The 56,699-nt window shown below is 73.9% G+C and carries 52 protein-coding genes and 1 riboswitch (2 of these 53 cut by a window edge); of the genes, 30 read left to right on the forward strand and 22 right to left on the reverse strand.

What is annotated here, in order from left to right; genetic code table 11:
- Positions 1-396: the 5' portion of a DUF485 domain-containing protein gene (locus tag BJP25_RS05475; protein WP_075973663.1), read on the reverse strand. The gene continues 9 nt to the left of window position 1, outside the view; only the first 396 of its 405 coding nucleotides appear in the window; it begins with the start codon at positions 394-396; its stop codon lies beyond the left edge, outside the window.
- A gap of 737 nt (positions 397-1,133) precedes the next feature.
- Here BJP25_RS05475 and BJP25_RS36085 point away from each other — a divergent pair.
- The 4 genes from BJP25_RS36085 to BJP25_RS05495 all read left to right on the forward strand — a co-directional run bounded on the left by BJP25_RS36085 (position 1,134) and on the right by BJP25_RS05495 (position 6,177).
- Positions 1,134-4,508 (forward strand): nitrate- and nitrite sensing domain-containing protein, encoded by a 3,375-nt coding sequence (locus tag BJP25_RS36085; protein WP_143218887.1) that lies wholly within the window; start codon positions 1,134-1,136, stop codon positions 4,506-4,508.
- Between the two features lie 103 nt (positions 4,509-4,611).
- Entirely contained in the window at positions 4,612-5,052 is a 441-nt protein-coding gene (locus tag BJP25_RS05485) for a roadblock/LC7 domain-containing protein (protein WP_075973664.1), read from the forward strand.
- Complete coding sequence (locus BJP25_RS05490; RefSeq protein WP_075973665.1) at positions 5,052-5,576, forward strand: DUF742 domain-containing protein; 525 nt, start codon at positions 5,052-5,054, stop codon at positions 5,574-5,576. Before BJP25_RS05485 ends, BJP25_RS05490 begins: the two co-directional genes overlap by 1 nt.
- A complete protein-coding gene (locus tag BJP25_RS05495) occupies positions 5,557-6,177 on the forward strand; it encodes a GTP-binding protein (protein WP_075973666.1) in 621 nt (206 codons plus the stop codon). Before BJP25_RS05490 ends, BJP25_RS05495 begins: the two co-directional genes overlap by 20 nt.
- 43 nt (positions 6,178-6,220) lie before the next feature.
- On the opposite strand, the gene BJP25_RS05500 is transcribed toward BJP25_RS05495, so the two are convergent.
- The gene (locus BJP25_RS05500) at positions 6,221-6,847 is read right to left on the reverse strand and encodes a TetR/AcrR family transcriptional regulator (protein WP_075973667.1); all 627 of its coding nucleotides are present in this window, start codon (positions 6,845-6,847) and stop codon (positions 6,221-6,223) included.
- 128 nt (positions 6,848-6,975) lie between these two features.
- On the opposite strand from BJP25_RS05500, the gene BJP25_RS05505 reads away from it, so the two are divergent.
- The 12 genes from BJP25_RS05505 to BJP25_RS05560 all read left to right on the forward strand — a co-directional run bounded on the left by BJP25_RS05505 (position 6,976) and on the right by BJP25_RS05560 (position 18,764).
- On the forward strand, positions 6,976-8,127 hold the full coding sequence (locus BJP25_RS05505) for an acyl-CoA dehydrogenase family protein (protein WP_198943349.1): 1,152 nt from the start codon (positions 6,976-6,978) through the stop codon (positions 8,125-8,127).
- A 13-nt stretch (positions 8,128-8,140) separates the two neighbouring features.
- Positions 8,141-9,313: an acyl-CoA dehydrogenase family protein gene (locus BJP25_RS05510; RefSeq protein WP_075973669.1), complete on the forward strand. Its 1,173-nt coding sequence runs from the start codon at positions 8,141-8,143 to the stop codon at positions 9,311-9,313.
- Positions 9,314-9,464: 151 nt separating this feature from the next.
- Positions 9,465-10,544 carry a zinc-binding dehydrogenase gene (locus BJP25_RS05515; RefSeq protein WP_075973670.1) on the forward strand — a complete coding sequence of 360 codons (1,080 nt, stop codon included), beginning with the start codon at positions 9,465-9,467 and terminating at the stop codon, positions 10,542-10,544.
- 115 nt (positions 10,545-10,659) lie between these two features.
- The gene (locus tag BJP25_RS05520) at positions 10,660-11,361 is read left to right on the forward strand and encodes an energy-coupling factor ABC transporter permease (protein ID WP_075973671.1); all 702 of its coding nucleotides are present in this window, start codon (positions 10,660-10,662) and stop codon (positions 11,359-11,361) included.
- Positions 11,358-11,708 (forward strand): PDGLE domain-containing protein, encoded by a 351-nt coding sequence (locus BJP25_RS05525; RefSeq protein WP_075973672.1) that lies wholly within the window; start codon positions 11,358-11,360, stop codon positions 11,706-11,708. The genes BJP25_RS05520 and BJP25_RS05525 overlap by 4 nt, the downstream gene beginning before the upstream one ends.
- Positions 11,709-11,711: 3 nt before the next feature.
- Positions 11,712-12,470: a cobalt ECF transporter T component CbiQ gene (gene cbiQ / locus BJP25_RS05530; RefSeq protein ID WP_075973673.1), complete on the forward strand. Its 759-nt coding sequence runs from the start codon at positions 11,712-11,714 to the stop codon at positions 12,468-12,470.
- A complete protein-coding gene (locus BJP25_RS05535; RefSeq protein WP_408607100.1) occupies positions 12,461-13,198 on the forward strand; it encodes an energy-coupling factor ABC transporter ATP-binding protein in 738 nt (245 codons plus the stop codon). The genes cbiQ and BJP25_RS05535 overlap by 10 nt, the downstream gene beginning before the upstream one ends.
- 84 nt (positions 13,199-13,282) lie before the next feature.
- A riboswitch (glycine riboswitch) is annotated at positions 13,283-13,375 on the forward strand.
- A gap of 389 nt (positions 13,376-13,764) precedes the next feature.
- The gene (gene gcvT / locus BJP25_RS05540) at positions 13,765-14,859 is read left to right on the forward strand and encodes a glycine cleavage system aminomethyltransferase GcvT (protein ID WP_075973674.1); all 1,095 of its coding nucleotides are present in this window, start codon (positions 13,765-13,767) and stop codon (positions 14,857-14,859) included.
- 70 nt (positions 14,860-14,929) lie between these two features.
- On the forward strand, positions 14,930-15,316 hold the full coding sequence (gene gcvH, locus BJP25_RS05545; protein ID WP_075973675.1) for a glycine cleavage system protein GcvH: 387 nt from the start codon (positions 14,930-14,932) through the stop codon (positions 15,314-15,316).
- On the forward strand, positions 15,313-16,599 hold the full coding sequence (locus tag BJP25_RS05550; protein WP_198943350.1) for a serine hydroxymethyltransferase: 1,287 nt from the start codon (positions 15,313-15,315) through the stop codon (positions 16,597-16,599). The genes gcvH and BJP25_RS05550 overlap by 4 nt, the downstream gene beginning before the upstream one ends.
- A 186-nt stretch (positions 16,600-16,785) precedes the next feature.
- Positions 16,786-18,159 (forward strand): L-serine ammonia-lyase, encoded by a 1,374-nt coding sequence (locus BJP25_RS05555; protein WP_075973677.1) that lies wholly within the window; start codon positions 16,786-16,788, stop codon positions 18,157-18,159.
- Positions 18,160-18,344: 185 nt separating this feature from the next.
- Positions 18,345-18,764, forward strand: a complete 420-nt coding sequence (locus tag BJP25_RS05560; RefSeq protein WP_143218888.1) for a hypothetical protein — start codon at positions 18,345-18,347, stop codon at positions 18,762-18,764.
- Between the two features lie 21 nt (positions 18,765-18,785).
- Here BJP25_RS05560 and BJP25_RS33080 read toward each other — a convergent pair whose 3' ends face one another.
- Both BJP25_RS33080 and ku read right to left on the reverse strand, forming a co-directional pair.
- The gene (locus BJP25_RS33080) at positions 18,786-18,974 is read right to left on the reverse strand and encodes a hypothetical protein (protein WP_075974102.1); all 189 of its coding nucleotides are present in this window, start codon (positions 18,972-18,974) and stop codon (positions 18,786-18,788) included.
- A 17-nt stretch (positions 18,975-18,991) separates the two neighbouring features.
- On the reverse strand, positions 18,992-19,981 hold the full coding sequence (gene ku, locus BJP25_RS05570; protein ID WP_075973679.1) for a non-homologous end joining protein Ku: 990 nt from the start codon (positions 19,979-19,981) through the stop codon (positions 18,992-18,994).
- Positions 19,982-20,140: 159 nt separating this feature from the next.
- Between ku and BJP25_RS05575 the strand changes: the two genes are divergently transcribed.
- The gene (locus BJP25_RS05575; protein ID WP_075973680.1) at positions 20,141-20,437 is read left to right on the forward strand and encodes a WhiB family transcriptional regulator; all 297 of its coding nucleotides are present in this window, start codon (positions 20,141-20,143) and stop codon (positions 20,435-20,437) included.
- A gap of 61 nt (positions 20,438-20,498) precedes the next feature.
- Here BJP25_RS05575 and BJP25_RS05580 read toward each other — a convergent pair whose 3' ends face one another.
- The 3 genes from BJP25_RS05580 to BJP25_RS05590 all read right to left on the reverse strand — a co-directional run bounded on the left by BJP25_RS05580 (position 20,499) and on the right by BJP25_RS05590 (position 22,372).
- Positions 20,499-21,251, reverse strand: a complete 753-nt coding sequence (locus tag BJP25_RS05580; RefSeq protein ID WP_075974103.1) for a SigB/SigF/SigG family RNA polymerase sigma factor — start codon at positions 21,249-21,251, stop codon at positions 20,499-20,501.
- 86 nt (positions 21,252-21,337) lie between these two features.
- Positions 21,338-21,796, reverse strand: coding sequence for an ATP-binding protein (locus BJP25_RS05585; protein WP_075973681.1), 459 nt, complete (start codon positions 21,794-21,796; stop codon positions 21,338-21,340).
- Between the two features lie 96 nt (positions 21,797-21,892).
- Positions 21,893-22,372 carry an ANTAR domain-containing protein gene (locus BJP25_RS05590; protein ID WP_075973682.1) on the reverse strand — a complete coding sequence of 160 codons (480 nt, stop codon included), beginning with the start codon at positions 22,370-22,372 and terminating at the stop codon, positions 21,893-21,895.
- Positions 22,373-22,764: 392 nt separating this feature from the next.
- On the opposite strand from BJP25_RS05590, the gene BJP25_RS05595 reads away from it, so the two are divergent.
- From BJP25_RS05595 to BJP25_RS05620, 6 genes are all read left to right on the forward strand, one after another.
- Positions 22,765-23,070, forward strand: coding sequence for an iron-sulfur cluster biosynthesis protein (locus tag BJP25_RS05595; RefSeq protein WP_075973683.1), 306 nt, complete (start codon positions 22,765-22,767; stop codon positions 23,068-23,070).
- Positions 23,071-23,169: 99 nt separating this feature from the next.
- Complete coding sequence (locus tag BJP25_RS05600) at positions 23,170-23,709, forward strand: hypothetical protein (protein WP_075973684.1); 540 nt, start codon at positions 23,170-23,172, stop codon at positions 23,707-23,709.
- Between the two features lie 117 nt (positions 23,710-23,826).
- Positions 23,827-25,227: a dihydrolipoyl dehydrogenase gene (lpdA, locus tag BJP25_RS05605; protein ID WP_075973685.1), complete on the forward strand. Its 1,401-nt coding sequence runs from the start codon at positions 23,827-23,829 to the stop codon at positions 25,225-25,227.
- A 196-nt stretch (positions 25,228-25,423) separates the two neighbouring features.
- The gene (locus BJP25_RS05610; protein WP_158075601.1) at positions 25,424-26,590 is read left to right on the forward strand and encodes an alpha/beta hydrolase; all 1,167 of its coding nucleotides are present in this window, start codon (positions 25,424-25,426) and stop codon (positions 26,588-26,590) included.
- A 70-nt stretch (positions 26,591-26,660) separates the two neighbouring features.
- The gene (locus tag BJP25_RS05615; protein ID WP_075973687.1) at positions 26,661-27,080 is read left to right on the forward strand and encodes an organic hydroperoxide resistance protein; all 420 of its coding nucleotides are present in this window, start codon (positions 26,661-26,663) and stop codon (positions 27,078-27,080) included.
- 14 nt (positions 27,081-27,094) lie between these two features.
- Positions 27,095-27,565 carry a MarR family winged helix-turn-helix transcriptional regulator gene (locus tag BJP25_RS05620; protein ID WP_075973688.1) on the forward strand — a complete coding sequence of 157 codons (471 nt, stop codon included), beginning with the start codon at positions 27,095-27,097 and terminating at the stop codon, positions 27,563-27,565.
- Here the strand turns inward: BJP25_RS05620 and BJP25_RS34515 are convergent.
- The 3 genes from BJP25_RS34515 to gltB all read right to left on the reverse strand — a co-directional run bounded on the left by BJP25_RS34515 (position 27,535) and on the right by gltB (position 34,079).
- Positions 27,535-27,702 carry a hypothetical protein gene (locus BJP25_RS34515; protein ID WP_198943351.1) on the reverse strand — a complete coding sequence of 56 codons (168 nt, stop codon included), beginning with the start codon at positions 27,700-27,702 and terminating at the stop codon, positions 27,535-27,537. The genes BJP25_RS05620 and BJP25_RS34515 overlap by 31 nt on opposite strands.
- Before the next feature lie 312 nt (positions 27,703-28,014).
- Positions 28,015-29,484 (reverse strand): glutamate synthase subunit beta, encoded by a 1,470-nt coding sequence (locus BJP25_RS05625; RefSeq protein WP_075973689.1) that lies wholly within the window; start codon positions 29,482-29,484, stop codon positions 28,015-28,017.
- A gap of 68 nt (positions 29,485-29,552) precedes the next feature.
- Entirely contained in the window at positions 29,553-34,079 is a 4,527-nt protein-coding gene (gene gltB / locus BJP25_RS05630) for a glutamate synthase large subunit (protein WP_075973690.1), read from the reverse strand.
- A 494-nt stretch (positions 34,080-34,573) separates the two neighbouring features.
- Here gltB and BJP25_RS05635 point away from each other — a divergent pair, with 494 nt between their 5' ends.
- Complete coding sequence (locus tag BJP25_RS05635; RefSeq protein WP_233157922.1) at positions 34,574-35,026, forward strand: FxsA family protein; 453 nt, start codon at positions 34,574-34,576, stop codon at positions 35,024-35,026.
- A gap of 78 nt (positions 35,027-35,104) precedes the next feature.
- Entirely contained in the window at positions 35,105-35,644 is a 540-nt protein-coding gene (locus BJP25_RS05640; protein WP_075973691.1) for a hypothetical protein, read from the forward strand.
- Here the strand turns inward: BJP25_RS05640 and BJP25_RS05645 are convergent.
- From BJP25_RS05645 to BJP25_RS05675, 7 genes are all read right to left on the reverse strand, one after another.
- Positions 35,641-36,468: an NUDIX domain-containing protein gene (locus BJP25_RS05645; RefSeq protein ID WP_075973692.1), complete on the reverse strand. Its 828-nt coding sequence runs from the start codon at positions 36,466-36,468 to the stop codon at positions 35,641-35,643. The genes BJP25_RS05640 and BJP25_RS05645 overlap by 4 nt on opposite strands.
- Before the next feature lie 4 nt (positions 36,469-36,472).
- Positions 36,473-38,983: a DEAD/DEAH box helicase gene (locus tag BJP25_RS05650; protein WP_075973693.1), complete on the reverse strand. Its 2,511-nt coding sequence runs from the start codon at positions 38,981-38,983 to the stop codon at positions 36,473-36,475.
- A gap of 166 nt (positions 38,984-39,149) precedes the next feature.
- Positions 39,150-39,605, reverse strand: coding sequence for a hypothetical protein (locus BJP25_RS05655; protein ID WP_075973694.1), 456 nt, complete (start codon positions 39,603-39,605; stop codon positions 39,150-39,152).
- Positions 39,606-39,786: 181 nt separating this feature from the next.
- A complete protein-coding gene (locus BJP25_RS05660) occupies positions 39,787-40,611 on the reverse strand; it encodes a metallophosphoesterase family protein (RefSeq protein WP_075974105.1) in 825 nt (274 codons plus the stop codon).
- Between the two features lie 118 nt (positions 40,612-40,729).
- Positions 40,730-41,194, reverse strand: a complete 465-nt coding sequence (locus BJP25_RS05665; protein ID WP_075973695.1) for a (2Fe-2S)-binding protein — start codon at positions 41,192-41,194, stop codon at positions 40,730-40,732.
- Between the two features lie 5 nt (positions 41,195-41,199).
- A complete protein-coding gene (locus BJP25_RS05670; protein WP_075974106.1) occupies positions 41,200-43,365 on the reverse strand; it encodes a xanthine dehydrogenase family protein molybdopterin-binding subunit in 2,166 nt (721 codons plus the stop codon).
- Positions 43,366-43,502: 137 nt separating this feature from the next.
- Positions 43,503-43,895 carry an ATP-binding protein gene (locus BJP25_RS05675; RefSeq protein WP_075973696.1) on the reverse strand — a complete coding sequence of 131 codons (393 nt, stop codon included), beginning with the start codon at positions 43,893-43,895 and terminating at the stop codon, positions 43,503-43,505.
- A 260-nt stretch (positions 43,896-44,155) separates the two neighbouring features.
- Between BJP25_RS05675 and BJP25_RS05680 the strand changes: the two genes are divergently transcribed.
- A complete protein-coding gene (locus tag BJP25_RS05680) occupies positions 44,156-44,512 on the forward strand; it encodes an STAS domain-containing protein (protein ID WP_075973697.1) in 357 nt (118 codons plus the stop codon).
- Here BJP25_RS05680 and BJP25_RS05685 read toward each other — a convergent pair.
- Positions 44,503-48,249 carry a SpoIIE family protein phosphatase gene (locus tag BJP25_RS05685; protein WP_084793702.1) on the reverse strand — a complete coding sequence of 1,249 codons (3,747 nt, stop codon included), beginning with the start codon at positions 48,247-48,249 and terminating at the stop codon, positions 44,503-44,505. The two genes, BJP25_RS05680 and BJP25_RS05685, sit on opposite strands and share 10 nt — an antisense overlap.
- A 147-nt stretch (positions 48,250-48,396) precedes the next feature.
- Here BJP25_RS05685 and BJP25_RS05690 point away from each other — a divergent pair, with 147 nt between their 5' ends.
- From BJP25_RS05690 to BJP25_RS33085, 3 genes are all read left to right on the forward strand, one after another.
- Positions 48,397-49,287, forward strand: coding sequence for a sensor histidine kinase (locus tag BJP25_RS05690; protein WP_075973698.1), 891 nt, complete (start codon positions 48,397-48,399; stop codon positions 49,285-49,287).
- A gap of 242 nt (positions 49,288-49,529) precedes the next feature.
- Positions 49,530-49,997, forward strand: coding sequence for a hypothetical protein (locus BJP25_RS05695; protein WP_075973699.1), 468 nt, complete (start codon positions 49,530-49,532; stop codon positions 49,995-49,997).
- The gene (locus tag BJP25_RS33085; protein WP_075973700.1) at positions 49,994-50,521 is read left to right on the forward strand and encodes an SRPBCC family protein; all 528 of its coding nucleotides are present in this window, start codon (positions 49,994-49,996) and stop codon (positions 50,519-50,521) included. Before BJP25_RS05695 ends, BJP25_RS33085 begins: the two co-directional genes overlap by 4 nt.
- A 29-nt stretch (positions 50,522-50,550) precedes the next feature.
- On the opposite strand, the gene BJP25_RS05705 is transcribed toward BJP25_RS33085, so the two are convergent.
- From BJP25_RS05705 to ligD, 4 genes are all read right to left on the reverse strand, one after another.
- A complete protein-coding gene (locus tag BJP25_RS05705) occupies positions 50,551-51,048 on the reverse strand; it encodes an FBP domain-containing protein (RefSeq protein WP_075973701.1) in 498 nt (165 codons plus the stop codon).
- A gap of 84 nt (positions 51,049-51,132) precedes the next feature.
- Positions 51,133-53,022 carry a DNA helicase RecQ gene (gene recQ / locus BJP25_RS05710; protein ID WP_198943379.1) on the reverse strand — a complete coding sequence of 630 codons (1,890 nt, stop codon included), beginning with the start codon at positions 53,020-53,022 and terminating at the stop codon, positions 51,133-51,135.
- Between the two features lie 340 nt (positions 53,023-53,362).
- A complete protein-coding gene (locus BJP25_RS05715; protein WP_233157923.1) occupies positions 53,363-54,241 on the reverse strand; it encodes a glycoside hydrolase family 16 protein in 879 nt (292 codons plus the stop codon).
- 163 nt (positions 54,242-54,404) lie between these two features.
- Positions 54,405-55,385, reverse strand: a complete 981-nt coding sequence (gene ligD, locus BJP25_RS05720; RefSeq protein ID WP_075973702.1) for a non-homologous end-joining DNA ligase — start codon at positions 55,383-55,385, stop codon at positions 54,405-54,407.
- A gap of 279 nt (positions 55,386-55,664) precedes the next feature.
- On the opposite strand from ligD, the gene BJP25_RS05725 reads away from it, so the two are divergent.
- Positions 55,665-56,699 carry the 5' portion of a M4 family metallopeptidase gene (locus tag BJP25_RS05725; RefSeq protein ID WP_075973703.1) on the forward strand. 522 nt of this gene lie beyond the right edge of the window, so the window shows 1,035 of its 1,557 coding nt (coding positions 1-1,035); it begins with the start codon at positions 55,665-55,667; the stop codon falls past the right edge of the window.

Below are 56,699 nucleotides of genomic sequence, written 5' to 3' on the forward strand. Positions count from 1 at the left end.
GGCCGCCGCGGCGGCGCGGACCTCGGCGGCGAGCGGGTCGAGCCTGCGCCGCGCCCAGCGCGCGTAGCCGAGGGTGATGGCCAGGGTGCTGGCGAACTGCGCCAGGCCCAGCAGCAGCCCGACGGTGACCGCGCCCGCCACGCGGATCGCCATGACCTGCGGCGCGAACGCGGCCAGCAGCACGTAGCCCAGGTACCAGGCGAGGAACAGCGCGGTCATCGGGAAGGCGAAGCGGCGGAAGCGCGAGCGCAGGGCGGTGAAGGCGGGGGTGTCGCGCAGGGCGGCGAGGTCCGGGCCCGCCGCGGCGGGGGCGTCGATGCCGCCGAAGGTGGCGCCGCCGGGTTCGCCCCGGGGTGCGCCGCGCCGGGGGGTGGGGGGTGTGGCGACTCCGGTCATGCATTCCTCCCGAAGCGGGGGTATGAGCGGGGAATGGCCTGCGGTCGAATGGCCGGGCGACATGTTAACCACGCGGGGCGGCGCCGGAGCAATTCCCGGCCGGTTCTCCCCCGCCGGGGCGATCAACGAGATGACGCCGATATCGGTGCGACCGGCCGCGGGCTTCACACGGAATAGTGAATTGTGCCGACAGCTTGCGAACTGGAACTTGCAGTGAGCGGTCGGTCCAGTCGGGGGAGCGGTCGGCCCCCGATCGGCGCGGGTGGTCGGATGCGACGGTGAACAGGGGTTTCCCCAGGTGAGGCCAGCCTGGCCTGCACTGCCGCCGGGGTGTCTCGGCGCCGGGGACGAGGTCACCCGACCGTGGGACTCAAGTCCATTTGATCTCCGCAGAGTGACGAAAACGCCCGTCGGGATGGTGGCGGGCACCGCTCCGAAACTGTTCCCGGCGCCCTTTGCCGCGCGTTCTCGCTGGTCGCCGGGGGTGCGTCGGGAAGACTTGGCGAATCGCCGGATTGAGGTAGTGTTCGGCCTCAAGTTCCCGCTGGGACCGCCGATGTCCGTTGAGGGCGGCGAACCCGGCCGTGGTTGCCCCGGCGTGATTGCCCCCCGGTGGTGCTCTGTGCTGTCCGAGGTCTTCCGTGGAAGGAGAGCGGCGCGGTGATGGTGTTGTTCCGGCGGCGAGGCGAGACCGCCGCGCGATCGGCCCGCCCGGGCCGCGGTGCGGGGGCGGGCACGTGACCGCCACCGCACCGCCCGCGGGCAGTCGGCGGGGCGCGCGGGACCCCGGTGGTCCCGGCGCCCGACCCGAGACCGGTCGCGGGCCCCGGCCGCGGCGCGGCGCCGCCGGTGGGGAAGCCGGCGAGCGCACCGCCTGGCAGGCGCTGACCCGCTGGCGCGACTGGGGCATCCCGGTCAAGCTCGGCGCCGTCATCCTGGTGCCGGTCGCCTTCGCCGTCGTGCTCGGCGCCCTGCGCATCTCCGACCAGGTCGAGCGGGCTGACTCCTACCGCGACGTGGACCGGGTCGTCGCCGTCACCGACGCGCTGCGCGGCCTGCTCAACTGGGTGCAGGTCGAGCGCACCAAGTCCGCGGTGCTGCTCACCGGCGGCTACGGCGACGTCGGCGGCGCCACCGCGGGCGAGCGGCAGAGCGTGCAGTACGCCCGCGAGCAGTTGGGCAAGGCCGTGGCCAAGGCGGACTTCGCCTCCCCGGTGACCCGGGCCCGCTACGCCGACGTGCAGACCGCCCTCGGCCGCCTCGACCAGCTGCGCGGCCCGGTCGCCGCCGCCCAGGTCGACAGCGCCACCGCGCTGGCCCGCTACACCGAGGTCACCGCCGCGCTGCTGGACTTCGACCGCGCCGCCGCCGAGGAGGTCACCGACGAGGCGCTGGCGAGCACCGCCGCCGCCCTGCACGAGCTCGACGCCGTGCAGGAGGAGGTGCGCTACCAGTGGGCGCAGGTCGCCGTCGGCATCGCCCGCGGCGGGCTCACCGCCGCCGACCTCGCCGCGCTGCGCGACTCGCAGGCCCGCCTCGACGACCACGACGCCGCCTACCGGGCGGTGGCCACCGACGCCCAGCGCGCCGACTACGAGCGCGAGCTGTCCATCCCCGCCGCCCGCAACCGCGCCGACCTGCTGCGCCAGGTGCTCGGCGACGGCAGCGCCCCGCCCGCCCCCGGGGCCGCGCTGCCGGTCTCGGCCGGGGACTGGGACGTCGCCTCCGACCTGACCTCCGGCCGGATCAGCGCCGTGGGCTCCACCCTCGGGCAGGGCCTCAAGGCCCGCTCCGACGAGCTGCAGGACGCCGCGGGCGACGCCGCCGGGATCGCCTCGGTGGTGCTCATCCTGGCGCTGGTGCTGGCCGCCGCGGTGATCGTGCTCATCGGCAGGCAGATCCTGCGCTCGCTGGCCGAGCTGCGCCGCGGCGCGCTGGAGGTGGCCCGCACCCGGCTGCCCGCCGAGGTGGCCCGCATCCGCGACGGCGGGGTGGCCGACCCCGGCGCGGTCGAGCCCATCGCGGTGCCCACCGCCGACGAGGTGGGCCAGGTGGCCCGCGCCTTCGACGCGGTGCACGAGCAGGCGCTGCGGTTGGCGGGCGAGCAGGCCGCGCTGCGGGCCCACTACGGCGGCGTCTTCGTCAACCTCTCCCGGCGCAGCCAGGGCCTCGTGCAGCGCCAGCTGCACCTGCTGGAGCGGCTGGAGCGCGACGAGGAGGACGCCGACCAGCTCGACACGCTGTTCCAGCTCGACCACCTCGCCACGCGGATGCGGCGCAACAACGAGAACCTGATGGTGCTCTCCGGCAGCGAGCCCGCGCGCCGCTCCCAGCAGCCCGCACCGCTGGCCGACCTGCTGCGCGCCGCGGTCTCGGAGATCGAGCAGTACCAGCGGGTCGTCATCCAGGACCCGCCGAGCGTGCTCGTCGTCGGCTACGCCGTGGGCGACCTCGTCCGCCTGGTGGCCGAGCTGCTGGACAACGCCGCCGCGTTCTCCGCCCCCACCACCCAGGTCACCGTCACCAGCCACCACACCGAGGGCGGCACGGTGCGGGTCGAGGTGGTCGACCGCGGCATCGGGATGCGCGACGACGAGCTGTCCGACGCCAACCGCAGGCTGGCCGACGCGGGCACGGTCGACGGCTCCACCGCGCGCCGGATGGGCCTGTTCGTCGTGGGCCGCCTCGCCGCCCGGCACGGGGTGCAGGTGCGGCTGCGCGCGGGCAACCAGTCCGGCACCCGCGCCACCGTCGTCATCCCGGCCGACCTGGTGACCGCCAACGTCGCCGACCTCAAGCCCGCCACCCCGCGGCGGACCGCGCCGGAGGGCGCGGCCCGGGTCAACGGCCACGGCACCCGGGCCAACGGCACCGCCAACGGCGCGGTGAACGGCTCGGTGAACGGCACCGCCAACGGCTCGGTCAACGGTGCCACCAAGGGGTCGGTGAACGGCGCCGCCAACGGGTCCCGCGTCAACGGGTCCGGGGTGAACGGTGCCCACCGGTCACCGGCGGGCCCGCCCACCACCAGCTCCGGGCTGCCCCGCCGCACGCCCGCCGGTGGCGACGGCGCGACCCTGCCCGAGCAGGTGCCCACCCCGCGCGAGTCCGACGCCCGCGGCGACCAGCAGCAGCCCCCGGCCGCGGACAAGCCCGCCGCGCCGGAGCCCAAGGCGACCGGCTGGTCGAGCGTGCGCCCGCCGCTGCCCGACCGCCCCGCGGGTGAGCAGGTCCCGCTGCCGCGCCGCGAGCCGCGCTCCACCAGGCGCGGCGACGCCCAGCGGGGCGCGGGCCAGCAGGGTCGGGGCCGGGAGGGTGCGGGCCGACCCGGCGGGCAGCGCGCCGAGGCCACCGGCGAGCACCTGTTCGCACCGAGCCCCGCCGAGCAGACCGGGTGGTGGGACACCACCCCGGAGCGCGCCCCCGGCGCCCCGCCCGCGGCGGCGCTGCAGGAGACCACGCCGATCTTCGACGAGATGATCTCGGCCTGGTTCCGCGCGGTCACCGACGACCCGGCCAGCTCCGCCGACGACGTCCGCACCCCGCCGACCGGGTCCTGGGACTTCGCCGCCGACCAGGGGTTCAGCACCGCCCAGGCGGTCGCGGACACCGCGCCGGAGGACTTCACCGGCACCGGCCTGCCGCGCCGCACACCGCGCCGCAACCTGGTGCCCGGCAGCATCGACCGGCCCTCCTCCGAGGTGCCCCCGGGCGCCCCGATCGGCTCCCGCAACGCCGCCGAGCTGCGGCAGCGGCTGTCGAGCTACCAGCGCGGGGTGCACCGGGCGCGCGGGGCCCACCACGCCGGGCCCGCGCACGCCGCCCCCGAGCCCGCCGGGCCGGACCTCACCGGCGCCGGGTTCCGGATCAGCGCGGACACCCCGCCCGCCGAGGTCGCCGACACCGGGCTGCCCCGGCGCACCCCGCGCCAGCGGCTGCTGCCCGGCAGCCTCGACCCCGCGCCCGCCCCGGCGCCCGGACCGGTGATGGAGCGCGACGCCGCGGCGCTGCGCACCCGGCTGGGCAGCCTGCAACGCGGCATCGGCCGCGGCCGCGAGTCGCTGTCGCGCCGCCCCGAGCCCGCCCAGGACCCGGACCGGGGGTGGGGCTGATGCGCCGACCCCCGGCGCCACCCCCGCCCCGCGAGCCCACCCCGACGACGTCCCCGCCGATGTCCCGGAACCCCGAACCCGACCCGCCGAGGAGCACGAGCACATGACGAGCGCACAGCCGAAGCCGAGCCAGTTCGGGTGGCTGGTCAACGAGTTCGCCGAGCGGGTCACCGGCGTCGCGCACGCCGTGGTCGTCTCCGCCGACGGCCTGCTGCTGACCTCCTCGGCCCGGCTCCCGGTCGACCGCGCCGACCAGCTGGCGGCGGTGGCCTCCGGGGTGATCAGCCTCACCCAGGGCGCGGCCCGCTGCTTCGAGGCGGGCGCGGTCAAGGAGACCGTGGTCGAGATGGAGCGCGGGATCATGCTGCTGATGGCCATCAGCGACGGCTCCTGCCTGGCCGTGCTGGCCGCCCCGACCTGCGACATCGGCCAGGTCGCCTACGAGATGACGCTGCTGGTGGACCGGGTGGGCCAGATTCTGACCCCGGAGCTGCGGGCGGCGCTGCAGGGCTCGTCCGGTCGGCTGGTCCGGCAGCCCGCGTGATGGCCGAGCTGCCGGACCGGGGCTTCGCGGACGTGCTCAACGGGTTCACCCTCGGCCACCACGCCGAGCGCCCCGCCGAGGAGGTGCCCGCGCCGCCCCCGGCCGCCCCGGTCGGTGAGCGCGGGGTGCTGCGGGTGGAGCCGGAGTGGCCCCGGGTCGAGGCCTGCGAGCCGGTCGCCGCCGAGACCACCGCCATCGTGCGGCCCTACGCCTGGACCAGGGGGCGCACCCGCTCGGCGTTCGACCTGCGGGTGGAGACGATGGTCTCCACCGGCGAGCGCACCGCCGACGCCGCCGCGTTCGCCGAGTCCGAGCACCGCGAGATCGCCGTGCTGTGCCGCGACCCGCGCTCGGTCGCGGAGGTCGCCACCCTGATGGGCGCCCCGCTCGGGGTCGCCAAGGTCCTGCTGGGGGACATGGCCCAGCTGGGCCTGGTCGTCGTGCACAAGACAGCGGCCGGGGGCGCCAACCGCGCGCACCTGGTGTTGATGGAAAGGGTTCTCAGTGGACTCCGTCGGCTTTGACGGCCCCGGCGGTGCCGAGGGCACCGCGGCGCCTGCGCTCACCTCGGTCAAGATCGTCGTGGCGGGCGGGTTCGGCGCGGGCAAGACCACCTTCGTCGGCGCGGTGTCCGAGATCGTCCCGCTCACCACCGAGGCGGTGATGACCAGCGCCAGCACCGGCATCGACGACACCTCCGCCACCCCGGACAAGCAGACCACCACGGTCGCCATGGACTTCGGGCGCGTGTCGCTGGAGGAGGACCTGGTGCTGTACCTGTTCGGCACCCCGGGCCAGCAGCGCTTCTGGTTCATGTGGGACGACCTGGTGCGCGGGGCCATCGGCGCGGTGGTGCTGGCCGACACCCGGCGGCTGGCCGACTCGTTCAGCCCGATCGACTTCTTCGAGGAGCGCGAGCTGCCCTACGTGGTGGGCCTCAACTGCTTCAACGGCGTGCTCGACCACGAGGTCGAGGAGGTGCGCGAGGCGCTGGCGATCCCGCCCCAGGTGCCGATCGTGCCCTGCGACGCCCGCGACCGCGACAGCGTCAAGCAGACGCTGATCACGATGGTCGAGTACTCCATGCAGCGCTGGGTGACCCTGCACGGCGCCGGGGTGGGCTGAGGCCCGCGGTCAGCCCGGGGTCGCGGTCAGCCCAGGGTCGCGGTCAGCCCAGGGTCGCGCGCAGCTGGGCCAGCCCGGCCACGAACGCCTCCAGGGCCAGGTCGAAGCTGTCGGCGTCGATCTCGTCGGCGTGCTCGCGCAGCCGGTGCGCCTGGTCGAGGTGCGGGTACCGGTCGACGTAGACCTGCACGTCGTCCTCGAAGCCTCGGGAGAACGACGACATCGCCGCGCCCAGCACCAGGTACTTCGTCGACGCGCCGATCATCGTGGCGTAGCGGGGCGGCCAGCCCGCGCGCACCAGCCCGCCGTGCACCGCGTCCGCGCGGGCCAGCGCGGTCTCCCGGCGGGCGGGCCCCGACGCCAGCACCGGCACCAGGTTCGGGTGCGCGGCCAGCGCCGCGCGGTAGGAGCGCGCCCAGGTCCGCAGGCCCGCCCGCCAGTCGACCCCGGCGAAGTCCGACACGTCCACAGCGGACATCACCGCGTCCGCCACGTCCTGCAGCAGCTCGTCCTTGGTGCGGTAGTGGCTGTAGAGCGACGCCGCCTGCACGCCCAGCGCCGCGGCGAGCCTGCGCATCGACAGCGCGTCCAGGCCGTCGGCGTCGACCAGCGCCAGCGCCGTGGCGCGGATGCGCTCCCGGCTCAGCAGGGGGGTCGTCGGACGGGGCACGTGTGTCTCCCGGGTCACTGCCGCGCGGTGTTGCCCCGCGGTCGCGGGTCATCCTATCCTGGCTTAACCTAACACCGTTTGGTTTGTGCGGTGCGCCCGTCCAGCAGCGATGACGCCAGGGAGTTGTGGTGGACCTGTCCCTCACCGACGAGCAGCAGGCCCTGTGGGACCTCGCCCGCGACTTCATCGACCGCGAGGTCGTGCCGAACTCCCGGGACTGGGACCGGCGCGAGCAGGTCGACCGCGGGATCGTCGCCAAGCTCGGCGCCGTCGGGTTCCTCGGCATGACCATCCCCGAGGAGTACGGCGGCTCCGGCGGGGACAACCTGTCCTACTGCCTGGTGATGGAGGAGCTGGGTCGGGGTGACTCGGCCATCCGCGGCATCGTCAGCGTCTCGCTGGGGCTGGTCGGCAAGTCGATCCACAAGTGGGGCACCGAGGAGCAGCGGCAGCGGTGGCTGCCCCGGCTGTGCAGCGGCGAGTCGCTGGCCTGCTTCGGCCTGACCGAGCCCGACACCGGCTCGGACGCGGGCAACCTGTCCACCCGGGCCGTGCGCGAGGGCGACGAGTACGTCATCACCGGCTCGAAGATGTTCATCACCAACGGCACCTGGGCCGACGTCAGCCTGGTCTTCGCCCGCACCGGCGGCCCCGGTCCCAAGGGCGTCAGCGCGTTCCTGGTGCCCACCGACGCGCCCGGCTTCGAGCACCGGGAGATCAAGGGCAAGCTCGGCCTGCGCGGGCAGTCCACCGGCGAGCTGGTGCTCGACGGCGTGCGGGTGCCCGCGAGCGCCCGCCTCGGCGACGAGGGCGTCGGGTTCAAGATCGCCATGTCCGCGCTGGACAAGGGCAGGATGTCGGTCGCGGCGGGCTGCGTCGGGCTGGCCAAGGGCGCGCTGGAGGCCTCGGTCCAGTACGCCAAGGAGCGCACCCAGTTCGGCAAGCCCATCGCCTCCTACCAGCTGGTGCAGGAGATGCTGGCCGACATGGCCGTCGGCACCGACGCCGCGCGGCTGCTGGTGTGGCGGGTGGCCGACCTCATCGAGCGCGGCCTGCCCTTCGGCACCGCGGCCTCGATGGCCAAGCTGCACGCCAGCGAGAACGCCGTCGCCGCGGCCAACCTGGCGATCCAGGTGTTCGGCGGGTACGGCTACCTCGACGAGTACCCCGTGTCGAAGTACCTGCGCGACGCGCGCGTGATGACCCTCTACGAGGGCACCACCCAGATCCAGAAGCTGCTCATCGGCCGCGCGCTCACCGGCGTCAACGCCTTCGCCTGACAAGGAGGACGGGATGGATTTCTCGCTCAGCGAGGAGGAGGCGCAGGTCCGCGACTGGGTCCGGACCTTCGTCCGCAAGGAGGTCATGCCCCTGGAGCAGGAGGTGCTGCGCCGCGAGCGCGCGCACCAGCCGGGGCTGACCCACGACGAGCTGGTGGAGTTGCAGGACAAGGCCAAGCAGTCCGGGTTCTGGGGCGTGCAGACGCCCGAGGAGTACGGCGGCATGGGGCTGAGCGCGGTCATGTCCGCGCTGCTGGAGGCCGAGCTGGGCCGCTCCTTCGTGCAGTTCCGCTTCGGCGGCTACGCCGACAACATCCTCTACCACGCCAACGACGAGCAGAAGCAGCGCTACCTGCTGCCGACGCTGTCCGGCGAGCGCCGCTCCTGCTTCGCCATCACCGAACCCGGCGCCGGGTCCGACGCGCGCAACATCCGCACCGCGGCCCGCCAGGACGGCACCGACTGGGTGATCAACGGCGAGAAGACCTTCATCACCGGCGGCAACGAGGCCGACTTCGCGATGGTGTTCGCCGTGACGGACAAGGAGAAGGGCGCCAACGGCGGCGTCACCTGCTTCCTGGTCGACCGCGACATGGGCTGGCGCAGCGAGCACATCGACACCATGGGCGAGTGGGGCCCGGCCGCGCTGGTCTTCGAGGACGTGCGCGTGCCGCGGGAGAACGTCCTCGGTGAGGTGGGCGGCGGCTTCGCGCTGGCGATGAAGTGGATCGGCCGCGGCCGGTACATGCTGCCCGCGCGCGCCCTCGGCGCCTGCGAGCGGCTGGTCGAGATGGCCATCGAGCAGGCCAACAACCGCGTCACCTTCGGCGAGCCGATCGCCAACCGGCAGGCGATCCAGTGGATGCTGGCCGACTCGGCCGTGGAGATCGAGGCGCTGCGCTGGCTGGTGCTGCACGCGGCGTGGCTGGTCGACCAGCCGGGCGTGGACTCCCGCCACCACCAGTCCATCGCCAAGCTCTACGGCGGGGTCAAGGCCAACGAGATCGTCGACCGGGTCCTGCAGATCCACGGCGGCATGGGCTACACCCGCGAGCTGCCGGTGGAGCGCTGGTACCGCGAGCTGCGCCTGCTGCGCATCTACGAGGGCACCGACGAGATCCAGCGCCGCACCATCGCGCGCAACCTGCTCAAGGGGCACGCCAGCGTTTCGGGCACGCTCGGCTGACACCCACCCCCGCGGCGTCGGAGACCCCCGCTGCGGCCCAGCCCACAGCGGGGCGGCCACCCCTGGCGGCCGCCCCGCCCCCGTGCCAGTCTCCTGGTACCCCACCCCAGTTGGACCCCACCCCAGTTCGACCCCACCGTTGAGGAGCGACATGGTCAGGGCCGCAGTGCTCACCGAGCAGGGCAAGCCGACGGAGGTCGTCGACATCGACCTGCCCGAGCCCGGCCCCGGCCGGGTGCGCGTCAAGGTGGCGGCGGCGGGCGTCTGCCACTCCGACCTGTCGCTGTCCAACGGCACGCTCAAGCAGCCGGTGCCCGCCGTGCTCGGCCACGAGGGCGCGGGCGTCGTCACGGCCGTGGGGGAGGGGGTCACCAAGGTCGCCCCCGGCGACCACGTGCTGCTCAACTGGGCGCCGCCGTGCCGGGAGTGCTGGTTCTGCGAGAACGGCGAGCCGTGGCTGTGCGCGCGCAACGGCGACGCCGCGACCGTGGCGCACGGCTCGCTGCCCGACGGGACGCCGCTGTACCCCAGCCTGGGCGCGGGCGCGTTCGCCGAGGAGACGATCGTGCCCGAGGGCGGCGCGGTGAAGATCCCGGCCGACATCCCGCTGGAGCAGGCGGCCGTGCTGGGCTGCGCCGTGCTCACCGGCGCGGGCGCGGTGTTCAACACCGCCCAGGTGCGCCCGGGGCAGGCCGTGGTGGTCGTGGGCGTCGGCGGCATCGGCCTCTCGGTGCTGCAAGCGGCCAGGATCGCGGGCGCCAGCCCGATCATCGCCGTCGACGTGCACGCGGAGAAGGAGGAGTTGGCGGTGGCCCAGGGCGCCACGCACTTCCTCGTCTCCGCCGACACCACGCCCAAGGAGGTGCGCAAGCTCACCGGCGGGCGCGGCGCCGACGTGGCCTTCGAGTGCGTCGGCATCCCGGCCACCATCCGCACCGCCTGGTCGTCGAGCAGGCGCGGCGGGCACGTCGTGGTCGTCGGCGCGGGCAGCGCCAAGGCGGTGGTGGAGTTCTCCGCGCTGGAGCTGTACTGGATGGGCCGCAGCCTCACCGGGTGCCTGTTCGGCTCCACCGACCCCGAGGTCGACGTCCCGCGCCTGCTCGACCTGGTGGCCAGCGGCGAGCTGGACGTGTCGGGCCTGGTCACCACCGTCACCGACCTCGACGGCGTGGAGCAGGCGTTCGAGGACATGCGGCAGGGCAGGGGCGGGCGCACGCTGATCCGGTTCTGAGCGCCGGTGGGGGCGTGACCGGCTGCACGCGGTGTGCTGTTGCAGGGGAATGGCGTTAGCACCCCATGCGCAATAGGCTCACCGGGTACGTCCCCACCCCGCCCCCGGAGGTGCCATGACCACCTCGGTCGCCATGCACATGAGCGACGGCCTGCTCAACTCGCCGACGACCCTGCTGTTCCTCGGCGTGGCCGTGGTCGGCGTCGGCGTCGCCGCCGTGCGGGCGCGCGCCGACCTCGACGACCGCACCGCGCCGATGGCCGGGCTGGTCGCCGCGTTCGTCTTCGCCACCCAGATGCTCAACTTCCCGGTGCTCGCGGGCGTGTCCGGGCACCTGCTCGGCGGCGCCCTGGCCGCCATCCTGGTCGGGCCCTGGGTCGGCGCGCTGTGCGTGTCGATCGTGCTGGTCGTGCAGGCCGTGGTGTTCTCCGACGGCGGGCTGTCCGCGCTCGGCGCCAACATCACCAACATGGCGCTGATCGGCACCGCCGCCGGGTTCGGCACCGCCCTGCTGCTCAAGCGGGTCGCCGCCAGGGGCCGCACCGGCCTCGTCCTGGTCGCCTTCACCGCCGCGCTGGTCAACACCGTCGTGGCGGCGCTGGGCTTCGTGCTGGAGTTCGCCCTGGGCGGCGACGCGGCGTTCGACCTGGGCACCGTGGCGGCGACCATCCTCGGCGTGCACGTGCTCATCGGCATCGGGGAGGGCGTCATCACCGCGCTCACCGTCGGCGCCGTCGCGGCCGTGCGCCCCGACCTGGTCTACCTGCTGCGCGGCACCGCCAAGCCGCTGGAGCTGCGCGGGAAGGCGGCGGCATGAGCACCACGGCCAAGCGCAACACCCGGTTCCTGCTCGGCTTCCTGCTGGTCGCCCTCGTGCTCGCGGGCGGGGTGTCCTACTTCGCCGACCCCAGCCCCGACGGCCTCGACCACGCCACCCTCCAGGGCTGCCAGGTCACCGAGGGGCCCGACGGTGAGCAGTTGACCGGCAACTGCATCGCCCAGGGCGCCCGGGAGCACGCCCTGTCCGACAGCCCGCTCGCGGACTACTCGGTCGGCGGCGACGAGGGGCTGTCCGGGGTCGCGGGCGTGATCGGCGTGGTGCTCACCCTGGCGGTCGCCTTCGGCCTGTTCTGGGTGCTGCGCAGGCGTCCGAGCGAGGAGTAGCCGGTGGGGGCGGGACACGCGCACCTGCTGCACCGGCCCGGCGACACCCCAGTGCACCGGCTGCCGCCGCAGGTCAAGCTCGTGGCGGCGCTGGTGGTGGTGCTCTGCGTGGTGTCGACCCCGCGCACGGAGTTCTGGGCGTTCGGGCTGTACCTGCTGGTGCTGGCGGGGGTGTGGGCGGTCGCCCGCATCCCCCCGCACTGGCTGGCCAAGCGCGCGCTGATCGAGGCGCCGTTCGTGGTGCTGGCCCTGGCGCTGCCGTTCCTGGCGGGCGGGCCGAGCACGCGGCTGCTGGGCGTCACCGTGTCCGAGACCGGGCTGCTCACCGGGTGGAACATCCTGGTCAAGGGCACCTTGGGCGTGCTGGTCTCGCTCACCCTCGCCGCCACCACCACCCCGCGCGACCTGCTGGTGGGGTTGCAGCGGCTGCGGGTGCCCAGCCTGGTCACCACCATCGCCACGCTCATGCTGCGCTACCTCGACGTGATCACCGCCGAGGCGCGGCGGATGCGCGTCGCCCGCATCTGCCGCGGGCACGACCCGCGCTTCCTCTGGCAGGTCGGCGCCACCGCCAAGGCCGTCGGCACGCTGTTCATCCGCAGCTACGAGCGCGGCGAGCGGGTGCACCTGGCGATGGTGTCGCGCGGCTGGACCGGGGCGATGCCCGACGCCGGGGGCGCGGCGGCCCCGCGCACCTGGCTGCTCGGCCTGGCCCCCGCGTTGGGGGCCGCCGCGGTCCTGGGGGCCACACTGTGGGGGTGACGCCCGCCCTGCTCGTCGAAGGCCTCGCCTACGCCTACCCCGACGGCCACCAGGCCCTCTTCGGCATCGACCTGCGGGTGGAGCCCGGCGAGCGGGTGGCCGTCCTGGGGCCCAACGGCGCGGGCAAGACCACCCTGGTGCTGCACCTCAACGGCGTGCACACCCCGGGCGCCGGGTCGGTCTCGGTGGGCGGGCTGGCGGTGGAGCGCAAGAACCTCAAGGAGGTCCGCCGCCGGGTCGGCATCGTCTTCCAGGACCCCGACGACCAGCTGTTCATGCCCACCGTGCGCGAGGACGTGGCCTTCGGCCCGGCCAACTTCGGCCTGCGCGGCGCCGAGCTCGACGAGCGGGTGGCCGCGGCGCTGGCCGCGGTCGGCATGGCCGAGCACGCCGACCGCTCACCGCTGCACCTGTCCGGCGGGCAGCGCCGCCGGGTGGCCTTGGCCACGGTGCTCGCCTGCGACCCCGAGGTGCTGGTGCTCGACGAGCCGTCGGCGAACCTGGAACCGGTGGCCCGCCGGGAGCTGGCCGAGGTGCTGCTCTCCCTGGACCGCACGACGCTGATGGTCACCCACGACCTGCCCTACGCCCTGCAGCTGTGCCCGCGCAGCGTGCTGGTCGACGGGGGCGTGGTGGTCGCCGACGGCCCCACCCGCGACCTGCTCGCCGACTCCGCGCTGCTCGCCGCGCACCGGCTGGAGCTGCCGTTCGGCTTCCGCCTGGACTGAGCGCGCGCCCACCGCGCGCGCCGGGCTGGACTGCGCGGGCCGCGGCTGGTTAGGTGGGCCGCACAAGCGAAGATCGGGCCGCCACGAGCCGGGACGGGAGAGCCCCCAGCAGCACCGGGGGCACCGAAGGAGCAAGCTCCCCGCCAATCTCTCAGGTACAGCTACCGCCCCTGGCCAGGCCACTCTGGAAAGCGGGCGCCCCAGGGCGCCCCACCCACGGTGCAAGCCGCGGGCCACCGGTCGCACCCCGGGGTCGCGGTGAAGCTCTCAGGTCCCATGACAGAGGGGGAGTTCCCAGTCCGCGCACGTCCGGAGGAACTCCCGAATGCCCGTCCGCCAGGCCACCGTGCCCGCCCAGCCCCCATCCCCGTCCCGCCGGGACACCGTTCACCCCGACCTGTCCCCAGGTCGGGGTTCCGAGCTGCCCGCCGCCGGACGCCCGTGCCAGGCTGGGCGCACACCGCCAGCCTGAGCGCCCCACCCACCCGCCCGCCCGCCAGCCCATCTGCTTACCCGCCCGCCCCGGCCCGCGCCGGTCGTCACGCCCGAGGAGAACGGACACCCCCATGAGCACACCCTCCCCCCTGCACGCGGTGCACGAGGCCCTGGGCGCCTCCTTCACCGACTTCGCGGGCTGGGCGATGCCGCTGCGCTACGGCAGCGAGCTGGCCGAGCACAAGGCCGTCCGCACCGCGGCGGGCCTGTTCGACCTCAGCCACATGGGCGAGATCGAGCTGACCGGCCCGCAGGCCGCCGAGGCGCTGGACTACGCCCTGGTCGGCAAGCTGTCGGCGGTGGCGCCCGGGCGCGCGAGGTACACGATGGTGGTCAACGCCGAGGGCGGGGTGCTCGACGACCTGGTGGTGTACCGGTTGGCCGAGGACCGCTTCCTGGTGGTGGCCAACGCCTCCAACGCCGCGACCGTCGCGGGCGCCCTGGTCGAGCGGGCCGCGGGCTTCGACGTCGAGGTCGTCGACAGGTCCGCGGCCACCGCCCTCATCGCCGTCCAGGGGCCCACCTCCGCCGCGGTCGTCGCGGCGGTCACCGGGGCCGACCTGGGCGCGCTGAAGTACTACGCCAGCGTCCCGGCCACCGCCGCCGGGCACGACGTGCTGCTCGCCCGCACCGGCTACACCGGCGAGGACGGGTTCGAGCTGTACGTCCCCGCCGAGCAGGCCACCGACGTGTGGGCCGCGCTCACCGAGGCCGGGCAGGGCCACGGCCTCGTCCCCGCCGGGCTCGCCTGCCGCGACACGCTGCGCCTGGAGGCGGGCATGCCGCTCTACGGCAACGAGCTCAGCGCCGCGCTCACCCCGTTCGACGCCGCCCTCGGCCGGGTGGTCAAGTTCGACAAGGGCGACTTCGTCGGCCGCGCGGCCCTGGAGCGCCGCCGCGACGCCGACGTCCCGGAGCAGGTGCTCGTCGGCCTGCGGGCCGAGGGCAGGCGCGCACCCCGGCACGGCTACCCCGTGCACGACAGCTCCGGCGCGGTCATCGGCTCGGTCACCAGCGGCGCCCTGTCGCCCACGCTGGGGCACCCGGTGGCCCTCGCCTACGTGCCGGTGGCCCACAGCGCCCCCGGCACCACCCTCGCGGTCGACCTGCGCGGCAAGGAACTGCCGGTCGAGGTCGTCGCGCTGCCCTTCTACCGGCGCGCCTGACCCGCGCGACCTCCCCCCGACAGCCCGAGCACAGCACTGCGACGACCGGCACCAGAGATCGAAGGACGAGATGACCAACCCGCAGAACCTGTCCTACACCCAGGAGCACGAGTGGATCGACCTCGCGGACACCACCGCCGCGGCGGTCGGCATCACCAAGTACGCCGCCGACTCCCTGGGTGACGTGGTCTTCGTGCAGCTGCCCGAGGTCGGCGCGCGCGCCACCGCGGGCGAGCCGCTGGGCGAGATCGAGTCCACCAAGTCCGTCAGCGACCTCTACGCCCCGGTCGGCGGCGAGGTCGTGGAGATCAACGAGGCCGTGGTGGACAACCCCGAGCTGGTCAACCTCGACCCGTTCGGCGACGGCTGGCTCTTCCGCGTCCGGGTGGACGGCACGCCGGAGGGCCTGCTCGACGCCGCGGGCTACGACGCCTTCACCACCGAGTCGGGGGAATGAGCCCGGTGAGCACCTTCTCCCAGCACCTGGCCGAGGTCGACCCGGAGGTCGCCGCCGCGATCGATGCCGAGCTGCACCGCCAGCGCGACACCCTGGAGATGATCGCCTCGGAGAACTTCGCCCCCCTGGGCGTGCTCGAGGCGCACGGCTCCGTGCTGACCAACAAGTACGCCGAGGGCTACCCCGGCAAGCGCTACTACGGCGGCTGCGAGCACGTCGACGTGGTGGAGGACCTGGCCCGCGAGCGGGTCAAGGCCCTCTTCGGCGCCGAGCACGCCAACGTCCAGCCGCACTCCGGCGCGCAGGCCAACGCCGCGGCGATGGCCGCGGTGCTCAAGCCCGGCGACACCATCCTGGGCCTGGACCTGGCCCACGGCGGGCACCTCACGCACGGCATGAAGATCAATTTCTCCGGCAGGCTCTACGACGTGGCCGCCTACCACGTCGACCGGGAGACCGGCCTGGTCGACATGGCCGAGGTCGAGCGGCTGGCGCACGAGCGCAAGCCCTCGCTGGTGATCGCGGGCTGGTCGGCCTACCCGCGGCAGCTCGACTTCGCGGAGTTCCGCCGGATCGCCGACGAGGTGGGCGCCAAGCTGCTGGTCGACATGGCGCACTTCGCAGGCCTGGTGGCCGCGGGGCTGCACCCCAGCCCGGTGCCGCACGCCGACCTGGTGACCACCACCACGCACAAGACCCTCGGCGGCCCGCGCGGCGGCGTCGTGCTGTGCAAGCAGGAGCTGGCCAAGAAGGTCGACTCCGCGGTGTTCCCCGGCCAGCAGGGCGGCCCGCTGGAGCACGTGGTGGCGGCCAAGGCCGTGGCGTTCAAGATCGCCGCCTCGGCCGAGTTCGCCGAGCGGCAGAAGCGCGTCCTGGAGGGCGCCACCGTCCTGGCGGACCGGCTCGCCCAGGCCGACTGCGCCGAGGCGGGCGTGAAGGTGGCCACCGGCGGCACCGACGTGCACCTGGTCCTGGTCGACCTGGTGGGCTCCGCGCTCAACGGCCAGCAGGCCGAGGACCGCCTGCACGACATCGGCATCACGGTCAACCGCAACGCCGTGCCGTTCGACCCGCGCCCGCCGATGGTCACCTCCGGCCTGCGGATCGGCACCCCGGCGCTGGCCACCCGCGGCTTCACCGGCGAGGACTTCGCCGAGGTCGCCGACGTCATCGCCACCGCGCTCACCGCGGGCCCCGAGCTCGACGACGAGGCCGCGGCGGCCCTGCGCGGCCGCGTCGCCGCCCTCACCGCCCGCCACCCGCTCTACCCCGAGCTGGGCTGACGGGACCCCGCGCCGCCCCCGGCGGCGCGCGCACGACCCTGCCGCCACCCCGGGGCAGGCCCGAGCCACCGGCCCGCGCGACCGCGCGGGTCCACGGGCACCCGCTCCACCCGAGCGGGGCCGACCAGGTGGGGTGGGGACCGCGACCCGGTCCCCGCCCACCACCGCGGAGCCAGGAGGTACGTCGTGGCGGTCAGCGCCTTCGACCTGTTCAGCGTCGGCATCGGGCCGTCCAGCTCGCACACCGTGGGGCCGATGCGGGCCGCGCTGATGTTCACCGAGGGGCTGCGCGACGCCGGGCTGCTCGACCGGGTGGCGCGGGTGCGCGCGCAGCTGTTCGGCTCGCTCGGGGCCACCGGGCACGGCCACGGCAGCGACAAGGCCGTGCTGCTGGGCCTGGAGGGGGAGCGGCCGGAGGACGTCGACACCGCCGCGGTGCCCGAGCGGGTCGCCGCCATCCGCGCCCGCGGCGAACTGGCCCTGCTCGGCGCGCACCGGATCGCCTTCACCGAGGACGACGACCTCGTCCTGCACCGGCGCCGCGCGCTGCCGCTGCACCCCAACGGGATGACCTTCGCCGCCTTCGACGCGGCCGGGGCGCCGCTGGCCGAGCGGACCTACTACTCCGTCGGCGGCGGGTTCGTCCTCGACGAGGACGCCGCGGGCGGGCCGGTGATCTCCGCCGACACCACCCCGGTGCCCTACCCGTTCCGCTCCGGCGCCGACCTGCTGGAGCACTGCCGCGCCCACGACCTCACCATCGCGCAGGTGATGCTGGCCAACGAGCTGGTCTGGCGCACCGAGGAGCAGGTGCGGGCCGGGCTGCTCGACATCTGGCGGGTGATGCGCGAGTGCATCGAGGCCGGGTGCGAGCGCGACGGCGTGCTGCCCGGGGGGCTGAAGGTGCCGCGCAGGGCGAAGGCGCTGCACGCGAAGCTGCTCGCCGAGGACGGCACCGACGACCCGCTCTACGTCATGGACTGGGTCACCCTCTACGCCCTGGCCGTCAACGAGGAGAACGCCTCCGGCGGCCGGGTCGTCACCGCCCCCACCAACGGCGCCGCGGGCATCATCCCGGCGGTGCTGACCTACTACACCCGGTTCGTCTCGGTGGCGACCCTCGACGGCGTGGTGGACTTCCTGCTCACCGCCGCCGCGATCGGCGTGGTGCTCAAGGAGACCGGCTCCATCTCCGGCGCCGAGGTCGGCTGCCAGGGCGAGGTCGGCTCCGCGTGCGCGATGGCCGCGGCGGGGCTGACCGCGGTGCTCGGCGGCACGGTCGCGCAGGTGGAGAACGCCGCCGAGATCGGCCTGGAGCACCACCTCGGGCTCACCTGCGACCCGGTCGGCGGCCTGGTGCAGATCCCGTGCATCGAGCGCAACGCCGTGGGCTCCACCAAGGCCATCAACGCCTCCCGGATGGCCCTGCGCGGCGACGGCACCCACGTGGTGCACCTGGACAAGGTCATCAAGACCATGCGCCAGACCGGCGCCGACATGCACACCAAGTACAAGGAGACAGCGCGCGGCGGCCTCGCCCTCAACGTCATCGAGTGCTGACCGCGCGGCGGACCACCGCGAACCGCTGCGCGCCAACGGGTGCCGCGCGTCCCGCGCGTCCACAAAGGGCGTTACGCCGTCCGGGCGACCGCGTGCGGTTGTCCACCTCTTGTCCTGTTCCGGCGCCGCCGCGCGTGGTTACGATCCACGCCCGGTCCGGTCGCGGCAGGGAAGGGGGCGGGGTCGTGGGGGACGAGGGAGACCTCGTGCGGCAGGTCGTCGAGCAGGTGGACGCGCCCGCGCACGCGGTGGTGCGGGCGCTGCTGGCGCAGGAGCGCATCGAGCCCGCGACGGCGACCCGCTTCACCCTGGGGGTGCACCGCGCCCGCCGGGCCCTGCTGGCCGCCTGGGCCGACCTCGACGAGCACGCCAGGGCCGACCTGCGCCAAGCCCTCGTGCTCGACTACCACAGGGCCGTCCGCGACCTGCTCGCCGACCTCGACCCCGGCGACGTCCCGCGGCTGCCGCGCGCCCCGGAACCGGCCCGCGTGGCCCTGGAGACCCACCCCGGCCTGCGCGCCTGGCTGCGCTCGGTCCTCGAAGCCACCCTCGGCGACCCGGTCCCGCACCAGCGCACCCACCACCCCGGCACCGAACCCGCCTGAGCGCCCGGCCGGGGCCCGGGGTCAGGACGCGCGGCGGTCGCGGGCGGTGGCCCGGTCGGCGGCGGCCAGCCGCAGGACGAGGGGGTGCACCGCCTCGTCGAGGTCCTCGCACTCGGGGTCGCTGCACTCCACGACCCCGGTACCCGCCACCAGCAGCGTCCCGTGGCAGTGGGCCAAGCCGACCGCGCAATCCGGGCATTCCCCGCGCACCTGCGCCACCCTCCCGTTCACGACGCGCGCCGCCCTCCGGCGGCCACGGCCTCCTGCAGTTCGTCCCTCGTCATCTTGGACCTGCCCTTGATGTCGAGCTCGCGCGCCATCTTCTCCAACTCCGCCTTGCTCAGCGCACCGAGGTCCACCTCCGGGGCCTTCGACCGGCCCCGGGAGCGGGACGACCCGGCGGACCCGGACGAGCCCTGGTCCCCACCCGAGCGGCGCTTGCGCCTGCTCTCCACGCTCTTGCTCAGCGCCTCGAACAGGTCCACCACCTTCGTCGGCGCGGCGGGCTCCTCCTCGGCGACGACCTCGTTGCCCTTGCGCTTGTCCTCGATGAGCCGCTCGACGCGCTGGGTGTAGGTGTCGTGGTAGTTGTCCGGGTCCCACTCGTCGGTCATCGAGTCGATGAGGTTGACCGCCATGTCCAGCTCCTTGCCGCGCGCCGGGAACACCTCCGGCATCGACTTGAGCTCCTGGGCGGGGTCGCGGATGTCCTCGGCGAACAGCAGCGTGGTGAGGATGAGCAGGTCCTCACCGGCGCGGATGGCGGTCAGGTACTCCTTGCCGCGCATCACGAAGCTGGCGATGCCCGCCCGGCCGGTCTTGCGCATGGCCTGCAGCAGCAGCGAGTAGGCCTTGCCGTACTCGTCCTTGGAGGGGGCCAGCCAGTAGGTCTTCTGGAAGTGGATCGGGTCGATCTCCTCCAGGGCGACGAAGCTGGAGATGTCGATCGTGCGCGAGCGCCCGGGGGCGATCCGGTCCAGCTCGTCCGGCTCGACGATCACGTACTCGCCGCCGCCGACCTCGGCGCCCTTGACGATGTCGGCGTAGGCGACCTCCTCGCCGGTGCGCTCGTTGACCCGCTTGTACCGGATCCGGTCGGAGGTGCCGCGCTCGAACTGCCGGAAGCTGATGGTGTGGTCCTCGGTGGCGCCGAACATGTCCACCGGCACCGTCACCAGGCCGAAGTTGATCGCTCCGTGCCAAATCGGTCGCGCCACGTCACCCTCCAGGGCGGCTCGCTCCGCCGCTGTCGCCGGTTCGGCCCCGAGCAGGGCAAAAGTCCTGTTCAGCAGCCCACCGAGAATTCTCTGCACACCTCGTTTGACCGCGCAACCGCTCGGGTACCACCGGGTCAACCAGCCACGAGGGGAGCCCCCATGAGCGACGTCTCTCGCCTGCCCGGACCGGTTGCCGACACCTGGGACTGGCAGCGGCGCGGCGCGTGCCGCGGGATGGACAGCGCGCGCTTCTTCCACCCGGACGCCGAGCGCGGGCAGGCCAGGGCCGCGCGGGTGCGCTCCGCCAAGGAGATCTGCAGCGCCTGCCCGGTGCTCGCCCAGTGCCGCGAGCACGCGCTGACGGTGATCGAGCCCTACGGCATCTGGGGCGGGATGGACGAGGCCGAGCGCCGCGCCGCCTACGCCGCCAGGAACCGGGCGGCCAAGGCCTCCTGACCCCCGCGCTGACCCGCGGTCCCCCGCACCCGCGCCGACCGGCCCCGGCCGCCCCGGCGCCTCAGCCCTGGTCCGGCTCCTCCACCAGCCCCGTGCGCAGGGCTTCGAGGGTCTTCGACAGCAGCCGGGACACGTGCATCTGCGAGACGCCGATCCGCTCCGCGATCTGCGTCTGGGTCATGTTCTTGAAGAAGCGCAGCATGAGGATCGTGCGCTCGCGCTCGGGCAGCCGCTGGATGAGCGGCCGCAGCGACTCGTGGTCCTCGATGCCCAGCAGCGCCGCGTCGTCCTCGCCCAAGGTGTCGGCCAGCGGGTCGGAGTCCGGCTCGCTGGAGGACAGCGCCTCGTCCAGCGACACCGACTGGTAGACCTGCCCGGCCTCCAGGCCCTCGTAGACGTCCTCCTTGGGGATGGACAGGTGCTCGGCGATCTCGCTGGGCGTCGGCGCGCGCCCGAGCCGCTGGGACAGCTCGTTGCCCGCCGCCGAGATCGTCAGGTGCAGCTCCTTGAGCCGCCGGGGCACCCGCACCGACCAGGCGGTGTCCCGGAAGTACCGGCGGACCTCGCCCATGATCGTCGGCACCGCGTAGGACAGGAAGTCGATCCCGCGGCCGGGGTCGAACCGGTCCACGGCGTTGATCAGCCCCACCGTGCCGACCTGCACCAGGTCGTCGCGCGCCACGCCGCGGTGGGCGAAGCGGGTGGCGATGTGCTCGGCCAGCGGCAGGTGCCCGGTGACCAGGCGCTCGCGCAGCGGGTCGCGCCGGGGGTCGCCCGGGGGCAGCTCCGCGAGCTGGGCGAACACCGGTGCCAGGTGGGTGTACTCGTGCCCGTTCTGCTCCTCCGGGACCTGCCCGCCGTCGCCGGGCCCGCTGCTCCTGTGCTCCTCGCGTCTGGGCGTCACGGGGTGCCCCCCGTCCGGCCGCGGGCGATGGCGATGCGCAACTGGGGTTCCCCGTCGCGACCGGGCCCGGACCAGGAGTCCACCTCGTCGGTGAGCGTGGTCAGCACCTTCCACCCGAACGAGGAGGTGTCCACCGACACCGGCTCCCCGGTCGGCACCCACGCCTCGACCCGGACCAGGTCGCCGTCGCGGGCGAACGAGCACTCCAGCGCCGCCCCCGGCCGCGCCCGGGTGATCAGGGTCGAGCACACCTCGTCGACGGCGAGCTTGAGGTCGGAGATGGCGTCGATGTCGTGGTCGAGCAGGGCCGCCACGGTGCCCGCCACCGACCGCACGACCGGCAGGTTGGCCAGGTCGGCGGCCAGCCGCACGCGGATGCGGTCGTCGACGGCCGGGGCGAACGCGGACCCGGCCTCGGTGCTGCCCCCGGCCACCCGGTGCTCACTGTCGGTCATCGCTTCGGACTCCCATCCGGTTCTCCCCGGGCCGCGCCTGTGCGGCCCGCCCCCAACCTAACCCGGCGCGCGCGGGCGCCCGGTGCGCCCGCCCGCTCAGCCCGGTGGCTCCGGCTCGCCCGCCATCGGGCCCAGCACCTCGTACGGCGGGACCCAGCCGCGGTCGAGCAGCAGCCGGTACAGCTCGTGCGCCGCCTGCTCGCGGGTACCCGGCTCACCCGCGGCGGCCAGCGCGCGCACCGCCGCCAGCAACCCCTCGTCGGGGCGCATGGCGTCGGCGTCGTCCTCCGGCGCGGGCTCGTCACCCGCGGTGGTGCGCCGCAGGTAGGCCTCCAGCGGCTCGGCGCCCGGCTCGGCGAACATGCCGACGACCAGGTGCGCGATCCGGTGCAGCTTGGTGTTGTACTGCTGCGACAGCCGCACCAGGGCCTCGAACGCCTCGCCGGGTGAGCACCGCCGCAGCACCACCAGCACGCCCATGGCCTGCTCGATGGTGGCCCGGGTCCGCAGGGCGCGCCGCAGACCGTCCAGCTCGGACCGCAGCTGTGCGATCCGGCCGTCGTGGTCGGGCGTCACCGGCGCCCTCCACCGCACGACGGCGGTCTTCGCACCGCGCTGCCCATCCTCGCTCCTCCTGGCTCATCCCGGTTCCTGCAGGGGTTCGCGCGGGCGAGGAGGGCGCGTCGGGGACAGCCGACGCGGGTGCGGGTCGGGCAACTCGCAGCTACTCGCTTCGCGCGAGCGCCGGGACCGGGTGGATCCGGACCGGGCGCGCTGCGGCTGCTTGCTCAACCGCTCGGCCCCACTCTAAAGATCACGGCGAGGAGGGGGCAAGCCGGGTGGACCCCGACCGCCCGGCGGGCGGGGTGGGACCTGCGTACGGTGGGCCGGGCAAGGCGCACGACCGAGACCGATGACGCGACGGGAGGGGCAACGGCGCCCCGGTCGACACGGAGAGGAGCCAGAGGATGCTGGCGGTCACAGAGGCGGCAGCGGACGCGATCAGCGCGCTGACCAGGCAGGACGGCATCGCCGACGAGGGTGGGCTGCGGTTCACCCTGGTCCAGCCGGAACACGACGGGGCCGCGCCGCTCGCGGTCGCGCTGGCCCCCGCGCCGGTGGACGGCGACCAGGTGGTGAGCCCCAAGCCCCAGGCGAACGTGTTCCTGGAGCCGGGCGCGGCCGACCTGCTCGACGACAAGGTGCTCGACGTCCAGCAGGACGCCGAGGGGCACCTGAACTTCGCGGTCCTGGAGCAGCCGCCGACGGCCTGACCCGGGTGCGAGATGCGCCACTGGTCGACCCGGGTGGGTGATTGAACCCACCCAACCTGGGTACGCCCCCTCCAGGGTGGGCGAAATCAGGAGGTTGATGTGCAGGACCAGGTGGCGAGAACCCCCGAGCTGATCCCCGCGACCCCGCTGTGGCGCGGGCCCGACTCCGGCCCGGCCGCGGTGGTGCTGGCCGCGCAGGACCGGCGCCCGCACGAGCTGCCGGGTGCCTGGCGCCCGCTGGAGCGCCACTTCCAGCTGGCGTGGTGCGCCGTGCCCAGCGGGGTGGTGGGGGAGCTGCACCGCATCGAGGACGTCCTGGAGACCCTGGCGGACCGCAATTCGCGGGCGCACCTGGTCGCCGACGCCGCGCTGGTGGACATCGCCGTCCGCCTCGCGGCGGAGTTCCCCGGCACCGTCGCCGGGCTGGTGCTCGTCGGTCCCGGGACCGGCACCGCCGATGTCGAGGTCGACGCGGCCCTGCCCGTGCACCGGCTGCCCGCGACCGGGGTGGCCGACGCGGCCGCCGCCCGCCAGGTGCAGGTGCTCCTCGACGGCGCGGACCGGCGGCGGCCCGCCGCCGTGGTCGTCCCGGCCGCCCGCGTGGGCGGCTCGGCGTGGCTACCCGCGGGTAGGGGCTGAACGCCCCCGGGGCGCGCGTGACCGGCCCCACCCCGCCGTGCGCGCCGCGCCCGACCCGGCAGGTCGGGGGCGGTGCCGGGCGGGGGAGCGGGCCCGCGCCGGAATAGTGTGGGGGCCATGAGCACACACTTCGACGTGGTCGTCCTCGGCGCTGGACCCGGCGGGTACGTCGCGGCGATCCGCGCCTCCCAGCTCGGGCTGTCCACGGCCATCATCGAGGAGAAGTACTGGGGCGGGGTCTGCCTCAACGTCGGGTGCATCCCGTCCAAGGCCCTGCTGCGCAACGCCGAGATCGCCCACCTGGTGACCCGGGAGGCCGACGCGTTCGGCATCCGCGGCGCCGAGGGCGTCACGTTCGACTACGGCGCCGCCTTCACCCGCAGCCGCTCGGTCGCCGACGGCCGGGTCAAGGGCGTGCACTACCTGATGAAGAAGAACAAGATCACCCAGTTCGAGGGCCGCGGCAGCTTCACCGACGCCAACACCATCGAGGTCCAGCTGGGCTCCGGCGGCACCGAGACCGTCACCTTCTCCCACGCCATCATCGCCGCGGGCGCCACCACCCGGCTGCTGCCGGGCACCTCGCTGAGCGAGCGCGTGGTCACCTACGAGGAGCAGATCCTCGCCTCCGAGCTGCCGGGCAGCATCGTCATCGCCGGGGCGGGCGCCATCGGCGTCGAGTTCGGCTACGTGCTGCACAACTACGGCGTGCAGGTCACCATCGTCGAGTTCCTCGACCGCGTGGTGCCGCTGGAGGACGAGGAGGTCTCCAAGGAGCTGTCCCGCCGCTACCGCAAGCTGGGCATCGACGTGCGCACCGGCACCCGCGTGGAGAAGATCGACGACTCCGGCGACAAGGTCCGCGTCACGGTGTCCAAGGGCGGCAAGGAGGAGGTGCTGGAGACCGACAAGGTCATGCAGGCCATCGGCTTCCAGCCCCGCGTCGAGGGCTACGGCCTGGACAAGACCGGCGTCGCCCTCACCGAGCGCGGCGCCATCGACGTCGACGGCCGCTGCCGCACCTCGGTCCCGCACATCTTCGCCATCGGCGACGTCACCGCCAAGCTCATGCTCGCCCACGCCGCGGAGTCGATGGGCATCGTCGCCGCCGAGACCATCGCGGGCGCGGAGACCATGGAGCTGGACTACGTGATGATCCCCCGCGCGACCTACTGCCAGCCCCAGGTCGCCAGCTTCGGCTACACCGAGGCCCAGGCCAGGGAGAAGGGCTTCGACGTCAAGGTCGCCAAGTTCCCCTTCACCGCCAACGGCAAGGCCCACGGCCTCGCCGACCCCGGCGGCTTCGTCAAGCTCATCAGCGACACCACCCACGGCGAACTCCTCGGCGCCCACCTCATCGGCCCCGACGTCACCGAACTGCTCCCCGAGCTCACCCTCGCCCAGCAGTGGGACCTCACCGTCCACGAGGTCGCCCGCAACGTCCACGCCCACCCCACCCTCGGCGAAGCCGTCAAGGAAGCCGTCCACGGCCTCGCCGGTCACATGATCAACTTCTGACCGTCGGCGCGCGCGGCCCCCGGGAGCACCGCTCCCGGGGGCCGCTGCCGTGCAGCGGGTCGTGCGGAGCCTGGTCGGGATGTGGCTGCTCGAACCTGGCTGACCCGGTTGTCGGCCCGGTCGCGGGGTTCGCTGTGCGGGGATGGTTTCAGTCGCTCACGATGGGGAGGTGATGCGGCGAGGTGTGTGGGCGGTTGTGGGCACTGTGGTGGTTGCCTGGTTCGCGGTGGGATTGCTGCTGTTGGCGGTGGGGGCGTTCTTGCCCGGGTTGGGGTTGTTGGGCGATGTGGGGACGGCCGTGGCCGCTACCACCGCTGCGCCTTCGGTTGTGGTGGGGCTGGTCGTCATCGGTGCGGCTTTGTTGGTGCGCAAGCGCTTTCGGCGGGTGGGGGCTGTGTTGGCGGGGGTCAGCGGTGTGGGGACTGCGGCCGCTCTGGTGATCTGCGGGTTGTTCTGGAGTGCCACGACCAACGCCGGTGGGTCCATCAACCCGCTCCTGGCGATGTTCCCCAACCCCTCCACCAACACCGCTCCCGACGAGCACACCGTCTACACCACGACGCCGAGTGGGCAGGAGCTTCGTGCTGCTGTGTACCGGTCCTCGGCGGCGAATTCGTCCCTGCTGGTCTACGTGCACGGTGGGGGGTGGGTTGCGGGGTCCGAACTGGACAGAGGGAAGGACATGCGGTGGTTCGCTGACCGCGGGTGGACGGTTGTCAGCGTCGAGTACACGTTGGCCACGGACGAGCTGCACACCTGGGACGTCGCGGGGCCGCAGGTCGGGTGTGCGTTGCGGTGGGCTGTGGAGCGGGCGCCGGGGTGGGGGGCTGATGGTGGGCGGGTGGCGTTGTTGGGGGATTCGGCGGGGGGACAGTTGGCTGTGACCACCGCTTACCTGGCTGCGCAGGGGAAGGCTGTTTCGTCGTGCGGTGGGCAGGTGCCGCGGGTGGGTGCGGTGGCGGTGCAGTACCCGGCTGTGGATCCGGTGGGCGGCTACGAGAACGGTTACGCGTTCGGGGACTCCCTGGCCACGGACACGCGCAGGCTTGGTCGGGCGTACTTCGGGGGGACGCCCGCGGAGGTGCCGGAGCGGTACCGGGCGTTGTCGGGGGAGGCGGTGGTCAGCGCGCAGGCGCCGCCGACGTTGGTGATCTCGCCGGATGATGACGTGGTGGTGCCCGCGGTGGGGGTGCGGCGGTTCGTGGACGTGGCGCGGCGGGGCGGGGTGGCGGTGACCTCGGTGGCGCTGCCCTTCGCCAACCACGCGTACGACACGGGGGCGCAGGGGTCGTTGGGGAACCAGGCGCGGTTGAGCGTGACGGAGGGGTTCCTGCGGCGGGTGCTGCCGGTCACAGGCGATTGAGTTGTGCGCAACTGAACTCGGCGGTAACGTCGACGGTGTCGAGCACGACGAGAAGACGCAGGAGGCAGACGTGAAGGCGCTCTACGAGGCCAAGGCCACCGCCACCGGTGGGGGGCGGTCCGGGCACGTGCGGTCCGAGGACGGGGTGCTGGACTTCGACCTGGCCGTGCCCAAGTCCATGGGCGGGCCCGGTGGGGACAAGCCGAACCCGGAGCTGCTGTTCGCCGCCGGGTACTCCGCGTGCTTCCACGGCGCGTTGCAGGTCGTCGCGCGGCAGGCCAAGGTGGACGTGGACGGGTCGCGGGTGGATGCCACCGTCGGCATCGGCGCGATCGACGGCGGCGGCTACGGGCTGGCCGTGGCGCTGACCGTCAGCATCCCGGGTGTGCCGGAGGAGGTCGCGCAGGAGCTGGTGGAGAAGGCGCACCAGGTGTGCCCGTACTCCAACGCCACCCGTGGGAACATCGACGTCCAGCTGTCCGTGGTCTGATCCAGGAGGTTGTCATGACCGACCGCGCGCCGGGGCTGCTCGAGCAGCAGCTGTGCTTCGCCCTGTACTCGGCGTCGCGGGCCATGACGACCTGCTACCGACCGCTGCTGGACGAGGTGGGCCTGACCTACCCGCAGTACATCGTGCTGCTGGCCCTGTTCGACCGCGGCCCGCTGTCGGTCAAGGACCTCGGCGAGACCCTGCGGCTGGACTCCGGCACCCTCTCGCCCCTGCTCAAGCGCATGGAGGCGGGCGGGGTGGTGCGCCGCGAGCGCAGCCAGGAGGACGAGCGCAGCGTGGTCGTCTCGCTCACCGACCAGGGCGAGGCCCTGCGGTCGGGCGTGCAGCGCATGCCCGCCGCCATCGTCGAGGCCACCGGCAGCACCGTCGAGCAGATCGTGGACCTGCAGGCGCAGGTCACCGCCTTCCTCACCCGCCTGGAGGCGGCGCGGGATCAGCCCTCGGCCCGGTCCCGGGCGTCGTAGGCCAGGTCGGCGTAGTCCGGGGCGTGCTCGGTCTCCCGCAGGGCGACCAGCTCGTGCGGCAGCACCCGCGGCGGCAGCTGCCCGAAGTCGGTGAACCGGAGGAACGCGAAGTCCTCGTCGGTCAGGTCGTCGGCCACGGGGCGCAGTGTCCCGCGCGGTGCGCGGTCTTGTCGACAGCCCGTCATCCCAAGTGTGGATGGCGGGCTGTTGCTGCGTTGGGGAGCATCCGGGAGTTTGGGGGCGGGCTGAAAAGACGCCCGCCCGTCCCGTTGGGTAGCACATGATCGCCTCCCCGACCAAGCACAACCACCCCATCGAGCATCTGCGTAGCCGGGGCGCCTGCTGCGAGGGGGATTGCGTTGTGCCAGGGAGGGGGAGAGGGGTTGGGGAGGGAAAGGGACGGCCCCGCGAACGTCGTTGGTCGCGGGGCCGTTGCTGGGGGGTGCGGCTCAGGTGAGGGGGCGGTCGGTGGGGTCGATGGGGCGGGGGAGGACGGTGCGGCCGGTGAGGTAGGCGTCGACGCCCGCCGCGGCGGAGCGGCCCTCGGCGATGGCCCAGACGATGAGGGACTGGCCGCGGCCCATGTCGCCCGCGGTGAAGACGCCGGGGACGGTGGTCTGGTAATCGGGGCCGCGGGCGACGTTGCCGCGCTGGTCGAGGTCGACGCCGAGGTCGGTGAGCAGGGCGCCCTTCTCCGGGCCGGTGAAGCCCATGGCGAGGGTGACGAGCTGGGCGGGGATCTCGCGCTCGGAGCCGGGGACCGGGGTGAAGCGGCCGTCGACGTTCTCCACCTCGGCCAGGCGCAGGGCGCGGACGTTGCCGTGCTCGTCGCCCAGGAACTCGGTGGTGGAGACGGCGTAGACGCGCTCGCCGCCCTCCTCGTGGGCCGAGGACACCCGGTAGAGCATCGGGTAGGTGGGCCACGGGAAGGCGTCGGTGCGGGCGTCGGCGGGGCGGGGCATGATCTCCAGCTGGGTGACCGAGGCCGCGCCCTGGCGGTGGGAGGTGCCGACGCAGTCCGCGCCGGTGTCGCCGCCGCCGATGACCACCACGTGCTTGCCCGCCGCGGAGATGGCGGGCTCGGCCAGCGAGCCCGCCGCGACCCGGTTGGCCAGCGGCAGGAACTCCATCGCCTGGTGCACCCCGCCCAGCTCGCGGCCGGGGATGGGCAGGTCGCGCCACTGGGTCGCGCCACCGGCCAGGACCACCGCGTCGTGGTCGGCGCGCAGCTGCTCGGCGGTGATGTCGACGCCGATGTCGACCCCGGTGGTGAACTCGGTGCCCTCGGCGCGCATCTGCGCCAGGCGCCGGTCGAGGCGGAACTTCTCCATCTTGAACTCGGGGATGCCGTAGCGCAGCAGCCCGCCGACGGCGTCGGCCCGCTCGTAGACCACGACGTCGTGGCCCGCGCGGGTCAGCTGCTGGGCCGCGGCCAGGCCCGCCGGGCCGGAGCCGACGACCGCGACCCGCTTGCCGGTCCTGGTCGCGGGCGGCTGCGGGGTCACCCAGCCCTCGTCCCAGGCGCGGTCGACGATGGAGATCTCCACCCGCTTGATCGTGACCGGGTCGTCGTTGATCCCGAGCACGCACGCCGCCTCGCACGGCGCCGGGCACAGCGTCCCGGTGAACTCCGGGAAGTTGTTGGTCGCGTGCAGCCGCTCGCTGGCGACCTTCCAGTCCTGGCGCCACACCAGGGTGTTCCACTCGGGGATCAGGTTCCCCAGCGGGCAGCCGTTGTGGCAGAACGGGATGCCGCAGTCCATGCAGCGGCCCGCCTGCTCGGCGCCCTTGCCGCCCGCGGTGAACTCGGCCACCGACTCCTGGGCGTAGACCTCGCGCCAGTCCTGCAGGCGCAGGAACACCGGGCGGCTGGTGGGCGTCTCGCGCCGGGTGGTCAGGAAACCCTTCGGGTCAGCCACGGAGCACCTCCTGGGCCGGGGCCGCGCCCAGGGGGCGGGGCCGGGTGGGGGTGGGGGCGCACGTGCTCTCAGCCATGTGCGGCCTCCATGATCGCCTGGTCGATGTCGCGGCCCTCGGCCTCGGCCGCGGCGCTGGCGGCCAGCACGCGCTTGTAGTCCTTGGGCATGACCTTGCTGAACCGGCCCAGCGCGCTGTCCCAGTCGGCCAGCAGCGCGCGCGCCACCGCCGAGTCGGTCTCGGCCAGGTGCTTGGACACCGCCTCGCGCAGGAACGCGTCGTCCTCGGCGTCGAGCGGGTCCAGGTCGACCATCTCGGGGTTGACCCTGGCCCGGTTGAGGTCGAGCACGTAGGCGATGCCGCCGGACATGCCCGCCGCGAAGTTGCGCCCGGTGGGGCCCAGCACCACGACCCGGCCGCCGGTCATGTACTCGCAGCCGTGGTCGCCGATGCCCTCGACGACGGCCAGCGCGCCGGAGTTGCGCACGCAGAACCGCTCCCCGACCTTGCCGCGCAGGAACACCTCGCCCGAGGTCGCGCCGTAGGCGATGACGTTGCCCGCGATGACGTGCTGCTCGGCGGCGAACTGCGCCGAGGGCTGCGGGCGCACCACGATCCGCCCGCCGGACAGGCCCTTGCCGACGTAGTCGTTGCCGTCGCCGACCAGCCGCAGCGTGATCCCCTTGGGCACGAACGCGCCGAAGGACTGGCCCGCGGTGCCGGTGAAGGTGATGTCGATGGTGTCGTCGGGCAGGCCCTCGCCGCCCCAGCGCCGGGTCAGCTCCGAGCCCAGCATGGTGCCCACGGTCCGGTTGACGTTGCGCACCGGCAGTTCCAGGCGCACCTTGTCGCCGGAGCTCAGCGCGCCCTCGGCCAGCTGGATCAGCGTGTTGTCCAGCGCCTTGTCCAGCCCGTGGTCCTGGGCGACGACCCGGTGGCGGGCCGCGCGCGGCTCCAGCGGCGGCACGTGGAAGATCGGCGAGAGGTCCAGGCCGGAAGCCTTCCAGTGGTCCACCGCGGCGCGGGTGTCGAGCACCTCGGCGTGCCCGACCGCCTCGGCGATCGACCGGAAGCCCAGCGCGGCCAGGTACTCGCGCACCTCCTGGGCGATGAACTCGAAGAAGTTGACCACGAACTCCGGCTTGCCGGAGAACTTCGCCCGCAGCGCCGGGTTCTGCGTCGCCACGCCCACCGGGCAGGTGTCGAGGTGGCACACGCGCATCATCACGCAGCCCGACACCACCAGCGGGGCGGTGGCGAAGCCGAACTCCTCGGCGCCCAGCAGCGCCGCGACCACCACGTCGCGGCCGGTCTTGAGCTGCCCGTCGGTCTGCACCACGATCCGGTCGCGCAGCCGGTTGGCCAGCAGGGTCTGCTGGGTCTCGGCCAGGCCAAGCTCCCACGGCCCGCCCGCGTGCTTGATCGACGACAGCGGCGAGGCGCCGGTGCCGCCGTCGTGCCCGGAGATGAGCACCACGTCGGCGTGCGCCTTGGACACCCCCGCCGCGACCGTGCCGACGCCGACCTCGGAGACCAGCTTCACGTGGATGCGGGCGGCCGGGTTGGCGTTCTTGAGGTCGTGGATGAGCTGGGCGAGGTCCTCGATGGAGTAGATGTCGTGGTGCGGCGGCGGGGAGATCAGCCCGACGCCCGGGGTGGAGTGGCGGGTGCGGGCGATCCACGGGTGCACCTTCTGGCCGGGCAGCTGCCCGCCCTCGCCCGGCTTGGCGCCCTGGGCCATCTTGATCTGGATGTCGTCGGCGTTGACCAGGTACTCCGAGGTCACGCCGAAGCGGCCGGAGGCGACCTGCTTGACCGCCGAGCGGCGGCGCGGGTCGTAGAGGCGGTCGGGGTCCTCGCCGCCCTCGCCGGTGTTGGACTTGCCGCCGAGCTGGTTCATCGCGATCGCCAGGGTCTCGTGCATCTCCTTGGAGATGGACCCGTAGGAGATCGCGCCGGTGCCGAACCGCTTGACGATCTCGGAGACCGGCTCGACCTCCTCGACCGGCACCGGTGGGCGCACGCCCTCCTTGAACGCGAACAGCCCGCGCAGCGTCTTCAGCGACACCGACTGGTCGTCGACCAGCCGGGTGTACTCCTTGAAGACCTCGTAGCGGCCCGCCCGGGTGGAGTGCTGGAGCTTGAACACCGTCTGCGGGTTGAACAGGTGCGGCTCGCCCTCGCGGCGCCACTGGTAGTCCCCGCCCACGGCCAGCTCGCGGTGCGCGGCGTGCACGCCGTCCGGGGGGAAGGCGCCGCTGTGCCGCTGCGCCACCTCCTCGGCGATGGTGTCGTAGCCGATGCCGCCGAGGCGGGAGGTGGTGCCGGTGAAGCACTCGGCGACGACCTCCTCGCCCAGGCCGAGCGCCTCGAAGATCTGCGCGCCGTGGTAGGAGGCCACGGTCGACACGCCCATCTTCGACATCGTCTTGCGCACGCCCTTGCCCAGCGCCTTGAGCAGGTTGCGGGCGGCGGTGTGCGGGTCGGTGCCCTTCACCAGGCCGCGGCGGGCCAGGTCCTCGACGGTGGCCATGGCCAGGTACGGGTTCACCGCGGACGCGCCGTAGCCGATCAGCAGCGCGACGTGGTGCACCTCGCGGGCGTCGCCGGACTCGACCACCAGGCTGACCTGGCTGCGGGTCTTCTCCCGCACCAGGTGCTGGTGCACCGCGCCGACGAGCAGCAGCGACGGGATGGGCGCCTGGTGCTCCTCGACGCCGCGGTCGGACAGCACCACCACCCTGGCGCCGTGCTTGATCGCCCAGGACACCTCGGCGCGCACCTCGGCCAGCTGCTCGCGCAGCGCCTCGCCGCCGCCGCGCGGGTCGAACCGGCCGTGGATGGTCACCGACTGGAACTCCGGCAGGTCGCCGTCGTCGTTGGCGTGCGCCAGCTTGGCCAGCTCGTCGTTGTCGAGCACCGGGAACGGCAGCGAGATCCGGCGGCAGGAGTCCGCGCCCGCGGTGAGCAGGTTGGGCTCGGCGCCGATCAGCGTGCCCAGCGAGGTCACCAGCTCCTCGCGGATGGCGTCCAGCGGCGGGTTGGTCACCTGGGCGAACAGCTGGGAGAAGTAGTCGAACAGCGGCCGCTGCCTGCTCGACAGCGGGGCCAGCGGGGCGTCGTTGCCCATCGAGCCGATCGGCTCGGCGCCGGTGCGCGCCATCGGCTCCAGCAGCAGCCCCAGCTCCTCCTCGGTGTAGCCGAAGGCCTGCTGCCTGGTCACCAGGGAGGCGTGCGTGGGCACCTCGCGCTCGCGCGCGGGCAGGGTCTCCAGCGGCAGGATGCCCGCCTCGACCCACTCGCCGTAGGGGTGCTCGGCGGCCAGCTGCCCCTTGATCTCGTCGTCGTCGACGATCCGGCCCTCGGCGGTGTCGACGAGGAACATCCTGCCCGGCTCCAGCCGTCCCTTGCGGACGATGGTGGCCGGGTCGATGTCCAGCACGCCGACCTCGGAGGCCAGCACGACCAGGCCGTCCTCGGTGACCCAGTAGCGGGCCGGGCGCAGGCCGTTGCGGTCGAGCACGGCGCCGATCTGGGTGCCGTCGGTGAACGAGACCAGCGCGGGGCCGTCCCAGGGCTCCATCAGGGTGGAGTGGAACTCGTAGAAGGCCCGGCGGGCCGGGTCCATCTCGGTGTGGTTCTCCCACGCCTCGGGGATCATCATCAGCACCGCGTGCGGCAGGCTGCGCCCGCCCAGGTGCAGCAGCTCCAGCACCTCGTCGAAGCTGGCCGAGTCGCTGGCCGAGCGGCCGATGACCGGGAACACCCGCTGCAGGTCGCCGGGGATGAGGTCGGTGGCGAGCATCGACTCGCGCGCGTCCATCCAGTTGCGGTTGCCGCGCAGGGTGTTGATCTCGCCGTTGTGCGCGATGTAGCGGTACGGGTGCGCCAGCGGCCAGGCCGGGAAGGTGTTGGTGGAGAACCGGGAGTGCACCAGCCCGACCGCGGAGGTCACGCGCTCGTCGGACAGGTCGGGGAAGAACGCCTCGACCTGGGGCTCGGTGAGCATTCCCTTGTAGACCACGGTGCGCGAGGACAGCGAGGCGAAGTAGAGCCCGTGCGCGGTGGTGGCGTGCTCGGCGCGCTTGCGCACGCAGAACGCCAGCCGCTCCAGCGGCAGCCCGGAGCAGCCGTCGGCCGCGGCCAGGAACAGCTGGGCGAAGTGCGGCATGACCGCGCGGGCGGTGGCGCCGGTGTGCTCGGGCACCACCGGCAGCTCGCGCCAGCCCAGGACGACGCCGCCCTCCTCGGCCACGACCGACTCCACGACCGCGACCACCTCGGCCCGCGCGTCGGCGTCGACGGGCAGGAAGGCGGTGCCCACGGCGTAGGCACCGGCCTCGGGGAGGTCGAAGTCGACGACGTCGCGGTAGAAGGCGTCGGGGACCTGGATCAGGATGCCCGCGCCGTCACCGGTGTCCGGCTCGGCGCCGCGGGCGCCGCGGTGCTCCAGGTTGCGCAGCGCGGTGAGGGCCTTGCTGACGATCGCGTGGTCTCTGCGGCCGGAGAGGTCGGCCACGAAGGCCACGCCGCAGGCGTCGTGCTCGAAGTTCTCGTCGTACAGACCACCGCGCAGGTGGTCTTGGCGGGTCGTCACAGCTAGCGGCCCTCCCAAGGTCAGGAGCGCGCGCACGGGGATCCGGTCGCGGGGGGAAGGCGCCCTGGGGCGGCTTCACCGGCGACTCGGCCCGGTGCCGCGTCGGAGAAGTCCCGGCGACGGGGTCAGGTGCCCGGGCGCGGGCGGTGGAGCGCACCTCATCGTGCGGGAGCGGCCAGGTGCACGTCGGTGTGCCCGAAGCCGAGCGCTGCGGCCGCCGCCGTGTGCCGGTGGGGGCGGGCGGGTGCCGAGCGTAGCGTCGAACCCGGGGTCATCCGGGCGTTCTCATGACAATAGTGTGAACTCGGCGTTATCGGCATAGGGCGTTGCGCCCGCGTGGTGAAGGCCACGAGGTCTTGACTAGTCGCCTGAACTGGTGATTGTGGGCGTGACCAGCCATTTCCCGACGTCGGGATCGTTTCGGCCCGCCCGTCCGTTGTACTGGTGTCCGGCGAATCCCGCCGGGTCGGGTGTCGTCCGAGGAGCGTAACGCCGTGCCGATCGCTGTGCTGGTGCTGCTGGCCGCCGTCGCCGAGGTCGCCGTGCTGGTGACCGTCGGCGGGCTGATCGGCCTGCTGCCGACGATCTTGTTGCTGCTGGGCGGGACCGCGCTCGGCGCCTGGCTGCTGCGCCGCGAGGGCACCAGGACGGTGGCCGCGCTGCGCGAGTCGGTGCTGCTGCGCCGCCCGCCGGAGCGCGAGCTGGTGGACGGCGTGCTGCTGGCCGCCGCGGGCGTCCTGGTGTTCCTGCCCGGTTTCCTCAGCGACCTGGTGGCCCTGTTCCTGCTGCTGCCGCCCACCCGCGCCCTGGTGCGCGAGCGCGTGCTGCGCCGGGCCCGGGCCCGCGCCGGGCGCCCGGTGGTGGTCGACTCGATCGTCGTGGAGTCCGAGCGGGTGCGCCCGGAACCCCAGCGGGTCATCGTGATCCCGCCCGCGCGCCCCGAGTGACGCGCCGGGTTCGCTCGTTGGGGTGAACGCCCGCCGTGTCCGGTTGGGAGGGACCGGCGCGGTGGGAATCATCCGCACATGCAGGTTCTCGGCGCCGCCCTCGCTCTGCTCCTGTCTACCGCGCAGCAGTTCTCCCCCGCGCCCGCCCAGACTGTGCCCACCCGGACTGCGCCGGCGCACTTCGCCCCGGTGTACGTCTACGACGGCTCGGCCGTGCCCGCGGGCGCCCGCGTGATGACCGTCCCGTTCGAATGGGGACAGTCGACTTCGGTCGTCGTGGTCGCCACCGGGCTGCTCCCGGGACGGGCGTACGGCGCGCACGTGCACCAGCGGGCGTGCGGGCTCCGGCCCGAGGACGCCGGTCCGCACACCCAGCACCGCGTCGACCCCGTGCAGCCGTCGGTGGACCCGGTGTACGCGAACCCGCGCAACGAGGTGTGGCTCGACTTCACCACCGACCGCGCGGGCAACGCCGTCAGCATCACCACCGTGCCGTGGCGCCTGTCCACCCGCCCGGCGAAGTCGCTCGTCCTGCACGCCGAGCACACCCACACCGACCCCGGGCACGCGGGCACGGCAGGGGCCCGCGTCGCGTGCGCAGGCCTGCGCGAGGGCTAGGGGAGCCGGTCGAGCAGCCAGCGGGGGCCGAGGATCTGCGCGCCGACGTCCTGGCAGCGCGCTTTGAGCCCCCGGTCGGCGGTGACCACCCAGCAGGGCGCGTTCGCCTCGGCCTGCGCCACGATCTCGTCGTCGCCCTCGCCAGGGGAGTCCACGACCACGACGCCCTCGACCGACCCGATGCCCTTGGCCTGCCCCTCCACCACCAGCACGGCGCGCGGGTACGCGCGGTCGAGGCCCGCGAAGTCGGGCACGCCCGCCCGCACGACCTCCGCGAGGCCGTCGCGCAGGCGGGTGGCGGCGCCGGGCCGGTCGCGCCACCAGCCGTCGGGCCGGGAGCCCATGACGTTGGCGCAGTCGACGACGAGCGTGGGTTCTGCCAAGAGGGTCACCAGTTCCGGCCAGGTCGCAGCGAACGGTGGGAACAGGGTAAGCCGGGGCACGCCGTCGAGCGGGACCCACGCCGCGGCGCGCGTCTCGGAGTTGCCCGGCCGCACCTCGGGCATCGCCGCCGCCACCGCCAGCACCGTGGTGTAGCTCCAGCCGCCGTGGTCGACGACGCGCTCACCGAACGGGCGCAGCAGGCCGGGGTCGAGCGTGCTCTCCTCCCCGACCTCGCGCAGCGCCGCCTCGACCGCGCTCTCGTGGCTGTCGCGGGCCCCGCCGAAGGTGCCCCACGTGCCCCCGCCCGGGGTCCAGCGCGCCCGCTGTTGCAGCAGCACGTGCCCGTCGCGCACGGGCAGCACCCCCGCCGCGCCGTAGCGGCCCCAGTGCAGGTGGCCCTGCGCGCACCGGGTGACCCGGTCGCCGTCCCCGACCGCCACCGGGCTACAGCTCGCCCGCGGCGGTGATGTGCAGGACGGCGGTGCCCGCCTCGTCCGAGGCGGCCAGGTCGACCTCGGCGGTGAAGCCCCAGTCGTGGTCGCCCGCCGGGTCGTCGAAGACCTGCCGGACCAGCCAGCGCTCGGGCTCCTGCTCGATGGTCAGCAGCGCCGGGCCGCGCGCGTCCGGGCCGACCCCGATCTGGGCGTGCTGGTCGAAGTAGGGCAGCACCGCGTCGGCCCACGCCTCGGCGTCCCACCCGGTGTCGCCGTCGAGGGCGCCCAGGGCGTCCCAGTCCCGGCGCGCGCACAGCTGCACCCGGTGGAACAGGGCGTTGCGCACCAGCACGCGGAACGCCCGGGGGTTGGTGGTGATCGCGGGCGGGGTGTCGTCGACCGGCTCGGCCAGGTCCTCGGGGTCGCCCGCGGCGGGGTTGCTCAGCTTCTCCCACTCGTCGAGCAGGCTGGAGTCGACCTGGCGGACCAGCTCGCCCAGCCACTCCACCAGGTCGGTCAGCTCCTCGGTCTTGATGTCGTCGGGCACCGTCTGGCGCACCGCGCGGTAGGCGTCGGCCAGGTAGCGCAGCACCAGGCCCTCCGAGCGGGCCAGGCCGTAGAAGGAGGTGAACTCCGCGAAGGTCATCGCCCGCTCGTACATGTCCCGCACGACCGACTTGGGGGACAGGTGGCTGTCGCCCACCCACGGGTGCCCGCGCCGGTAGGTCTCGAACGCCGCCGACAGCAGCTCGGCCAGCGGGCGCGGGTGCTTGACCTCCTCCAGCAGCTCCATGCGCTGGTCGTACTCGATGCCCTCGGACTTCATCGCCGCCACGGCCTCGCCGCGGGCCTTGTGCTGCTGGGCGGAGAGCACCTGGCGCGGGTCGTCGAGGGTCGACTCCACCACCGACACCACGTCCAGGGCGTAGCTGGGCGACTCGGGGTCGAGCAGCTCGAAGGCGGCCAGCGCGAACGGCGACAGCGGCTGGTTGAGGGCGAAGTCGAGCTGGAGGTCGACGGTCAGCCGGACCCGGCGGCCCTGCTCGTCGGGTTCGTCGAGCTGCTCGACCACGCCCGCCTCGCGCAGGCCCCGGTAGATCGCGATGGCCCGCAGGATGTGCTTGCGCTGGGCGGGCCGGTCCTCGTGGTTGTCCTCCAGCAGGTGGCGCATGGCCGCGAACGCGTCGCCGGGGCGGTTGATGACGTTGAGCAGCATCGAGTGGGTGACCTTGAAGCTGGAGGTCAGCGGCTCCGGCTCGGCGGCCACCAGCCGCTCGAAGGTCGGCAGGCCCCAGGAGACCATGCCCTCCGGCGGCTTCTTGCGCACGAACTTGCGCCGCTTCTTCGGGTCGTCGCCGATCTTGGCCAGCGACTTCTCGTTCTCGATGACGTGCTCGGGCGCCTGCACCAGCACGGTGCCCAGGGTGTCGTAGCCCGCCCGGCCCGCGCGCCCGGCGATCTGGTGGAACTCGCGGGCCTTGAGCAGCCGGGTCCTGGTGCCGTCGTACTTCGACAGCGAGGTGAACACCACGGTGCGGATCGGCACGTTGATGCCCACGCCCAGGGTGTCGGTGCCGCAGACGATCTTCATCAGCCCGGCCTGGGCCAGCCGCTCCACCAGCCGCCGGTACTTGGGCAGCATGCCCGCGTGGTGCACGCCGATGCCGTGGCGCACCAACCGCGACAGCGTCTTGCCGAACCCGGAGGAGAACCGGAAACCACCGATGAGCGCGGCGATCCGGTCCTTCTCCTCCCGGGAGCACACGTTGACGCTCATCAGCGCCTGCGCCCGCTCCAGGGCCGCGGCCTGGGTGAAGTGCACGACGTAGACCGGTGACTGGTTGGTGGTGAGCAGCTCCTCCAGCGCCTCGGTCAGCGGGCTCATGCCGAACGAGTAGAACAGCGGCACCGGCCGCTCCACCGAGGTCACCACCGCCGTCGGCCGCCCGGTGCGCCGGGTCAGGTCGGTCTCGAACCGGGAGACGTCGCCCAGGGTGGCCGACATGAGCACGAACTGCGCCTGCGGCAGCTCGATGATCGGCACCTGCCAGGCCCAGCCGCGGTCGGGGTCGGCGTAGAAGTGGAACTCGTCCATCACCACCTGGCCGACGTCGGCGCGGTCGCCGTCGCGCAGCGCGATGTTGGCCAGGATCTCCGCGGTGCAGCAGATGATCGGCGCGGTGCCGTTGACGCTGGAGTCACCGGTGACCATGCCGACGTTCTCCGCGCCGAAGGTGTCGATGAGCGCGAAGAACTTCTCCGACACCAGCGCCTTGATCGGCGCGGTGTAGAAGGTGCGCTTGCCCTGCGCCAGCGCGGTGAAGTGCGCCCCGGTCGCAACCAGCGACTTGCCCGACCCGGTGGGGGTGTTGAGGATGACGTTGGCCCCCGAGACGATCTCCATGACCGCCTCCTCCTGCGCCGGGTACAGGCTCAGGCCCTGGTCCCCCGCCCAGGTCTCGAAGGCGTCGAACAGCGCGTCGGGGTCGGGGGAGGCGGGGATCCGCGCGGAGAGCGTCATGGTGCTCCCGATGGTGCCAGACCCCGCCCCCCAGCACGCGCGACGGGACCCGCTCACCCCGCCCCGCGGGCTGTTCACCCGAGCTGCCACCTGGTGTCCCGGCGGCCGTGCGACCGGCTCGGGGACGGTGCCGGGCGGGGACGAGGGGGTGGGCGGCGGGAGGGTTCTAGAACCGGTTCCCGTGGAGGACGCTGCGCACGGCGCCGATGACGGAGCTGGCCTGGGGGAGGGTGGGGTTGGCCGGGTCCGGGGCGGTGGCCCAGTGCGCGACCTCGTGCGGGGTGGTCGCGGTGGGGAGCATGACCAGGGTGGTGACCGCCTCGACGGCCAGCGGCAGCGGGCGGCGCGAGCCCTCGGGGAAGGGCTGGACGAGGAAGGTCCAGTCGGTGCGCGAGCCGGGGGTGGCCAGCACCGGCCCCGCCAGCATGCGCAGCCGCAGCCACCACTGCACCTCCGCGCCCAGGCCCGCGGCCACCCGCAGGCCGGTGACGTGGTCGCCGGACAGGTCGAGGTAGACCCCGTGCTCGTCGCCGTCGGCGGGCCAGCCGAGGCCGCGCCGGTAGGCGCCGAGGTCGAGGCCCCCGGCCGGGGTCGTGGACTGGGACAACTCCGCCGCGGTCATGGCGCGCCACCTCTCGCGAAGGCGACCGGTCGGGTCCCGGACCCCTGTCTGGCCCGCCGGGCCGGTCCGCCGCTGTGGGTACAGCATGGCGGTGCAGATCACACGAGAGCTATCTCAACTGGTCATAGCACTAGCGGCATACATGGCGGGGCTCGCGGCGTCGGCGCAGGTCAGACCGCGTTCACACCCGCTCCGGGGTGGGAAGTATCCGCCGGAGCAGGCCGTGCGGGTTCCCGTGCCGCTTCCACTCGCGCGGGTAGCCCAGCGAGACCTCCTGGAACTTCACGCCGTCGTGGTGGGTGATGCGGGGGATGTGCAGGTGCCCGTAGACCATCCCGGCCGTGGGGTAGCGGGTGTGCCAGTCGGCGGTCAGCTCGGTGCCGCACCACTGCGCGAACTCGGGGTAGTGCAGCACGCGCGTGGGGTCGCGGACGAGCGGGTAGTGGTTGACGAACAGGAACGGCACCGAGGGGTCGCAGGCGTCCAGCCGCTCCCGGGTGATCGCCACCCGCTCGCGGCACCAGTCGTCGCGGCCGGGGTGCGGGTCGGGGTGCAGGTAGTACTCGTCGGTGCAGACGACACCGGTCTTGTGCGCGTAGGCCAGCGACTCCTCCTTGGTGGCGGTGCCCGGCGCGCGGAAGGTGTAGTCGTAGCCGATGAACAGCGGGGTGATCCGCACCGGGCCGCCGTCGCCCTCCCACACCGGGTACTCGTCCTCGGGGGTGACCACGCCCAGCTCCCGGCACAGCGCGACCAGCGCCTCGTACCGCGCGACGCCCCTGGCCTGCACCGGGTCGTCCTTCATCGTCCACAGCTCGTGGTTGCCCGGCACCCAGATGACCTTCGCGAACCGCTCGGCCAGCAGCCCCAGCGCCCAGCGCACGTCGGTGGTGGTCTCCGCGACGTCCCCGGCGACGATCAGCCAGTCGTCGGGGGAGTCCGGTCGCAGTCCGCGCACGATCTCGCGGTTCTCCTCGTAGGAGATGTGCAGATCGCTGATCGCCATCAGGGTGCCCACGGCCCGATCTTCGCATCACCGGCCGGGGGGCGTGCACCCCACCGGGGTGCTCGCCCTGTGCACTGGGTCACGGTGGGGGCGCGGGGCTCAGCGGCCCCGCATCAGCTCAGCGGCCCTTCATCAACTCGGCCGCCCGCTTGATGGCCTGCCGCACCCGGAAGTAGGACCCGCACCGGCACACGTTCTCGATGGCGTCGATGTCGGCGTCGGTGGGTTCGGCGGTGCGGCGCAGCAGCGCGACGGCGGCCATGATCTGCCCCGGCTGGCAGTACCCGCACTGGGCCACGTCCTGCTCCAGCCAGGCCTGCTGCACCGGGTGCAGCACGTCGCCGTCGGCCAGGCCCTCGATGGTGGTCACCGACCGGCCCGCGACCTCGGCCACCGGGGTGACGCACGGGTTGAACGCGGCGCCGTCGAGGTGGCTGGTGCACGCCTTGCAGACGTTGATGCCGCAGCCGTACTTGGGCCCGGTGACGCCGAGCTTGTCCCGCAGCGCCCACAGGGTCGGCAGGTCGTCGGGCGCCTCGACCACGACGGGCCTGCCGTTGACGGTGAAGCTGTGCTGGGGCATGCGGGTCACCTCGGGAAGGGCTCGAAGTCGACGGGGAAGTTGATCGGGAAGCTGCGCGGCCTGGTTCCGGTCGCCCTGGCGTAGGCGTTGGCGATGGCGCCCACGGCGGCGGGCACGCCCAGCTCGCCCGCGCCGCCGGGGTCGCCGGTGCCGGGCAGGACGAACACCCGGACGTCGGTGGGGGAGTCCTTCTGCCTGGCGTAGTGGAACTGCGAGTAGCTGCCCTCCAGCGGCAGCCCGCGGTCGATGTGCAGGCCCGCGCGCAGCACCGTGGAGATGCCGTCGGTGAGCCCGCCGAGCATCTGCGACTCCAGGCCGCGCGGGTTGACCGCCCGCCCCACGTCCACCGCGATCGTCGCGCGCACCACCCGGGGCGCCCGCGGGTCGCGCGCGTCGACCTCCACCAGGTAGGCGGTGCAGGACTTGTACTCGTCGTGGAAGCCGATGCCCTGGGCGAACCCGGCGGGCAGCGCCCGGCCCCACTGGCCCTCGGCGGCGGCCTTGGCCAGCACCGCGCGCTGCCGGTCGGACTTGAGCAGCTCCCGGCGCAGCGCGACCGGGTCGCGGCCGAGCGCCCTCGCGATCTCGTCGACGACGACCTCCTCCGCGCCGCGGGCGCTGGCCGAGTACACCGACCGCCAGCTGCCGGTGTGGAAGCCCAGCGGCACCTCGGTGAGGGTGCGGGTGGTGACCCCTAGGTTGTAGGGCGACTTCACCGTGGTGAGGAAGACGACGTTGGCGAAGGTCAGGTTGCCCGCCACCGGCAGCTGCGCCGCCTCGGCGGTGATCGCGTCGCCGACGCCGTGCCCGAAGTCGGTCTCCACGCTGGCCACCCGGTGCTCGATGCTCACCACGGCGCCCAGGGCGTGCACCGCGCGCAGCTTGTGGTGGCTGGCCGCGCGGGCCCGGCCGTGGCGCATGTCGTCGATGCGCGACCACATCAGCTTCACCGGCCGCCCGGCCGCCTTGGAGATCCTGGCTGCCTCCACCGCGGCGTCGCCAAAGAGCCTGCGGCCGAACGAGCCGCCGCCCTGCACCACGTGCACCACGACCTTGTCGGCCGGCAGACCGACGGCCTCGGCGACCTGCTGCTTGACCTGGATCGGGGACTTCAGCGCCGACCACACCTCGGCCCGGTCGGCGCGGACGTCGGCGATGGCGGAGTTGGTCTCCATCGGCGCGTGGCTGACGAAGGCGAAGTCGAACTCGGCGTCGACCGCCTTGCCAAGCAGGGGCGGCCCGCCGAAGCCGGGGGCCGCCGCGCGCAGCTTGGCGCGGATCGTGCTGTCGGACTCCGCGTCAACCGTGCCGGGGCCCCAGTCGACCTCCAGCGCCTCCTTGGCGTCGAGCGCCTGGCCGAACGTCTCGGCCAGCACGGCGACCCCGGTGGGCACCACGGCGACGTCGACCACACCGGGCATGGCCCGCACGGCGGCCTCGTTGCGCACCGCGCGCACGGTGCCGTTGATCGTCGGGGGCCTGCGCACCATCGTCGGCAGCGCGCCGGGCACCTGGATGTCCAAGGTGTACTTCTGCTGGCCGGTGACCATGGCCCGCGCGTCCACCCGGGACGTCGGCGTGCCCACCACGCGGAAGTCGCGCTCGCGCTTGGGGGTGGCGATGCCGATGACCAGCGACGGCTCGGCGGCGGCCGCGGCCAGCTCGCCGTAGCCGACCCGGCGCCCGTCGGCGGCCACCACCTCGCCGTCGCGGGTGCTCAGCGACCCGGTGCGCAGCCGGGCCGCGGCCGCGGCCACGAGCCGGGCGCGCGCGTTCGCCGCGACCTGGCGGATCGGGCCGTAGACCGAGCGGATCGTGTTGGAGCTGCCGGTGAGCTGGTTGAACAGCAGCTCGGGCCGGGCGTCGTCGAGCTCGACCCGCACCCGCGCCAGCGGCAGGTCCAGTTCCTCGGCCACCAGCATCGCCGCCGCGGTGGTGATCCCCTGGCCCACCTCGGCGCGCGGCAGGCGCAGGGTCGCGGTGCCGTCGAGGTCGACGCGCAGCACGAGCATGTGGGCGGTGGGGGTCCCGGCCAGGATCAGCACGTCACCGAGGTCGAGGATCTCGGCGGGCTCGGGCAGCGAGGGGATCGCCGCCTCGGCGTCGGGCGAGGCCGACAGCAGCTCACCCGCCACCGTCAGGGTCGGGGCCGCCACCAGCAGGGCGAGCATGGTGCGCCTGCGGAACCGGGTCACCAGCGCCTCCTTGAGCCAGGTGGAGACCCGACTCTAGGCACGTGACCGGTGTCGCACAACGCGGCGTAGTCAACCCGCGCCGATTGGTCACGACGGGTACGTCCGATTCGGTGTTATCGCGCGCGGCGCTTCAACACTTCGACGTGGGTCTCCCGCGTGCCGTCGGCGCCGAGCCAGGCCGTCGCCTCGTCGGTGAGCGTCTTGAGCACGTGCCAGCCGAAGGAATCGGTGGAGGGCAGCCGCCCGGTCTTCGACGGCGCCGCCGCCCGCACCCTGATCCCGTCGGGGGTGCGCTGGAAGGTGCAGGTGAGCTGGGCGCCGGGCCGGGCGAGGGCGATCACCTGCGAGCAGACCTCGTCCACCGCCAGCCGCAGGTCCGCGATCTCGTCCACGGTCAGGTCGGCGCCCATGGCGACCACCGCCGCCACCCCGCGCACCACCGGCAGGTTCGCGAACTCGGCGGGCAGCCGCAGCTCCACGTCCGCCCTGGTGTCCGGCACAGTCATGCTCCCCCATCTCCCCCGCGGCCCGCGACCCGCGCTGCGCGTTCCCTGGTCATCCCCGTCCCCGCCGGTCGTCGCGGCGCACGGGACCCACCCGGCCACGGCCGCGTGCGGATGGTGACTACCCAGCTCGTCCCGTTTCGACACAAGCCCGCTGACCCCCTCGTGCGCGCGGTCCCCCGGGGGCGCCCCTTAGTATCTGCCCGGGGCGTTGAGCAGCCAGCGGCCCTCGTCGTCGTGCTCCGCTGTCGAGAAGGGCTGCCATGGGTTCCGAGCTGTTGACCGTCGAGGTGGCCGAGCAGGCGGGCGTGGTGCTGGCGCGGGTGCGCGGCGAGGTGGACATGGGCACCGCCCCCGCGCTGCGCCGGGGCCTCGACGAGGCCGCCGAGCAGCGCACCGGCGAGCAGCCGGTGGTGCTGGACCTGTCCTCGGTGGGCTTCCTGGCCTCGGCCGGGCTCGCGCTGCTGGTCGAGTTCCACCGCAGGCTCACCGGGGAGGGCGGCGCGCTGCGCGTGGTCACCCAGGGGGGGCCGGTGCTGCGCGCCATCCAGGTCAGCTCGCTGGACAAGGTGCTGACCGTCTACCCCTCCGCCGACGCGGCGCTGGCCGCTCACGGCTGACCCCCGCGCCGCACGCGGTGCCGGTAGAGCAGGGCGGCCACGTCGTCGTCGTGGCCGCCGGTCGGCACCAGCTCGGTGATCACCCGGTCCAGCACCGCGTCCAGCGGCCCGGTGCGCGGCGCGGCCACCAGCGCCCGCACCGCCCTGGCCATGCCCACGTCTACCAGCTCGCCGCGCCGCTCGACCAGCCCGTCGGTGTAGAGCATCACCGTGCAGCCCTCCGCCAGGTCGAGCACCGCCTGCGGGCGCGGCGCGGGCAGCAGCACGCCCAGCGGCACCGAGCTCGCCGCGTCGAGCAGCGCGTGGTCGCCGTCCGCGCCCACCACCACGCCCGGCAGGTGCCCGGCCGAGGAGTACACCAGCTGCCCGGCCTCGTGGTCGACGATCGCGCAGAACACCGTCGTGCACACCGCCCCGGGCAGCTGCTCGGCGAAGTCGTCCAGCGCCGTGAGCACCTTCGCGGGCGCGTTCTCCTGCTGCATCAGCGCCCGGCAGGCGCTGCGCAACTGGCCCATCACCGACGCCGCGCGCAGGCCCCGGCCCACGCAGTCGCCCACGACGACCCCCACCCGGTGCTCGCCCAAGCGCACCACGTCGTACCAGTCGCCGCCGACCTCCAGCGGCTCCAGGGCCGGTTCGTAGCGCACCGCGAACCCCTCGGGCAGCTCGGTCGGGCCCAGGATCGACCGCTGCAGGGTCATCGCGACCAGCCGCTGCTCCTCGAACGAGCGCGCCCTGGTCAGCGCCAGCCCCAGCTGCGCGCACAGCGACACGAACAGGTACCGGTCGACGTCCGACACCCGCTGCGGCGGGTCCAGCTCCAGCCACACGGCGGTGTCCGCGCCCGCCGAGTCGAGCCGGTGCGCCACCCCGGCCGAGCGCCCGCCGCCCGGCGCGGGCACCACCTGCGGGGCCCGGGTGGCCCGCGCGGCGCTCATCGCCGAGCGGGCGGGCCCGGGCAGCGCCTCCCACGCCCGGCCGTCGGGGTCCGCGAGCACCACCGGCCGCTCCAGCTGGTCGGGGTCCTCCGGGTCGACCTGCCAGCCGACGACCACCGCGGGCCGGGTCGACCACGCCGCGCCCAGGCCCCGCACGCCCGCCGTCAGCACCTCCCGCACGTCGGTGGCGTCGGCCAGGGCCGCGGCGAAGGTGGCCTGGGCGGCGTCGCGCTCGGCGGCCACCCGGTCGGCGGTCACGTCCCGCACGGTGCCGACGAACAGCGGCTCGGTGGCCACCCCCTCGGGCTGCTCGGGCTGGGCAACCTCGTTGATGCTCACCGCCAGCCACACCCGGCGGCCGCTGGCCCGCCGGGCGGGCACCAGGAACCGCCCGCCCGCCCCGGACAGCGCCCGGTCCAGCTCCTGCTCCAGCCGGGCGGCCTCGCGCGGCTCGGCCTCGGTCGCGGGCCACCACGGGTAGGGCCTGCGGTAGGGCAGGCCGCCCTCGTCGAAGCCGAGGATCTGCCCGCAGGCGGAGTTCATCTCCAGGATCGTGCCCCGGGCGTCCATGGTGAAGAAGCCGTCATCGAGCGACTCCACCAGCGCCGCCCGCCACGCCGCCTGCCGGGTGCGCAGCCGGGCCAGCTCCAGGTTCGACCGCACCCTGGCCACCAGCTCCTGCGCGGAGAACGGCTTGACCAGGTAGTCGTCGGCGCCCGCGGCCAACCCCTCGATCGCGGCCTCCTCGCCCGCGCGCGCGGAGAGCAGGATGACCGGGATGTGCTTGGTGGCCGGGTTGCCGCGCAGCTCGGCCAGCAGCTCGAAGCCGTCCAGGCCGGGCATGAGCACGTCGCTGAGCACCAGGTCCGGCGCCGACCGGCGCACCTCGGCCAGCGCCTCGTCGCCGGAGGCGGCCACCCGCGCGTCCCAGTGCCTGCCCAGCAGCCTGCCCAGGAACCCGCGCAGGTCGGCGTTGTCCTCCACCACCAGCACCTGCGCGCCGCGGGTGGAGCGCGGGTCGGTGCGCGGCAGCGGCGCCGCCGGGTCCTCGCTCCAGCCCAGCGCCTCGTCCAGGTACGCCTCGGCCACCGCCTCCCGGGCGCCGGGGCCGGGGGCGGTCGGCGCGTCGCCGTAGGGCAGCAGGACGGTGAAGGTGCTGCCCACGCCCGGCTCGCTGCGCACGGAGATCTCCCCGCCGTGCAACCCCACCAGCTCCGCGACCAGGGCCAGCCCGATGCCGGTGCCCTCGCGGGAGCGGGCGGCGGGCTCGCGCACCCGGTGGAAGCGGTCGAACAGCTTGGGCAGGTCGGCGGCGGGGATGCCCAGGCCGGTGTCCTCGACCGACAGCCGCGCCCGGTCGCCGTCGTCGGCCACGCGGACGGCCACCGTGCCCTGCAGCGTGAACTTGAGCGCGTTGGACAGCAGGTTCAGCACGATCCGCTGCCACATGTCCCGGTCCACCGACACCTCGGCGGGCAGCGCGGGCGCGTCCACCACCAGCCGCAGCCCGGCGCGCTCGACCGCGGGGCGGAACACGTCCGCGATCGCCGCGGTGAACCCGGCCAGGTCGGTGCCGCTGCGCTCGGGGCGCAGCGCGCCGCTCTCGATCCTGGTGAAGTCGAGGATGTTGTCCACCATGCGGCCCAGCCGCGCGGCGTTGCGGCGGACCAGCTCCACCCGCTCGCGCTGGGCGGCGGGCAGCGGCTCGTCGACGTCGGCCAGCGCGTCCTCGGCGGGGCCCGCGATGAGCGTCAGCGGGGTGCGCAGCTCGTGGCTGATGTTGGTGAACAGCTCGGTCTTGGCCCGGTCCAGCTCGGCCAGCGCCTCGGCCCGCCGCCGCTCGGCGCCGTGCGCGGCCGCGTTCGCCAGCGCCCCGGACACCGCCGCGGCGACCAGGTCCAGGAACTCCCGGTAGCCGCCGCTGAGGTCGAGCATCGGGTTGACCCCGGTGACGAGCACCCCCAGCACGCCCGCGGTGGACGTCAGCGGCAGCGCCAGCGCGCGCGGGTCGCCCGCCCGCGACGGCAACCACGCCGCCTCGCCGTCGGTGACGACCGTGCGCAGCACCTCCGCCTCCGCGTCGGTGCCCGCCAGGTCGACCGGCCGCGGCTCGGCCCGCACCCCCGCGGCACCGGCCGGGCGCAGCGGGCCGCCGCCCGCGGTGAGGTAGACCACGGCGTGCGGGACGTCGTCGGGGTTGTCGCCCAGGGTGGCCGCGGCCACCCGCGCGACCCGGTCCAGGTCGTCGAGGCCCGCCAGCGCGCCGCCCAGCTTGCCCAGGGTCCGCATCCGCCGTTCGCCCAGCACCCGCCCGGTGGTCTCGGTGACCAGGCAGAGGACACCGCCCACCACGACGTCGGCGGGCCCGGCGCCGTCGACGAACACCGGGTCGTAGGAGACGTCGAAGTAGGTCTGCTCCAGGAACCCGTGCCGCTCGATGGGGAACGGGTGGTCCTTCGCCCAGAACGACCGCCCGGTGCGCAGCACCCGGTCCAGCAGCGGCTCCAAGACCTCCCAGAGCTCGCCCCAGTTCTCCCGGGCGGGCCTGCCCAGCGCGCGCGGGTGCTTGTCGCCGATGGTGGGCGCGTAGGCGTCGTTGTAGAGCGCGATCCGCTCCTCGCCCCAGAACAGCACCATCTGCTGCCGCGAGGACACCATCGTCCGCACCACCGACCGCAGCTGCGGGTCCCACCCCGGCACCGCGCCCAGCGGGGTGGCCGCCCAGTCCAGCGCGGCCATCAGCCCACCCACCGGATCCGGGCCCGCGAACACCCGCTCGCCCTCGTGCTCGACCCCCACCCACCCGCCTCTCTCCGCGCCGCGAGGACAGTATCCGTGGCGGGCACCCGCTCCGCACACCACGATCCACAGGCCCGCACCCACCACGGGTCGCGGACCGCGCCCCACCAGCTACATTGAGCACCACCCCACAGAGAGGGCAGGCCGTTGTCGCACTCCGCCCTGCTCTACCGCACGCCGGAGGACTACCTGGCCGCGCTGCTGCCGCTGCTGCGGCAGGCGGCCACCACGCCCACCACCGTCGTGGTGCCCGAGCCCAACCTGCGGCTGCTGCGCGAGCACTGCGCCGCCGACGGCGTCGACGCGCACATCACCTGGCGCGACGCGGGGGACCTCGCGCGCAACCCCGGCCGGTTGGTGCCGATGGTGCTGCACCCGGTGCTCGACGAGCGGGCGCTGGTCGTCGCGGAGGTCGAGTGGCCGGGGCGGACGGGGGTCGAGCACGCGGCGTGCGTGCGCCACGAGGCCTCGGTGAACTACCTGCTGGACGGGCGGTCGGTGCGGCTGCTGTGCCCGTACTCGGCGGAGCTGGGTGCCGACCGGGTGGGCGCGGCGTACCTGACCCACGCCGTCGTGGAGGGGGGCGCGGGCGGCCACGGGTACTCGCCGGAGCGGGCGCTGGCGTTGAGCAACGTGGAGTTCGACGAGCCCGGGGGCGACGTCCGGGAACTGCGGGTGGGGGCGGGGGAGACCGGGTCGCTGGGGACGGCGCGGGCGGTGGTGGACGGGATCGCGGCCGGGGCGGGGTTGTCCGCGGAACGGCGCGGGGACGTGGCGCTGGTGGTGACCGAGCTGGTCACGAACAGCCTGGAGCACGGCGGGGGAGAGGCTGTGCTGCGGGTGTGGGTGGGTGGTGGCGAGCTGGTGTGCGAGGTGCGGGACCGGGGCAGGTTGGTGGACCCGCTGGCGGGGCTGCGGGTGGCGCCGGTGGACCAGCCGAACGGGCGGGGGTTGCTGCTGGTGCACACGATGGCCGACCTGGTGCGGTTCCGGGTCGGCGACACCGGCACGGCGATCCGGGCGCACTTCCTGGTGTGACCGCGCCGCCCGCGCAGCGGCGGAACGGGGTCGTGGCGCTGCCGACCGGTGACCTTGGCCGAGCCGTTCCCCGGACGTGCCGTCACCGGGACCGGGGTTCGGTGATGGGCTCCCAGGCGCGGGGCGGATTCGGCCCTGGCGCTGGTGAACTGGGGTTTTGCGCGCGTGCGCGGCTGGGCGCTTGACCTGCCGCACGACCGGGTACGTCTGGGTCAGTGACGCGTTGTGACCAGGAGGATGAGATGAACGAGCACCCCCGCGGCGTGGCCCGCAGGCTCGTCGCCGTCACCCGCGGCGGCGCGATGGACCCCCGGGGTCCCGAGGGGGCTCTGGACGTGCTGTCCGGGCCTGATCACCGGGACCGGTTGTCCGCGGTGCTGCGGGAGCTGGTGGAGGCGACGGCGGGCATGATGCTGTGCCGCGCCGACTCCGCGGACGCGGAGAAGGCGTTCGTGCTGGACCTGCGGGACGAGGAGGGCAACCCGGTCGTCGTCGACGAGCTCGACCCGCCGGTGCGGGCCCTGGTGCGGGCGCTGCTGGCCGAGCTGAACGGCAGGCCCGAGGACACCGGCTTCCAGCTGGAGCTGGCGCTGCTCGACGACCCGCGGTTCGACCCGGTGGACGTGCTGGTGCTGGCCCTGCTGTGGACCGTGGGGTCGATCGAGTGGTGCGAGGAGCACGACGCACCGACCCCGGGGTGGTTGGTGTGACGGCCGTGCAGGAGCGCCCCGCGCGCCGCGAGGTCGGGCCCGCCCGGCCGCGGCGCGTGGGGGCCGTCCCCACCGGGGTCGACCTCGCCACCGCCGTCGCCAACTCCGCGACGGGCGTCTACCAGGGCGAGGACGAAGATCCGCTGGGTGGTGTCCTCGCCGGGAGCAGCGGGTACCCGCGCCCCATGTCCCACTACAGCCACACCACCACCGCCGCGGTCCCCGCCGACGAGGTGTTCGCGTACGTGGCCGACGTGCGCCACCTGCCCGACTGCATCCCCGGCTTGGGCGAGGAAGCGGACCACGCCTGCGCCTGGGTGCACGTCGACCGCGCTGGCCGCTGCATGCGTTGGGGCGCCGACGGTCCCGACGACTACCACGGTTCGCTGACGGTCACCGAGACCTCCGCCGGGCAGTGCGAGATCGAGGTCCAGGTGACCACGACCCGGGGCGAGGACCCCGACGTGCGGCGGTGCATCAAGTCCACTGTGGTCGGACTGACCCGGGCCGTCGCCGCGGCCTGAGCGCTGGCCCACGGCGCAGGCGCACAGCGTCAGCCTTCGAGCACGCCGTCGAGGAACTTGTCCAGGTTGATCCGCACCCGCAGGATCCTCTCGTCCAGGGTCAGGGTCTCGGTGGGCTGCACCATCTCCGGCTTGAGCTTGCCCCGCAGGTACAGCGAGCACGCCAGGTCGGAGCAGATGTAGGTGCCCCGCGTGTTGCCCTGCCGCCCGGCCTCGCCCGCCTTGCGCGCGGAGAACAGCGCCACCCCGGTCGAGCTGTGCGTGGTCATGCACAGCGAGCAGACCGACGTGCGGACGAAGCTCGTGGCGCCCTTGGGCGGCACCGCCAGGGTGAGGCCGACGATCCGGTCGTTCCAGCTGGCCACCAGGTAGGCGCGGGTGGGCGCGCCCTGGTCGCGCCAGCCGAAGAAGTCCAGGTCCGCCCACGGGACCGCCTCCAGCGGCTTGGGCACGGGCAGGCGCTTGGCCTCGCCCTTGGAGCAGTTGGCGAAGCTGGCGCGGATCTCGGGTTCGGTGAGCTGGTGCATGGTCCCGGGTGGTGTCGGTGGCTGTCCTGGCGCCGCAGACGGTAGTTCACCGCGCCTCAGCGGACCCAGGGGTTTTCCGCCGGGTCAGCCGACGGCGGCGTCCTCCTGCTCCGGCTCGGCCGCGCCCGGTGCGCCGTCCTCGCCCGCCAGCGCAGCCAGGATCTGCTCGCCGTACTTGGCCAGCTTGTTCTCACCGACACCGCTGATCGTGCCCAGCTCGGCAGGCGTCGTGGGCTTGGCCGCCGCGATGGCCCGCAGCGTGGCGTCGTGGAAGATCACGTACGCGGGCACGCCCTGCTCCCGGGCGGTGGCGGCCCGCCAGGCCCGCAGGTCCTCGAAGACCTGGTTGTCCTCGGTCGAGAGCGGGGTCTGCGGCGCCACCGAGCGCTTGACCCTGGCGGAACCGCCGCTGCCCGCCTGCCGCTCCGGCTCGCGGCGCAGCATCACCTTGCGCTGCTGCTTGAGCACCTCGGAGCTGGCCTCGGTCAGGTGCAGCACGCCGTAGTCGCCCACCACCGCGAGCAGGCCCTGGGCGAGCAGCTGGCGCACGACCCCGCGCCACTCGCCCTCCTTGAGCTCGGTGCCCTTGCCGAAGGTGGCCAGCTGGTCGTGGCGGTGCTGGCGGACCTTCTCGGTCTGCTTGCCCAGCAGGATGTCGACGACCTGACCCGCCCCGAAGTGCTGGTTGCGCTCGTTGTCCAGCCGCCAGACCGCCGACAGCAGCTTCTGCGCGGCCACCGTGCCGTCCCAGGACTCCGGCGGCGTCAGGCAGGTGTCGCAGTTGCCGCAGCGCTCGCCGGACTGGCCGAAGTAGTTGAGCAGCTGCACCCGGCGGCACTCGATCGTCTCGCACAGCGCCAGCATCGCGTCCAGGTGCGCGCTGAGCCTGCGCCGGTGGGCCAGGTCGCCCTCGGACTGCTCGATCATCTTGCGCTGCTGCACCACGTCGGCCAGGCCGTAGGCCAGCCACGCGGTCGACGGCAGCCCGTCGCGGCCCGCGCGGCCGGTCTCCTGGTAGTAGCCCTCGACCGACTTGGGCAGGTCCAGGTGGGCCACGAAGCGCACGTCCGGCTTGTCGATGCCCATGCCGAAGGCGATGGTCGCCACGACCACCAGGCCGTCCTCGCGCAGGAACCGGGACTGGTTGCGCGCGCGGGTGCCCGCGTCGAGCCCGGCGTGGTAGGGCAGCGCGGTGACCCCGTTCTGGCACAGGAACTCCGCGGTGCGCTCCACCGAGGCGCGGGACAGGCAGTAGACGATGCCCGCGTCGCCGGCGTGCTCGGTGCGGATGAGGTCCAGCAGCTGCTTCTGCGGGCTGGCCTTGGCCACGATCCGGTACTGGATGTTGGGCCGGTCGAAGCTGGCCACGAAGTGCTTGGCGCCGGTGAGGTCGAGCCGCTCGGCGATCTCGGCGTGGGTCGCCCGGGTGGCCGTGGCGGTGAGCGCGATGCGGGGGATGTCCGGCCAGCGCTGGTGCAGCTCCGAGAGCGCGAGGTAGTCCGGGCGGAAGTCGTGCCCCCACTGCGAGACGCAGTGCGCCTCGTCGATGGCGAACAGCGCCACCGCGCCCCGGCCGAGCAGGTCGACGGTGGAGTCCATCCGCAACCGCTCGGGCGCCAGGTAGAGCAGGTCGAGCTCGCCCGCGAGGAAGTCGCGCTCCACGCGCCTGCGCTGCTGGGGGTCCTGGGTGGAGTTGAGGAACCCGGCCCGCACGCCCACGTTGCGCAGCGCGTCGACCTGGTCCTGCATCAGCGCGATCAGCGGCGAGATCACCACCCCGGTGCCCGGGCGCACCAGCGACGGGATCTGGTAGCACAGCGACTTGCCACCACCGGTGGGCATCAGGACGAGCGCGTCGCCGCCCGCCACCACCGTGTCGATGATGTCGGCCTGCTCGCCGCGGAAGGCGTCGTAGCCGAACACCCGGCGCAGCACCTGCAGCGGCGTCTCCGGCTCGGTGGGCCGGGCGGGCACCACCACCGGGTCCTCGGCGGGCGCCCCCGGCCCGTGCTCCGGCTCCGGCTCTGGCTCGCCCCAGGCGCCGTCGTACTCGTCCGGCTCCGGGGGGAGCGGCAGGTCGTCGTACTCGGTGGGGGAGGCGGGTCCCCAGGCGGCGGGCTGGGTGGGGGAAGGCACCCGGCGATACTACGACGAACGGCCGACCCGCCCCCGACCCCCGCGCCGGTACCTGTGGACAACTCGCGTCGCCGCAGGTCGGGCGCGGGGGCCGGGGCGCGTCGGCCGCCGGGGCGGGGTGGGACGGCCCCGCCCCGGCAACCGGGTCGGCCCCGCGCGGGCGGGACCGGGCCGGGGGTCAGCCGTCGTAGCCGGTCACGTGCACGTAGTCGACGACGAGCTGGTTGGGGAACTGCGTGGAGCCGTCGGGGTCGCCGGGCCAGTAGCCGCCGACCGCCAGGTTGAGGATCATGTAGAAGGGGTGGTCGAACACCCACCGGTTGCCGCCGACGTCGCCGGTGGTCTTGGTGGAGTAGGCGTTGCCGTCCACCGACCACACGATCCGGCCGGGGGTCCAGTCGACGGCGAAGGTGTGGAAGCCGTCGGCGAAGTCGCCGCCGATGCCGTAGGGCGCGCCGATGCCGCCGGAACCGGAGTAGCCGGGGCCGTGGATGGTGCCGTGCACGGTCTTGGGCTCGAAGCCCACGTTCTCCATCACGTCGATCTCACCGCACTGCGGCCACCCCGCGCTGCCGATGTCGTTGCCCAGCATCCAGAACGCGGGCCACATGCCCTGCCCGCGCGACATCTTGATGCGCGCCTCGAAGCGCCCGTAGGTCTGGGTGAAGGTCTGCGCCGTGCTCAGCCGCGCGGAGGTGTACTCGCAGGGGCCGTACCAGCACTGGTACCCGCCCGGGTTCTCGCGCTTGGCGGTGATGACCAGGTTGCCGTTGCCGTCGAGCGCGGCGTTGTTGGTGCCGTCGGTGTACCACTGCCGCTCGTGGTTGTTCACGTTGTCGCCGGTCTCGAACCGCCACTTGGACCCGTCGACCCCCGACCCGGCCGGGCCGTCGAAGTCGTCGGAGAAGGTGGTGGCCGCGGCGTGCACGGGCTCGGCGGGGGCGGCCTGCGCGGTGGGGGTCGCGGTGGTGGACAGGGGCACGAGCAGGGCGGTCGCGGCCACCGCGCCCCAGGAGAACGCGCCGCGCAGACGGGATCGGGTCGACTTCGTTGTCACCGGTGTCACCTCATTCCGCGGCGCCGCGGACCTCGGGACAGGTCCGGCGCCGCGCTCGCGGGTGTTTGTGCGGGGTGACAACAAACTATGCCCGGTCCAGACCACCCAGACAAGGGGGAAGTTCACCGGATGTCCCGGTTGTCCGGCGCCGGTGCACGGGCGCTCAGCTCCCGGCGTCCTCCGCGGCGGCGCGCTCGGCGGCCCGCTTGCGGCGTTTGCCCTCGTGCATGGCCTGGACGCGGGCCACCGGGATGGTGTGCCCCTCGGCCACCAGGTCCTCGGGCAGGGGGACGGCCGGGGGCATCAGCTCGGCCCACTTGTCTCGACCGTCGAGCAGCTCCACGGCGTTGTGCACGGTGAAGCCCTCCGGCCGCGCGCCCGCCAGCTCCGACCAGTCCAGCGGGAACGACACCGGCAGGCCGGGCCGCTTGCGCGGGCTGTAGGCGGCGGCGGTGGTGGCGCCGTAGGCGCGGGTGGAGTCCAGGAACACCTTGCCGTGCCGGTCGTCGCGGATGAACGCGGTGGTGGCCAGGTCGGGGTCGATCCGCTCGGCGCGCACGGCGATGGCGCGCATGGCGGCCGCCATGTCGTCCGGCTGCGCGCTGTCCACAACGGGCACGAAGATGTGCAACCCCTTGGCGCCGCTGGTCTTCACCGCGCCCGCCAGCCCGCTGTCGGCGAGCGCGGCGCGCACCAGTTCGGCCGCCCGCACCGCCAGGGAGAACTCGCCGCCCTCGGGCGGGTCGATGTCGAGCACGAGGTGGGTGGGGTGCAGCGGGCGCTCGGCGGGCGCGAGGGTGGGGTGGTACTCGATCGCGCGCTGGTTGCCGAACCACAGCAGGGTCTTGCGGTCGTCGCACAGCGCGTACCGGATCGTCCGCTTCGACGACTCCGCCCACACCTCCACCGAGCGCACGTAGTCCGGGGTGTACTTGGGCAGGTTCTTCTGCATGAACGCGTCCTGCCCGCGCAGCACCCGCACCACTGACAGCGGCCTGCCCGCCAGTACCGGCAGGAACCGGTCGGCCACGGCGTCGAGGTAGTCGACCAGGTCGCGCTTGGTGGCCCCGGCGCCGGGGAACAGCTCCTGGTCGAGGTTGGTCAGGGCCACGCCGTCGCGCGTCTCGCCCTTGTCGCCGCTCATGCCGGTCAGCCTGTCAACATATAAACAGAGTGACAAGTCGTGGCCGGTGCCGAACGGCCGCGCGCGCTGCGACCGGTGTCCCACAACGGAAGTCGCGAACCGGGCGGGAAAGCGGCGAACCGCGCGGCGCCCACCCCAGACATCGCCGCGGGGGCAGGCGGCGTTTCACGGACCGGCCCTTCCCAAGCGCGCGATCCTCGGGAAAAGATCACCGGGTACGTGTCAACCCGGTGAGTGGTTCGCCGCCGCCGGGTTCCCCTGCGACACGAGGAGCACCGCATGAAACGCCTCGTCCCGGGCCGCGCCCTGCCCGCCTGCCTCGCCACCGCCGCGCTCACCGCCTCCGCCCTGGCCGCGGTCGCCGGACCGGCCGCCGCCGCGCCCGCGCCGCTGACCAAGCCGGGCGCGCTGTCGCTGGCCGCCACCGAGTCCGGGAAGGTCGCCGCCGCCGCGGGCCTGGGCCCGGCCGAGCGGTTGGTGGTCAAGGACGCCATCGCGGGCAAGGACGGCGCGCGGCACCTGCGCTACGACCGCACCTACGGCGGCCTCCCGGTGCTCGGCGGCGACCTCGTCGTCACCGAGGCCGCCGACGGCGCGATCCGCTCGCTGCACAAGGCTTCCGACGCCGCGTTCACCCTGTCGACGACGCCGGTGCTGACCGCGGCCGACGCGGGCGCGCGGGTGCTGTCCACCCGGGCCGCCGAGCCGATGGCCACCGCCTACGCCCAGCGCGGGCAGTCCACGCTGATGGTCTACGCCGTGCGCACCGCGCCCGTGCTGGCCTACGACACCGTCCTCACCGGCATCAAGGCCGATCAGACGCCGAGCGTGCTGCACGTGGTCACCGACGCCGCCACCGGCGCGGTGCTCTACACCCACGACGAGGTCGAGACGGCCGCGGGCACCGGGGAGTCGATGTACGGCGGGTCGGTCACCCTCGACACCACCGAGACCTCCGGCGGCTACCAGCTCACCGACCCGGGCCGGGGCAACCAGGAAGTGCTCGACGACAAGTCGAACCAGGTGTTCACCGACGCCGACAACGCCTGGGGCGACGGCACCGCGGCCGACCCCGCCACCGCCGCGGTCGACGCCGCCTACGGCGCCGCGACGACGTGGGACTACTACAAGAACTCCTTCGGCCGCAACGGCATCGCCGACGACGGCCGCGGCGCGCAGAGCTTCGTGCACTACGGCAACGCCTACCAGAACGCGTTCTGGAGCGACAGCTGCTTCTGCATGACCTACGGCGACGGGGCGAACGACGAGCACCCGCTGACCGCGCTGGACGTCGCGGGCCACGAGATGTCGCAC

This window comes from Actinokineospora bangkokensis (genome assembly GCF_001940455.1).
GTDB lineage: Bacteria > Actinomycetota > Actinomycetes > Mycobacteriales > Pseudonocardiaceae > Actinokineospora > Actinokineospora bangkokensis.

What these genes read in the sequence shown, in the direction of transcription:
- BJP25_RS05510 (WP_075973669.1), top strand. Translation starts at nt 8,141, where the DNA reads ATGGATTTCTCGCTCAGCGAGGAGGAGGCGCAGGTCCGCGACTGGGTC.
- BJP25_RS05585 (WP_075973681.1), bottom strand. Translation starts at nt 21,796, where the DNA reads ATGACCGACAGTGAGCACCGGGTGGCCGGGGGCAGCACCGAGGCCGGG.
- BJP25_RS05525 (WP_075973672.1), top strand. Translation starts at nt 11,358, where the DNA reads ATGAGCACCACGGCCAAGCGCAACACCCGGTTCCTGCTCGGCTTCCTG.
- BJP25_RS05705 (WP_075973701.1), bottom strand. Translation starts at nt 51,048, where the DNA reads ATGCACCAGCTCACCGAACCCGAGATCCGCGCCAGCTTCGCCAACTGC.
- lpdA (WP_075973685.1), top strand. Translation starts at nt 23,827, where the DNA reads ATGAGCACACACTTCGACGTGGTCGTCCTCGGCGCTGGACCCGGCGGG.
- BJP25_RS05550 (WP_198943350.1), top strand. Translation starts at nt 15,313, where the DNA reads ATGAGCCCGGTGAGCACCTTCTCCCAGCACCTGGCCGAGGTCGACCCG.
- BJP25_RS05655 (WP_075973694.1), bottom strand. Translation starts at nt 39,605, where the DNA reads ATGACCGCGGCGGAGTTGTCCCAGTCCACGACCCCGGCCGGGGGCCTC.
- BJP25_RS05575 (WP_075973680.1), top strand. Translation starts at nt 20,141, where the DNA reads ATGAGCGACGTCTCTCGCCTGCCCGGACCGGTTGCCGACACCTGGGAC.
- BJP25_RS05595 (WP_075973683.1), top strand. Translation starts at nt 22,765, where the DNA reads ATGCTGGCGGTCACAGAGGCGGCAGCGGACGCGATCAGCGCGCTGACC.
- gcvH (WP_075973675.1), top strand. Translation starts at nt 14,930, where the DNA reads ATGACCAACCCGCAGAACCTGTCCTACACCCAGGAGCACGAGTGGATC.
- BJP25_RS05485 (WP_075973664.1), top strand. Translation starts at nt 4,612, where the DNA reads ATGACGAGCGCACAGCCGAAGCCGAGCCAGTTCGGGTGGCTGGTCAAC.
- gcvT (WP_075973674.1), top strand. Translation starts at nt 13,765, where the DNA reads ATGAGCACACCCTCCCCCCTGCACGCGGTGCACGAGGCCCTGGGCGCC.
- BJP25_RS05695 (WP_075973699.1), top strand. Translation starts at nt 49,530, where the DNA reads ATGAACGAGCACCCCCGCGGCGTGGCCCGCAGGCTCGTCGCCGTCACC.
- BJP25_RS05640 (WP_075973691.1), top strand. Translation starts at nt 35,105, where the DNA reads ATGCAGGTTCTCGGCGCCGCCCTCGCTCTGCTCCTGTCTACCGCGCAG.
- BJP25_RS05670 (WP_075974106.1), bottom strand. Translation starts at nt 43,365, where the DNA reads ATGCTCGCCCTGCTGGTGGCGGCCCCGACCCTGACGGTGGCGGGTGAG.
- BJP25_RS05490 (WP_075973665.1), top strand. Translation starts at nt 5,052, where the DNA reads ATGGCCGAGCTGCCGGACCGGGGCTTCGCGGACGTGCTCAACGGGTTC.
- BJP25_RS05620 (WP_075973688.1), top strand. Translation starts at nt 27,095, where the DNA reads ATGACCGACCGCGCGCCGGGGCTGCTCGAGCAGCAGCTGTGCTTCGCC.
- ligD (WP_075973702.1), bottom strand. Translation starts at nt 55,385, where the DNA reads ATGAGCGGCGACAAGGGCGAGACGCGCGACGGCGTGGCCCTGACCAAC.
- BJP25_RS05650 (WP_075973693.1), bottom strand. Translation starts at nt 38,983, where the DNA reads ATGACGCTCTCCGCGCGGATCCCCGCCTCCCCCGACCCCGACGCGCTG.
- BJP25_RS05515 (WP_075973670.1), top strand. Translation starts at nt 9,465, where the DNA reads ATGGTCAGGGCCGCAGTGCTCACCGAGCAGGGCAAGCCGACGGAGGTC.
- BJP25_RS05665 (WP_075973695.1), bottom strand. Translation starts at nt 41,194, where the DNA reads ATGCCCCAGCACAGCTTCACCGTCAACGGCAGGCCCGTCGTGGTCGAG.
- BJP25_RS05660 (WP_075974105.1), bottom strand. Translation starts at nt 40,611, where the DNA reads ATGGCGATCAGCGATCTGCACATCTCCTACGAGGAGAACCGCGAGATC.
- BJP25_RS05675 (WP_075973696.1), bottom strand. Translation starts at nt 43,895, where the DNA reads ATGACTGTGCCGGACACCAGGGCGGACGTGGAGCTGCGGCTGCCCGCC.
- BJP25_RS05680 (WP_075973697.1), top strand. Translation starts at nt 44,156, where the DNA reads ATGGGTTCCGAGCTGTTGACCGTCGAGGTGGCCGAGCAGGCGGGCGTG.
- BJP25_RS05520 (WP_075973671.1), top strand. Translation starts at nt 10,660, where the DNA reads ATGACCACCTCGGTCGCCATGCACATGAGCGACGGCCTGCTCAACTCG.